Source organism: Brevundimonas sp. GW822-FHT03E11 (assembly GCF_058801445.1).
In genome coordinates this window covers 56,773-112,242 of sequence record NZ_JBXANG010000004.1, presented here as the reverse complement: position 1 = coordinate 112,242, position 55,470 = coordinate 56,773, and the positions used below count along the sequence as shown (strand labels likewise).

Annotated in this window: 51 protein-coding genes and 4 tRNA genes (2 of these 55 cut by a window edge); 25 read left to right on the top strand and 30 right to left on the bottom strand. The window is 67.1% G+C overall.

What is annotated here, in order from left to right:
* The 5 genes from nuoE to AC1RKE_RS08180 all read right to left on the bottom strand — a co-directional run.
* On the bottom strand, positions 1-578 hold the 5' portion of the coding sequence (nuoE, locus tag AC1RKE_RS08200) for an NADH-quinone oxidoreductase subunit NuoE (protein WP_182713803.1). The gene continues 100 nt to the left of window position 1, outside the view; only the first 578 of its 678 coding nucleotides appear in the window; the start codon lies at positions 576-578; the stop codon falls past the left edge of the window.
* Entirely contained in the window at positions 575-1,789 is a 1,215-nt protein-coding gene (locus AC1RKE_RS08195) for an NADH-quinone oxidoreductase subunit D (protein ID WP_054766920.1), read from the bottom strand. The genes nuoE and AC1RKE_RS08195 overlap by 4 nt, the downstream gene beginning before the upstream one ends.
* 65 nt (positions 1,790-1,854) lie before the next feature.
* On the bottom strand, positions 1,855-2,499 hold the full coding sequence (locus AC1RKE_RS08190) for an NADH-quinone oxidoreductase subunit C (RefSeq protein ID WP_182713804.1): 645 nt from the start codon (positions 2,497-2,499) through the stop codon (positions 1,855-1,857).
* Entirely contained in the window at positions 2,496-3,107 is a 612-nt protein-coding gene (locus AC1RKE_RS08185; RefSeq protein WP_152950061.1) for a NuoB/complex I 20 kDa subunit family protein, read from the bottom strand. The genes AC1RKE_RS08190 and AC1RKE_RS08185 overlap by 4 nt, the downstream gene beginning before the upstream one ends.
* Entirely contained in the window at positions 3,077-3,454 is a 378-nt protein-coding gene (locus AC1RKE_RS08180) for an NADH-quinone oxidoreductase subunit A (RefSeq protein WP_054765527.1), read from the bottom strand. Before AC1RKE_RS08180 ends, AC1RKE_RS08185 begins: the two co-directional genes overlap by 31 nt.
* Before the next feature lie 204 nt (positions 3,455-3,658).
* Here AC1RKE_RS08180 and AC1RKE_RS08175 point away from each other — a divergent pair, with 204 nt between their 5' ends.
* The 3 genes from AC1RKE_RS08175 to AC1RKE_RS08165 all read left to right on the top strand — a co-directional run bounded on the left by AC1RKE_RS08175 (position 3,659) and on the right by AC1RKE_RS08165 (position 5,621).
* On the top strand, positions 3,659-5,290 hold the full coding sequence (locus AC1RKE_RS08175) for an AbgT family transporter (RefSeq protein ID WP_333897588.1): 1,632 nt from the start codon (positions 3,659-3,661) through the stop codon (positions 5,288-5,290).
* 95 nt (positions 5,291-5,385) lie between these two features.
* A tRNA-Asp gene (locus AC1RKE_RS08170) sits at positions 5,386-5,462 on the top strand.
* An 82-nt stretch (positions 5,463-5,544) separates the two neighbouring features.
* Positions 5,545-5,621, top strand: a tRNA-Asp gene (locus tag AC1RKE_RS08165).
* 148 nt (positions 5,622-5,769) lie between these two features.
* On the opposite strand, the gene AC1RKE_RS08160 is transcribed toward AC1RKE_RS08165, so the two are convergent.
* The gene (locus AC1RKE_RS08160; RefSeq protein ID WP_183215786.1) at positions 5,770-7,020 is read right to left on the bottom strand and encodes a glycosyltransferase; all 1,251 of its coding nucleotides are present in this window, start codon (positions 7,018-7,020) and stop codon (positions 5,770-5,772) included.
* A 326-nt stretch (positions 7,021-7,346) separates the two neighbouring features.
* Between AC1RKE_RS08160 and AC1RKE_RS08155 the strand changes: the two genes are divergently transcribed.
* Positions 7,347-10,646 (top strand): autotransporter outer membrane beta-barrel domain-containing protein, encoded by a 3,300-nt coding sequence (locus AC1RKE_RS08155; RefSeq protein ID WP_348684262.1) that lies wholly within the window; start codon positions 7,347-7,349, stop codon positions 10,644-10,646.
* 57 nt (positions 10,647-10,703) lie between these two features.
* On the opposite strand, the gene AC1RKE_RS08150 is transcribed toward AC1RKE_RS08155, so the two are convergent.
* From AC1RKE_RS08150 to clpX, 4 genes are all read right to left on the bottom strand, one after another.
* Positions 10,704-10,779, bottom strand: a tRNA-Val gene (locus AC1RKE_RS08150).
* 34 nt (positions 10,780-10,813) lie between these two features.
* Positions 10,814-11,089 carry an HU family DNA-binding protein gene (locus AC1RKE_RS08145; RefSeq protein WP_054766918.1) on the bottom strand — a complete coding sequence of 92 codons (276 nt, stop codon included), beginning with the start codon at positions 11,087-11,089 and terminating at the stop codon, positions 10,814-10,816.
* Between the two features lie 109 nt (positions 11,090-11,198).
* Positions 11,199-13,595, bottom strand: a complete 2,397-nt coding sequence (lon, locus tag AC1RKE_RS08140) for an endopeptidase La (RefSeq protein WP_395942029.1) — start codon at positions 13,593-13,595, stop codon at positions 11,199-11,201.
* 620 nt (positions 13,596-14,215) lie between these two features.
* On the bottom strand, positions 14,216-15,484 hold the full coding sequence (gene clpX, locus AC1RKE_RS08135; protein WP_054765523.1) for an ATP-dependent Clp protease ATP-binding subunit ClpX: 1,269 nt from the start codon (positions 15,482-15,484) through the stop codon (positions 14,216-14,218).
* Between the two features lie 194 nt (positions 15,485-15,678).
* On the opposite strand from clpX, the gene AC1RKE_RS08130 reads away from it, so the two are divergent.
* A complete protein-coding gene (locus tag AC1RKE_RS08130; RefSeq protein WP_182713807.1) occupies positions 15,679-16,329 on the top strand; it encodes an HAD-IB family hydrolase in 651 nt (216 codons plus the stop codon).
* 6 nt (positions 16,330-16,335) lie between these two features.
* Here the strand turns inward: AC1RKE_RS08130 and AC1RKE_RS08125 are convergent, their stop codons facing one another.
* The 3 genes from AC1RKE_RS08125 to tig all read right to left on the bottom strand — a co-directional run bounded on the left by AC1RKE_RS08125 (position 16,336) and on the right by tig (position 18,881).
* Positions 16,336-16,656: a hypothetical protein gene (locus tag AC1RKE_RS08125; RefSeq protein ID WP_054765521.1), complete on the bottom strand. Its 321-nt coding sequence runs from the start codon at positions 16,654-16,656 to the stop codon at positions 16,336-16,338.
* A gap of 73 nt (positions 16,657-16,729) precedes the next feature.
* Entirely contained in the window at positions 16,730-17,377 is a 648-nt protein-coding gene (locus AC1RKE_RS08120) for an ATP-dependent Clp protease proteolytic subunit (protein WP_054765520.1), read from the bottom strand.
* A 160-nt stretch (positions 17,378-17,537) separates the two neighbouring features.
* Positions 17,538-18,881, bottom strand: a complete 1,344-nt coding sequence (tig, locus tag AC1RKE_RS08115; RefSeq protein ID WP_348684520.1) for a trigger factor — start codon at positions 18,879-18,881, stop codon at positions 17,538-17,540.
* A gap of 192 nt (positions 18,882-19,073) precedes the next feature.
* On the opposite strand from tig, the gene AC1RKE_RS08110 reads away from it, so the two are divergent.
* Positions 19,074-19,775, top strand: a complete 702-nt coding sequence (locus tag AC1RKE_RS08110) for an MBL fold metallo-hydrolase (RefSeq protein WP_287105219.1) — start codon at positions 19,074-19,076, stop codon at positions 19,773-19,775.
* 159 nt (positions 19,776-19,934) lie between these two features.
* Here the strand turns inward: AC1RKE_RS08110 and AC1RKE_RS08105 are convergent, their stop codons facing one another.
* Positions 19,935-20,228: a DUF883 C-terminal domain-containing protein gene (locus AC1RKE_RS08105; RefSeq protein ID WP_224761412.1), complete on the bottom strand. Its 294-nt coding sequence runs from the start codon at positions 20,226-20,228 to the stop codon at positions 19,935-19,937.
* Positions 20,229-20,349: 121 nt separating this feature from the next.
* On the opposite strand from AC1RKE_RS08105, the gene AC1RKE_RS08100 reads away from it, so the two are divergent.
* Together AC1RKE_RS08100 and AC1RKE_RS08095 are read left to right on the top strand one after the other, a co-directional pair.
* Positions 20,350-20,514 (top strand): hypothetical protein, encoded by a 165-nt coding sequence (locus AC1RKE_RS08100; RefSeq protein ID WP_182713809.1) that lies wholly within the window; start codon positions 20,350-20,352, stop codon positions 20,512-20,514.
* 116 nt (positions 20,515-20,630) lie between these two features.
* On the top strand, positions 20,631-20,852 hold the full coding sequence (locus AC1RKE_RS08095) for a con-10 family general stress protein (RefSeq protein WP_152950050.1): 222 nt from the start codon (positions 20,631-20,633) through the stop codon (positions 20,850-20,852).
* Positions 20,853-20,991: 139 nt separating this feature from the next.
* On the opposite strand, the gene egtB is transcribed toward AC1RKE_RS08095, so the two are convergent.
* The 6 genes from egtB to AC1RKE_RS08065 form a co-directional block, all read right to left on the bottom strand.
* Positions 20,992-23,151 carry an ergothioneine biosynthesis protein EgtB gene (gene egtB, locus AC1RKE_RS08090; RefSeq protein WP_492896799.1) on the bottom strand — a complete coding sequence of 720 codons (2,160 nt, stop codon included), beginning with the start codon at positions 23,149-23,151 and terminating at the stop codon, positions 20,992-20,994.
* A gap of 114 nt (positions 23,152-23,265) precedes the next feature.
* Positions 23,266-24,492 carry an acyl-CoA dehydrogenase family protein gene (locus AC1RKE_RS08085; RefSeq protein ID WP_395942027.1) on the bottom strand — a complete coding sequence of 409 codons (1,227 nt, stop codon included), beginning with the start codon at positions 24,490-24,492 and terminating at the stop codon, positions 23,266-23,268.
* A gap of 106 nt (positions 24,493-24,598) precedes the next feature.
* Positions 24,599-24,904, bottom strand: coding sequence for an SCP2 sterol-binding domain-containing protein (locus tag AC1RKE_RS08080; protein ID WP_348684333.1), 306 nt, complete (start codon positions 24,902-24,904; stop codon positions 24,599-24,601).
* A 274-nt stretch (positions 24,905-25,178) separates the two neighbouring features.
* The gene (locus tag AC1RKE_RS08075) at positions 25,179-25,457 is read right to left on the bottom strand and encodes a SemiSWEET family sugar transporter (protein WP_152950043.1); all 279 of its coding nucleotides are present in this window, start codon (positions 25,455-25,457) and stop codon (positions 25,179-25,181) included.
* 47 nt (positions 25,458-25,504) lie between these two features.
* Entirely contained in the window at positions 25,505-27,148 is a 1,644-nt protein-coding gene (locus AC1RKE_RS08070) for an amidase (protein WP_348684334.1), read from the bottom strand.
* 25 nt (positions 27,149-27,173) lie between these two features.
* Complete coding sequence (locus AC1RKE_RS08065) at positions 27,174-29,420, bottom strand: S9 family peptidase (protein WP_333895862.1); 2,247 nt, start codon at positions 29,418-29,420, stop codon at positions 27,174-27,176.
* Between the two features lie 109 nt (positions 29,421-29,529).
* Here AC1RKE_RS08065 and AC1RKE_RS08060 point away from each other — a divergent pair, with 109 nt between their 5' ends.
* Complete coding sequence (locus AC1RKE_RS08060) at positions 29,530-30,345, top strand: ferredoxin--NADP reductase (RefSeq protein WP_395942025.1); 816 nt, start codon at positions 29,530-29,532, stop codon at positions 30,343-30,345.
* 149 nt (positions 30,346-30,494) lie between these two features.
* Positions 30,495-30,827, top strand: a complete 333-nt coding sequence (locus tag AC1RKE_RS08055; protein WP_348685064.1) for a chorismate mutase — start codon at positions 30,495-30,497, stop codon at positions 30,825-30,827.
* On the opposite strand, the gene AC1RKE_RS08050 is transcribed toward AC1RKE_RS08055, so the two are convergent.
* Positions 30,824-31,177: an Hpt domain-containing protein gene (locus tag AC1RKE_RS08050; protein WP_348685063.1), complete on the bottom strand. Its 354-nt coding sequence runs from the start codon at positions 31,175-31,177 to the stop codon at positions 30,824-30,826. The two genes, AC1RKE_RS08055 and AC1RKE_RS08050, sit on opposite strands and share 4 nt — an antisense overlap.
* On the bottom strand, positions 31,177-32,589 hold the full coding sequence (locus AC1RKE_RS08045) for an amino acid permease (protein ID WP_348685061.1): 1,413 nt from the start codon (positions 32,587-32,589) through the stop codon (positions 31,177-31,179). Before AC1RKE_RS08045 ends, AC1RKE_RS08050 begins: the two co-directional genes overlap by 1 nt.
* A 155-nt stretch (positions 32,590-32,744) precedes the next feature.
* Between AC1RKE_RS08045 and AC1RKE_RS08040 the strand changes: the two genes are divergently transcribed.
* From AC1RKE_RS08040 to AC1RKE_RS08030, 3 genes are all read left to right on the top strand, one after another.
* Positions 32,745-32,820 (top strand) — tRNA-Lys (locus AC1RKE_RS08040).
* Positions 32,821-33,083: 263 nt separating this feature from the next.
* The gene (locus AC1RKE_RS08035; RefSeq protein WP_292118474.1) at positions 33,084-33,290 is read left to right on the top strand and encodes a helix-turn-helix transcriptional regulator; all 207 of its coding nucleotides are present in this window, start codon (positions 33,084-33,086) and stop codon (positions 33,288-33,290) included.
* A gap of 94 nt (positions 33,291-33,384) precedes the next feature.
* Positions 33,385-37,350: an nSTAND3 domain-containing NTPase gene (locus tag AC1RKE_RS08030; RefSeq protein WP_395942024.1), complete on the top strand. Its 3,966-nt coding sequence runs from the start codon at positions 33,385-33,387 to the stop codon at positions 37,348-37,350.
* Between the two features lie 76 nt (positions 37,351-37,426).
* Here the strand turns inward: AC1RKE_RS08030 and AC1RKE_RS08025 are convergent, their stop codons facing one another.
* Together AC1RKE_RS08025 and AC1RKE_RS08020 are read right to left on the bottom strand one after the other, a co-directional pair.
* The gene (locus AC1RKE_RS08025; protein ID WP_292118478.1) at positions 37,427-38,116 is read right to left on the bottom strand and encodes an aspartate/glutamate racemase family protein; all 690 of its coding nucleotides are present in this window, start codon (positions 38,114-38,116) and stop codon (positions 37,427-37,429) included.
* 107 nt (positions 38,117-38,223) lie between these two features.
* Positions 38,224-38,814, bottom strand: coding sequence for a cytochrome b (locus tag AC1RKE_RS08020; RefSeq protein WP_348684531.1), 591 nt, complete (start codon positions 38,812-38,814; stop codon positions 38,224-38,226).
* 214 nt (positions 38,815-39,028) lie between these two features.
* Here AC1RKE_RS08020 and AC1RKE_RS08015 point away from each other — a divergent pair, with 214 nt between their 5' ends.
* The 11 genes from AC1RKE_RS08015 to AC1RKE_RS07965 all read left to right on the top strand — a co-directional run bounded on the left by AC1RKE_RS08015 (position 39,029) and on the right by AC1RKE_RS07965 (position 49,891).
* On the top strand, positions 39,029-39,421 hold the full coding sequence (locus tag AC1RKE_RS08015) for a hypothetical protein (protein ID WP_348684530.1): 393 nt from the start codon (positions 39,029-39,031) through the stop codon (positions 39,419-39,421).
* A 103-nt stretch (positions 39,422-39,524) separates the two neighbouring features.
* Positions 39,525-39,710: a DUF1289 domain-containing protein gene (locus tag AC1RKE_RS08010; protein ID WP_292118485.1), complete on the top strand. Its 186-nt coding sequence runs from the start codon at positions 39,525-39,527 to the stop codon at positions 39,708-39,710.
* A gap of 36 nt (positions 39,711-39,746) precedes the next feature.
* The gene (locus tag AC1RKE_RS08005; protein WP_292118486.1) at positions 39,747-40,019 is read left to right on the top strand and encodes a metal/formaldehyde-sensitive transcriptional repressor; all 273 of its coding nucleotides are present in this window, start codon (positions 39,747-39,749) and stop codon (positions 40,017-40,019) included.
* Positions 40,016-40,969, top strand: a complete 954-nt coding sequence (gene dmeF, locus AC1RKE_RS08000) for a CDF family Co(II)/Ni(II) efflux transporter DmeF (RefSeq protein ID WP_348684529.1) — start codon at positions 40,016-40,018, stop codon at positions 40,967-40,969. The genes AC1RKE_RS08005 and dmeF overlap by 4 nt, the downstream gene beginning before the upstream one ends.
* A gap of 70 nt (positions 40,970-41,039) precedes the next feature.
* The gene (locus AC1RKE_RS07995) at positions 41,040-41,474 is read left to right on the top strand and encodes a hypothetical protein (protein WP_348684528.1); all 435 of its coding nucleotides are present in this window, start codon (positions 41,040-41,042) and stop codon (positions 41,472-41,474) included.
* A 59-nt stretch (positions 41,475-41,533) separates the two neighbouring features.
* Entirely contained in the window at positions 41,534-42,853 is a 1,320-nt protein-coding gene (locus AC1RKE_RS07990; RefSeq protein WP_348684527.1) for a TolC family protein, read from the top strand.
* Positions 42,850-44,115 (top strand): efflux RND transporter periplasmic adaptor subunit, encoded by a 1,266-nt coding sequence (locus AC1RKE_RS07985; protein WP_492896791.1) that lies wholly within the window; start codon positions 42,850-42,852, stop codon positions 44,113-44,115. The genes AC1RKE_RS07990 and AC1RKE_RS07985 overlap by 4 nt, the downstream gene beginning before the upstream one ends.
* A 14-nt stretch (positions 44,116-44,129) precedes the next feature.
* Positions 44,130-47,315 (top strand): efflux RND transporter permease subunit, encoded by a 3,186-nt coding sequence (locus AC1RKE_RS07980; protein WP_348684159.1) that lies wholly within the window; start codon positions 44,130-44,132, stop codon positions 47,313-47,315.
* Positions 47,315-48,484, top strand: a complete 1,170-nt coding sequence (locus tag AC1RKE_RS07975; protein ID WP_348684161.1) for an acyltransferase family protein — start codon at positions 47,315-47,317, stop codon at positions 48,482-48,484. The genes AC1RKE_RS07980 and AC1RKE_RS07975 overlap by 1 nt, the downstream gene beginning before the upstream one ends.
* Positions 48,481-49,212, top strand: a complete 732-nt coding sequence (locus AC1RKE_RS07970; RefSeq protein ID WP_348684163.1) for a HupE/UreJ family protein — start codon at positions 48,481-48,483, stop codon at positions 49,210-49,212. Before AC1RKE_RS07975 ends, AC1RKE_RS07970 begins: the two co-directional genes overlap by 4 nt.
* A gap of 13 nt (positions 49,213-49,225) precedes the next feature.
* Positions 49,226-49,891 (top strand): transmembrane anchor protein, encoded by a 666-nt coding sequence (locus AC1RKE_RS07965; RefSeq protein WP_348684165.1) that lies wholly within the window; start codon positions 49,226-49,228, stop codon positions 49,889-49,891.
* A 75-nt stretch (positions 49,892-49,966) separates the two neighbouring features.
* On the opposite strand, the gene AC1RKE_RS07960 is transcribed toward AC1RKE_RS07965, so the two are convergent.
* Entirely contained in the window at positions 49,967-51,301 is a 1,335-nt protein-coding gene (locus tag AC1RKE_RS07960) for an MFS transporter (RefSeq protein ID WP_483458128.1), read from the bottom strand.
* A 136-nt stretch (positions 51,302-51,437) separates the two neighbouring features.
* On the opposite strand from AC1RKE_RS07960, the gene AC1RKE_RS07955 reads away from it, so the two are divergent.
* The gene (locus AC1RKE_RS07955) at positions 51,438-51,836 is read left to right on the top strand and encodes a MerC family mercury resistance protein (protein ID WP_348684167.1); all 399 of its coding nucleotides are present in this window, start codon (positions 51,438-51,440) and stop codon (positions 51,834-51,836) included.
* On the opposite strand, the gene AC1RKE_RS07950 is transcribed toward AC1RKE_RS07955, so the two are convergent.
* The 5 genes in view from AC1RKE_RS07950 to AC1RKE_RS07930 are tightly spaced (at most 29 nt apart) and all read right to left on the bottom strand, a layout consistent with a single transcriptional unit that may run on beyond the window.
* The gene (locus AC1RKE_RS07950) at positions 51,833-52,243 is read right to left on the bottom strand and encodes a hypothetical protein (RefSeq protein ID WP_348684169.1); all 411 of its coding nucleotides are present in this window, start codon (positions 52,241-52,243) and stop codon (positions 51,833-51,835) included. The two genes, AC1RKE_RS07955 and AC1RKE_RS07950, sit on opposite strands and share 4 nt — an antisense overlap.
* A 3-nt stretch (positions 52,244-52,246) precedes the next feature.
* Complete coding sequence (copM, locus tag AC1RKE_RS07945) at positions 52,247-52,687, bottom strand: CopM family metallochaperone (RefSeq protein ID WP_348684171.1); 441 nt, start codon at positions 52,685-52,687, stop codon at positions 52,247-52,249.
* Positions 52,688-52,716: 29 nt separating this feature from the next.
* A complete protein-coding gene (locus tag AC1RKE_RS07940) occupies positions 52,717-54,771 on the bottom strand; it encodes a heavy metal translocating P-type ATPase (RefSeq protein ID WP_492896786.1) in 2,055 nt (684 codons plus the stop codon).
* On the bottom strand, positions 54,768-55,367 hold the full coding sequence (locus AC1RKE_RS07935) for a cation efflux transmembrane domain-containing protein (RefSeq protein ID WP_348684753.1): 600 nt from the start codon (positions 55,365-55,367) through the stop codon (positions 54,768-54,770). The genes AC1RKE_RS07940 and AC1RKE_RS07935 overlap by 4 nt, the downstream gene beginning before the upstream one ends.
* Positions 55,364-55,470: the final stretch of an efflux RND transporter permease subunit gene (locus AC1RKE_RS07930; RefSeq protein WP_492896783.1), read on the bottom strand. 3,115 nt of this gene lie beyond the right edge of the window; the window shows 107 of its 3,222 coding nt (coding positions 3,116-3,222); its start codon lies beyond the right edge, outside the window; its stop codon occupies positions 55,364-55,366. Before AC1RKE_RS07930 ends, AC1RKE_RS07935 begins: the two co-directional genes overlap by 4 nt.

The window sequence follows — 55,470 nt, the reverse complement described above, 5'->3', positions numbered from 1 at the left end:
TTGGCCCCGCCGGCCGGCGCTGCGTTGTGGCGACCGATGTAGGAGCCCGGCTTGGGCGCCTTGCCCGCCGCGAAATCGTCGATGATCTGGGCCATGGTCTCGGGCGTCAGGTCTTCGTAATAGTAGTCGTTGATCTGTGCCATGGGCGCGTTGGAACAGGCGCCCAGGCATTCGACCTCCTGCCAGGTGAAGCGGCCGTCGGCGGACAGATGGTCCTTGGGACCGATCTTTTCCTTGCAGACCTTCATCAGCTCATTGGCGCCGCGCAGCATGCAGGGCGTGGTGCCGCACACCTGGATCAGGGCGGTCTTGCCGACCGGCTCCAGCATGAACATGGTGTAGAAGGTCGCGACCTCCATCACCCGGATGAAGGGCATGCCCAGCAGTTCGCCGACCGCGCGAATGGCGGGTTCTGAGACCCAGCCTTCCTGCTTCTGCACCAGCCACAGGATCGGGATCACCGCCGACTGGCGACGGTTTTCCGGATATTTCTTGATCCACCATTCGGCCTTGGCCTGGGTGTCCTTCGAAAAGGCGAACGAGGCCGGCTGTTCCTTGGCGAGACGACGAACGCTCATCGGTCCACTTCTCCGAAAACGATGTCGAGCGAGCCCAGGATGGCGGAGACGTCAGCCAGCTGGTGGCCGCGGTTCATCCAGTCCATGGCCTGCAGGTGACGGAAGCCCGGCGCCGAGATCTTGACGCGATAGGGTTTGTTGGTGCCGTCCGACACCAGATAGATGCCGAACTCCCCCTTGGGCGCCTCGACGGCCGCATAGACCTCGCCTTCCGGCGTCTTGAAGCCTTCGGTGTACAGCTTGAAGTGATGGATCAGGGATTCCATCGACCGCTTCATCTCGCCGCGACGCGGCGGCACGATCTTGTTGTCCTCGACCATCACCGGCTCGCCGGGGCAGTTGCGCAGCTTATGGATGCACTGCTCCATGATGCGCACCGACTGCTTCATCTCCTCGATGCGGCAGAGGTAGCGGTCCCAGCAGTCGCCGTTCTTGCCGACCGGAATGTCGAACTCCATCTCGGCGTAGCACTCGTAGGGCTGCGACTTGCGCAGGTCCCAGGCGATGTCCGAGCCGCGCAGCATCACGCCCGAGAAGCCCCAGGCCAGGGCCTGTTCCTTGGACACCACGCCGATATCGACGTTGCGCTGCTTGAAGATGCGGTTTTCGGTGACCAGGCTCTCGATGTCGGCCAGGGCCTTGGGGAACTCCAGGCACCAGCGACCGATGTCGTCGATCAGGTCCATCGGCAGGTCCTGATGGACGCCGCCGGGGCGGAAGTAGTTGGCGTGGAGACGCGCCCCGCTGGCGCGCTCGTAGAAGACCATCAGCTTCTCGCGCTCTTCGTGACCCCAGAGCGGGGGCGTCAGGGCGCCGACGTCCATGGCCTGCATGGTCGCGTTCAGCAGGTGGTTCCCGATCCGGCCGATCTCCGAATAGAGGACGCGGATCAGCTGAGCCCGGTACGGAACCTCGATGCCCAGCAGCTTCTCGATGGCCAGGCAGAAGGCGTGCTCCTGGTTCATCGGCGCCACATAGTCGAGCCGGTCCAGATAGGGCACGTTCTGCAGATAGGTGCGGGCCTCCATCAGCTTTTCGGTGCCGCGATGCAGCAGGCCGATATGCGGATCGACGCGCTCGACGATCTCGCCGTCCAGCTCCAGCACCAGACGCAGCACGCCGTGCGCGGCCGGGTGCTGCGGGCCGAAGTTGATGGTGAACTTGCGGTCGTCCATGTCGCGGGCATGGTCGGTCCGGTGATCCATCGGCATGTCTTCGAAGGGATCTCCGCCGCCGCCGCTGTTCGCGGACGCAGGGATACGGGCGCCGTCAGCCATCAGCCCTTCACTCCAGCCTTTTCGTCGCCGGGCAGGACGGGCGCCGGATAGTCGGCGCCTTCCCACGGCGACAGGAAGTCGAACGTGCGGAATTCCTGCGTCAGCTTGACGGGTTCATAGACGACCCGCTTCTGCTCTTCGTCGTAACGGACCTCGACATAGCCCGTCATGGGGAAGTCCTTGCGCAGCGGATGCCCCTCGAACCCGTAGTCGGTCAGCAGGCGCCGCATGTCGGGATGGCCTGCGAAGATCATCCCGTACATGTCGTAGGCTTCACGCTCGAACCAGCCGGCGGACGGATAGACGTGGCAGACGGTCGGGACCGGCTGGACCTCGTCGGTGGCGACCTTGACCCGGATGCGGGCGTTCCGCGTCAGGGACAGCAGGTGATAGACCACCTCGAACCGCTCTTCGCGATCCGGGTAGTCGGCGCCGCAGACGTCCAGCAGTTGCTGGAACCCGAACCGGTCGCGCAGGGCGGTCATCACCTCGACGATGTGTTCGCGCGGCGCGACCAGGGTCAGTTCGCCAAAGGCGACCTGGGCCTCGACGCCCCAGCCGTCGCCGGCGAGCGCCCCGACCAGCTCGGCGCCCATCGGCGTCAAGGCGGCCTCGAACTGGGCTTGAACGGCCAGCGAGCTCATCGGTCGATGGTCCCCGTGCGGCGAATCTTCTTCTGCAGCTGCAGCAGGCCGTACAGCAGGGCCTCGGCCGTCGGCGGGCAGCCGGGCACATAGACGTCCACCGGCACCACGCGGTCGCAGCCGCGCACGACGCTGTAGCTGTAGTGATAATAGCCGCCGCCGTTGGCGCAGCTGCCCATCGACACGACGTAGCGGGGATCGGGCATCTGGTCATAGACCTTGCGGATGGCCGGGGCCATCTTGTTGGTCAGGGTGCCGGCGACGATCATCAGGTCCGAGTGACGCGGGCTGCCGCGCGGGGCCATGCCGAAGCGTTCGACGTCGAAGCGCGGCATCGACATCTGGATCATCTCGACGGCGCAGCAGGCCAGGCCGAAGGTCATCCACATCAGCGAGCCGGTGCGGGCCCAGGTGATCACGTCGTCCAGCGAGGCGGTCAGGAAGCCGCGCTCGCCCAGTTCGGTGTTCACCGCCTCGAAGAACTTGTCATGGACCTTGGGGTCATAGCCCTCGACCGTCGACCGGGCGGCCGAGTTGGCGGGAACCATTGCGCCGGGAAGCGGCGACGAAGGCGCGATCACTCCCATTCCAGGGCTCCCTTCTTCCATTCATAGATGAAGCCGATGGTCAGGACGCCCAGGAAGACCATCATCGACCAGAAGGCGAAGATCATGCCCGCCTGCGACAGGTCGAACATCGACACGGCCCAGGGGAAGAGGAAGGCCACTTCCAGGTCGAAGATGATGAACAGGATGGACACCAGATAGAAGCGGACGTCGAACTTCATCCGCGCGTCGTCAAAGGCGTTGAACCCGCACTCATAGGCGGACAGCTTCTCGGCGTCCGGATTTTTCGGCGCCAGCAGCAGCGGCAGGGCGATGAAAAGCACGCCGATGAAGGCGGCCACGCCGGCGAAGATCAGCACCGGCAGATATTCGAGCAGAAATGCGTTCATTCAAAGAACCTCGGCCGCCGGGGAGAGGCGGGATTCGGGGCTTCTTAGACCCAACGTCGGCGCGGTTCAAACCCCTGTGACGACGGGTTTTTTGTTGCGAATCGGTCGCAGGTCTTCGGGCTATATGTCGCAGGTGGGGCGCTTGCCGTCTTCGGCAGCGCGCGGCCCTACTGACGGCCTGATTTCGCACCCGAAAGTCCGACGATGAATCCAGCCGCGCGCCTTCTGAACACGGTCGAGAGGATCGGAAATCGTCTGCCCGATCCGGTCTTCCTCTTCCTCTGGCTGGTCGGCGGCCTGATTCTGCTCAGCATGATCGGCGCGGCCCTGGGCTGGTCTGCGGTGAATCCGGTGACGGGCGATCGGCTGGCGGCTCAGAGCCTGCTGTCGCCCGAAAACCTTGAGCGGCTGATCATCGGCATGCCGCGCACCCTGGCGGACTTCCCGCCGTTGGGGATCGTCGTCACCATCATCTACGGGGCTTCGGTGGCGGAAAGGGCGGGCCTGTTCGCCACGGCGATTCGCGGCGCCCTGCTGAATGCGCCGCGCGCGATCCTGACCCCGATCGTGGTTGTGACGGGCATGGTCTCCCACCATGCGTCGGACGCCTCCTATGTCGTGGTCATCCCCCTGGCGGCGGTCATCTTCGCCGCGGCGGGCCGGCACCCCCTGGCCGGTCTGGCCGCCGGCTTCGCGGCCGTGTCGGGCGGCTATGCCGGAAATCTGTTTCCCGGCGCCAGCGACGCCTTGATCCTGGGGATCACTGAGCCGGCGGCCCACCTGATCGACCCCTCCTATTCGGTGAACATCGCCGGCAACTGGTTCTTCATCATCGGGGTCGTCCTGGTCTTCACCCCCATCGTCTGGTTCCTGACGGACCGGGTGATCGAGCCGCGCCTGGGGCCATGGGCGCCGTCGGCGCACGCCGCCGCTCCCGCCGCCTCCGAGAAACAGCCCCTGACCGCCGATGAGAAGCGCGGCCTGGCCTGGGCCGGACTGGCCCTGATGGGGATGATCGCCCTCTGGGCCCTGATCACCCTCCTGCCCGGCTCGCCCTTCGTCGATCCGACGGCGGAGCCCGAACAGAGGTTCAATCCCCTGTACCGTTCGCTGGTGGCCTTCTTCGCCGTGACCTTCTTCCTGACGGGCGCCGCCTATGGGGCCGGTTCGCGGTCGATCCAGTCGCATCGGGACCTGGTCCGCATGATGCGCGACGGCATAGCCCAGTTGGCGCCCTATATCGTGCTGGCCTTCTTCGCCGCCCATTTCGTAGCCATGTTCAACTGGTCGGGGCTGGGGCCGATCCTGGCGGTCAACGCCGCCGCCGAGCTGAAGAGCCTGGCCCTGCCCGCCCCCCTGCTGCTGATCTGCGTGGTCTTCGTCTCCTGCTTCTTCGACCTGTTCATCGGTTCGGCCTCGGCCAAATGGTCCGCCCTGGCTCCGATCGTGGTGCCGATGTTCATGCTGTTGGGGATTTCGCCCGAGATGACGACCGCCGCCTATCGGATGGGCGATTCGGTCACCAACATCGCCACGCCGCTGATGAGCTACTTCCCCCTGATCCTGACCTTCGCCCAGCGCTGGGATCCGCGCTTCGGCCTGGGGTCTCTGATGGCGACCATGCTGCCCTATGCAGGGGCCTTCCTGGTCGCCGGCCTGATCATGGTGGCGGCCTGGGTCACGCTGGACCTGCCGCTTGGGCCGGGCGTCGGCGTCTATTACGAACCGCCCGCCCCCGCCGTCGCCGCCCAGGAGCCTGCTGCAGGCGGTCTGGCGGGTCCGCACACCCCGCCCCAACCGGCGGCGGTCCCTTCGCCCACAGCCCCGTCGCGCTGACGCCCGTCTTATCGAAAAAGGTCGCTTGACGCGCTGTGTAAGCCCGCCTAAACGACGCCCCTCGCCGGGGCGCACAGCCGCTTCGGTTGGGAAACGCGGGTGTAGCTCAGTTGGTTAGAGTGCCGGCCTGTCACGCCGGAGGTCGCGGGTTCGAGCCCCGTCACTCGCGCCACTCTCTCTAGAAATAGATGGAGTGGCGCACACCGCCTTCCCACACAGTTTTCGAAACAACTCTAAAGTTTCGACCCAGGTACGCGGGTGTAGCTCAGTTGGTTAGAGTGCCGGCCTGTCACGCCGGAGGTCGCGGGTTCGAGCCCCGTCACTCGCGCCACTTCTTCTGTAACGAAGAAGCGGCGCACCGCCCCGCAAGCGCGCAAATCCCATATTTTCTTGGAAAAACATCATCCCCGTCCGGGGTATGATCGGCGCGGACTGCAGTCCAAAGCCCGCCCCCGGGGACGGGCGGGCCCGCTGTGGGATCAGTGGACGGCGAACGCCGCCTCGGGCTGAACGAAGGCGGCCTCGCCGGTCAGCTCTCCATAGACCATGCACAGGTCTTCAAAGACGCGGTTCCACGCAAACCGGCTCACCGCCTTTTCGCGGGCGGCGCGGCCGATGGCCTCGATGTCGCGGGCAAACAAGGCCTCGATCGCCTGGGCGTAGTCGTCGGCCTCGGCGCTGGCGGCCAACTGGCCCACGGTCGAATCGACCGTCTCGGCCACGCCCCCGGCGTTTACGCCCACCACGGGCCGACCGCAGGCCATGGCCTCCAGCACGATCAGACCGAAGGGCTCCTTGTCATTGGCGTGAACGAAGGCGTCGCAGCTGGCGATGATCTTGGCCACCGCCCGCGGGTCCTTCTCATAAGGCAGGGAGATCACCCGGTCCTCGGCGGGCATGCCCGAACCGGCGCCGACCAGGACCAGATGATAAGGGGCGCCCAGCTTTTGGACCGCCTCGATCAGAACATCGACGTTCTTCTCCTTGGCGGGACGGCCGGCAAAACACAGAAGGCGTGCGTCCGGGCCGAGGCCCAGTTCCTTCAGCAGCCAGGACCGATCGCGGCGGTCGGGCCGGAAGGTGTCGACCTCGACGCCCAGCGGACGAATGACGATATTGTCCACCCCCGCCTCCTCAAGCCGCCGCGCGATGAAGCGGCTGGGCGAAACGACGCGGTCAAACTGGGAGAACAGACGGGCCCAGCGCTTTTCGACGGGCTTCTTGGCCCATTCGCCGAAATGAAGCGCCGCCAGGCCGGCTGGGTCCGAATGGCAGAAGCCGACGACGGGACAGCCGACCCTCTGGCCGGCCTCCAGGGCGCCCTGTCCCGGCGTATAGGGGTCGCCCGCCTCAATGATCGACGGCTTCATGGCCGCGACCCATGCGCTCCAGCGCTTGACCGAACTGGGCCAACGATAGCCGTCTCCGAACGGCAGTCGCGTGGCGCGCAGCTGAACGATCCCGTCCGCCCGCGCCCTGTGTCGGGCGCCCGGCACGATGAGGGAATGGCTGACCCCCGGCCGATTGGCCTCGATCCACGCCTTCTTCGACAGCAGGTATCGCTTCACGCCGCCGGACCGGGGCGCGTACAGCATGGTGGTGTCCAACAGCCGCGGCCGCTCGTCCTGCGACGCCTGTTTCAACGCCCTCAAGGTGTCCGCCACCTCCACGTCCAGTCCGGGAATCAGACGAAGTTCGCTTTCGTGGACGTCGAGATCAGTCAGGGTCATTCGGGGGTTCTCGTCAGGTCTGCGCTCGCAAACGCCGAAAGGCGCGGAATGGATGCCTCATCCTCAGAGGCGGTTGACCATGATCTTCGCCCCTAGACCCGGCTGCGGCAAAGCTCAATAGGGAGCGAGAAAAACCCTCCGAACCCCGCCCATCACGACTGAAAATCAGGACCTTGGCCCGACCACCCCGCCCTTTCGGCGCCGCAACAGATGGGGCGCGGCCTTGCATTCGCCTCAAATTCGATAAAGTTGGGGAAGGCTGGCCCGGACCCTGCTAAAGGGTCGCCTGCATCGTGATCGCGTGACCACCAGGGGTTTTCTTCCGAATGCGTATTCTGCTCGCGACCGCCGTGGCGATCGCCCCCTTGATGGCCGTAAGCGGCGCTCAGGCCGAGGTCGTCGTCTCGACCGCCCGGACCACCCCGATCCGCACGGCGAACGCCACCGGAACGGCGGCGGACAACGTCCGTCTGGCCAGCGGCGGCTCGGTCGCCGTCAACTCGGGCGCGGCCGTGACGCTTGATTCCAACAACACGGTCGATCTGGACAGCGGCAGCTCCATCACCATGGACAAGGCCGCCGACGGCGCCACCGGCATCCTGGTCAACGGCGGCAACACCGGGTCGGTCACGGTCGGCGGGACGATTAACATCACCGACAGCCAGGAAACGGCTGACATCAAGGACACAGACGGCGACGGCGATCTGGACGGCCCCTTCGCCACGGGAACCGGCCGCTATGGCGTGCGGGTGACCGGGGCATCGCCCTTCACCGGCAACGTCCTGGTCGAATCCAGCGGCTCCATTACGGTCGAAGGCAATAATTCCTACGGGCTCGGCGTCGAATCGGCGGTGAACGGCAAGGTTCAGAGCCTGGGCACCATCCGGGTCGTCGGCGACAACACGGCGGGCGTCCGCACCACGGCTCCGGTCTCGGGCAATGTGGATCTAGCGGGCTCCATCTCGGCCACCGGCGCGGGCGCGACCGGGGTCTCGGTCGAAGGCGCCGTGGGCGGCGCTCTGAAGATCCATTCCACCATCGCCACCACCGGCTATCGCTACACCACCCCGCCTCCGGCGCGCCCCTCCACCGGGACCTTCGACAACGCCACCACCCTGTTCCTGGATGAGTTGGACGCCGATGACCTGCTTCAGGGCGGCCCGGCCGTCCGCGTCGGCGCCGATGTGGCGGGCGGCGTCCTGCTGGACAAGGCCCTGGCCTATTCGGCCGCCGGCATCGACGGGGACGACGACAAGGACGGCGTCAAGAACGGCGACGAGGACGACGACGGCGACGGCGTCAAAAACCGCGACGACCTGGACCGCGACGGCGACGGCGTGCCCGACGCCAGCGAAACCACGGCCGCCCTCACCTCTCTGGGCGCCGCGCCGGCCCTGCTGATCGGCTCCACCGCAAACACTGTGACCTTGGGCGCGGTCGGGACGGGCGACGCCGCCTATGGCCTGATCAACCGGGGCGCCATCACCGGATCGGGCGTCTATTCCGGCGTTCAGGGACGCGGGCTTCAGCTCGGCGTGGACGGCGGACAGGCCGTGACGATTGCGGGCGGCGTGCGCAACGAAGGCTCGATCGCCGCCTCGGCTGTCGACGCCAACGCCACCGCCATCCAGGTCGGCGCCGGCGTCTCTGCCCCCGCCCTGGTCAACACCGGGACTATCCAGGCCGTCGTGGCCGGCAAGGGAACCGAGGCCGCCACGGGTGTTCTGATCGGCGCCGGCGCAAACGTCGGCAGCCTGACCAACACCGGCACGATGATCGCCTCCTACGGCGGCGACGACGGTTCGGCGACCGTGATCCGCGATCAGTCGGGCTCCCTGACCCAGCTGAACAACGCCGGCGTGATCGCCGGCTCCCTGACCGCCAGCTCCAGCAGTCTGGCGGACGTCTCCGGCACGGTCACGGCCATCGACCTGTCGGCCAACACCAGCGGCGTGACCCTGCGCCAGTACGGTGTTCCCGCCGCAGCCGACAGCACTGCGACCGACACTGACAAGGACGGAGTGCCGGACGCCAGCGAGCCCCAGATCGTGGGCGCGATCAAGCTGGGCTCGGGCGCCGACACCTTCAATGTCGAGAACGGCACGGTCGTCGGCGACATCGCCTTCGGCGCCGGCGCCGACCGGCTGGCGATCAGCGGCGGCGCCGTGGTGCAGGGCGCGATAACCGACAGCGACGGCGCCTTGGACATCAACGTTTCCAAGGGCACGCTGAACGCGACCCAGACGACCGCCACCAACATCTCCAGCCTGAACGTGGGGGCCGACGGCGTCCTGATCACGACCCTGGACCCCAAGGCCGATCGCGCCGGCGGCTTCAACGTCAGCGGCGCCGCAACCCTGGCCACGGGCGCGCAGCTGGGCGTGCGCTTCTCCTCCCTGCTGGAGGGACCGGAGCGGTTCGACATCATCAAGGCCGGCACGCTGAACGTCGGCCAGATCGACAAGCAGCTGCTCGCCGAAAACTCGCCGTATCTCTACGTCGTCGAAGCGGGCGTCGATCAGGGCGCCAACAGCCTCTATATCGACGCACGGCGGCGCACCGCCCAGGAGGCCGGGCTGATCCCGGTCGAGGCCTCGGCCTATGACGCCGTCTACGCCGCCCTGGGCGCCAATGAGACGGTTCGTAACCTGTTCCTGTCCCAGACGGGCCGCGACGGCTTCATCGACGCCTATGAGCAGATGCTGCCGGACCATTCGGGCGGCCCGCTGATGTCGCTGTCGGCCGGGGTGGATGCGGTGACCCGCGCCCTGACCGGTCGCAACGCCTCCGCCGCGCCCGGCGAGACCAGCGCCTGGCTGCAGGAGATCAACTTCTACGCCGACAAGGACAAGACCGACTCCTACGGCTTCCGGTCCGAAGGCTTCGGCGTGGCCGGGGGCGTCGAGAAGGGCTCTAGCCTGGGCGCTTTCGGCGTGACGGCGGCCTTCACCTCCTCGGACATCAAGGATCCGGAAGCGGAGGCCGAAGAGGTCCTGTCCGCCAATCTTCTGGAGCTGGGCCTCTATTGGCGCGCCCAGGGTCAGTACTGGACCACCTGGGCTCGGGCGGCCGGCGGCTACGCCAGCTTCAGCGCCGACCGCTCGCTGGTCGCCGGCGGCGTCTATCTGAACAATACCTCCGACTGGCACGGCTGGACCGCCGCCGCCGCCGGGGGCGCCTCCTATGAGCGCAACTACGGCCGGCTGAACGTCCGTCCCGAAATCTACGCCGAATACTTCCGCCTGTCGGAAGACGCCCGATCCGAAAAGGGCGGCGGCGACGGCTTCGACCTGGACATTGATTCGCGCGACAGCCACATCTTCTCGGCGGTGGCGGCGATGAACGTCGGCTACGGCTTCGGCCGCGACGGCTGGATCCGCCCCGAACTGCGGATCGGCTATCGCCAGAACCTGTCGGTCGACGCCGGGGAGACCATCGCCCGCTTCGCCAGCGGCGGGCCGGACTTCATCCTGTCGCCGGACGCCGTCGAGGGCGGCGGCCTGCTGCTGGGCTTCCGCATGAACCTGGGCAACGAGCTGGGCATGCTGTCCCTGACGGGCGACGCCGAGCTGCTGGAGGACTATGTCCGCTATTCGCTGCTGCTGCGGGCCAGCTTCCGGTTCTGATCGGAGCCTCAGACCCAATGCGAAAGGCCGCCGGAGCGATCCGGCGGCCTTTTTGATTGGTAGGCGGCGACGGGCTCGAACCGCCGACCCTCTCGGTGTAAACGAGATGCTCTTCCAGCTGAGCTAGCCGCCCTTGAAACCAGAGCGGGGCTTATGCCCTCTGGGCGTCAGGCGTTCAAGGCGCTTTTCAGGCCTTCGCCGGCGCGGAAGCGGGCGGTGCGGGAGGCGGCCCGCGCTATGGCCTGGCCGGTTTGAGGATTGCGCGCCACCCCCGCCTTGCGCTCGATCGTGGTGAAGCTGCCGAAGCCGATCAGCTTGACGTCGTGACCGTGAGACAGGGCCTCGACAACACCGTCGGTGAAGGCCTCCAGCGCCGCCTTGGCCTGGTCCCGACTGATGTTCGCCGCCGTCGCCATGCGACCGATGAGTTCCGCTTTCGTCATCGTCATCCCTCCAAACGGTCAGTAAACGTCCGATAGGCGCTCGCGTCAAAAGCGAAAACGCCGCCGACGGGCTGTCGGCGGCGTTCCGGCGTGCGACTTAAGTCGCGTTTCAGTGGCTGACGGCCGCCGTAGCGCCCTCCGCGGGGGGAACGGGCGTCGGCAGGGGTTCAGCCGTCTCGTCCCATTCGACCGGGGTCAGGGCGCCGACCAGGGCCCATTTCAGGGCCTCGTCCGCTGTGGAAATCGGCACGATCTCCAGACCTGACTTCACATTGTCCGGCACGTCGGCGAGGTCCTTTTCGTTCTCCTGGGGGATCAGCACCGTCTTGACCCCGGAACGCAGGGCCGCGAGCAGCTTCTCCTTCAGGCCGCCGATGGCGGTGACGCGGCCGCGCAGGGTGATCTCGCCGGTCATGGCGATATCCTTGCGGATCGGCACGCCCGTCAGGACCGAGACCATGGCCACGGTCATGGCGACGCCGGCGGACGGACCGTCCTTGGGCGTGGCGCCGTCCGGCACGTGGACGTGGATGTCGGTTTTCTCGAACACCGGCGGCTTGACGCCGAAGTCCAGAGCCCGCGAACGGACATAGGAGGCCGCCGCCGAGATCGACTCCTTCATCACGTCCTTGAGGTTGCCGGTCACGGTCATGCGGCCGCGACCGGGCATCTTGATCGCCTCGATCGTGAGAATGTCGCCGCCGAACTCGGTCCAGGCCAGGCCGGTGACGATGCCGACCTGATCCTCCTCGTCCGTCTCGCCGTAGCGGAACTTCTTCACACCGGCGTATTCGGCCAGCTTGTCCGCATCGACGGTGATCGAGGCGACGCCGGTCTTGGCCATTTCGCGCACGGCCTTGCGGGCCAGGCCGCCCAGGGCCCGCTCCAGCGAACGCACCCCGGCCTCACGGGTATAGTAGCGGATGAGGTCGCGGATGGTCTCGTCCGGAACGACCAGTTCGCCGTCCTTGAGGCCGTGGTCCTTCATCTGTTTGGGCAGGACGTGACGCTTGGCGATCTCGACCTTCTCGTCCTCGGTGTAGCCCGACACCCGGATGATCTCCATCCGGTCCATCAGGGGCTGCGGCATGTTCAGGCTGTTCGCGGTCGTCACGAACATGACCTGGGACAGGTCGTAGTCCACCTCCAGATAGTGGTCGCCGAAGGTCGAGTTCTGGGCCGGGTCCAGCACCTCCAGCAGGGCCGAGGACGGGTCGCCGCGCCAGTCGGCGCCCAGTTTGTCGATCTCGTCCAGCAGGACGAAGGCGTTGGTGGTCTTGGCCTTCTTCATCGACTGGATGATCTTGCCGGGCATGGAGCCGATATAGGTCCGGCGGTGGCCGCGGATCTCGCTCTCGTCGCGCACGCCGCCCAGCGACATGCGGACATATTCACGCCCAGTGGCCTTGGCGATCGACTTGGCCAGAGAGGTCTTGCCGACGCCGGGTGGGCCGACGAGGCACAGGATCGGCCCCTTCAGGCTGCCGGTGCGGGCCTGGACGGCCAGATATTCGATGATCCGTTCCTTGACCTTCTCCAGGCCGAAGTGGTCCTCCTCGAGGATCTCTTCCGCCCGCACCAGGTCGATCGGCTTCTGCTTGGCCTTGCCCCACGGCACGGACAGCAGCCAGTCGAGGTAGTTGCGCACCACCGTCGATTCGGCCGACATCGGCGACATGTTGCGCAGCTTCTTGACCTCGGCCTCGGCCTTGGTCCGGGCCTCCTTGGACAGGCGCGTCTTACGGATGCGCTTCTCCAGGTCCATGATTTCGTCGCGCGCGTCGTCGGTCTCGCCCAGCTCGCGCTGGATCGCCTTCATCTGCTCGTTCAGATAATATTCGCGCTGGGTCTTCTCCATCTGACGCTTCACGCGCGAGCGGATCTTCTTCTCGACCTGCAGGACGGAGATTTCCCCCTCCATCAGGCCATAGACCTTCTCCAGCCGCTTGGGCACGTCGATGGTTTCCAGCAGACCCTGTTTGTCGATGATCTTGACCGACAGATGGGCCGCGACCGAGTCCGCCAGTTTGGAGGCGTCGGTGATCTGGGGGATGGAGCTGAGGGCCTCGGGCGGCACCTTCTTGTTCAGCTTCACATAGTTTTCGAACTGCTCGACCACGGCGCGCAGCATGGCCTCGGCCTGAGAGGTCTCACCCGGCTCGTCCTCGATCTCGACGGCCTCGGCTTCGAAATAGTCGGTGCGGTCGGTGAAGCGGGTCAGGCGGGCGCGGCCCTTGCCCTCGACCAGGACCTTGACCGTGCCGTCCGGCAGCTTCAGCAGCTGCAGGACGCTGGCCAGGACGCCGATGGGATAGATGGCGTCGGGCGACGGGTCGTCGTCAACGCTGTTCTTCTGGGTCGCCAGAAGGATCTGCTTTTCGCCCTTCATGATCTCGTCGAGGGCCTTCACCGATTTTTCGCGGCCCACGAAGAGCGGCACGACCATGTGCGGAAAGACCACGATGTCTCTCAACGGCAGGACGGGCAGGATCTTGGTGTCAGTCATGATGCGTACTCCTGGGCCATTGGTGATCGCCGGCCCGCCGCCACGGTCGCCCGGGCAAGAGGCCCGACCAGCGCGTGACGGCCCGTCGATTCCGACGGCGTTCGGATGAGTATGTGGTTTGAAAGACCTGCGGTTCAAGCGTGGCCGCCCATCCGCCCACATGCACGTGTCTTTCAGCCCACGCCGCCGGGGTCTGCGGCCGGTCGGCGCGCGGTTTTCGGACGGCTGAAAAACAGTGTCCGATGTGTCCGATCTGTCCGATCTGTCCGATTTGTCCGATTTGAAAGTCACCTCCGTCACGCCTCTGCGCCGCCTCGGCTGATCCCGCCAGCATAAGCCGCCCCGGCGCCGCGACGGGTCGATCAGCGCCTGGGACCGACAAGTCTTTGTATTGCCTATGAGACTGAATGCGGGAGTGCGCGGATGAAGCGCCGGCCGAAAGGGCGAGAGAAGGTGCGGGTTTCTTCCACCCTGCGGGAGACTCGTGAGATTTCCCCCTCCGTCGCTGGATCGCTGCGCGATCGACGCGACACCTCCCCCGCAAGCGGGGGAGGATCCCAGCTGAAAAAAGGGCCGGAGCGGCGTCGCTCCGGCCCTTGTGACGTTCAGCGGCGGCCCGATCAGGCGGCGCCGTCGGCCTTCTTCTTGGAGGCTTCGGAATAGATCAGCAGGGGCTGGGCCTTGCCGTCGATGACCTCGGCGTTGACCACCACCTCCTCGACGCCTTCGAAGGTCGGCAGTTCGAACATGGTCTCCAGCAGAATGCCTTCCAGGATCGAACGCAGGCCGCGCGCGCCGGTCTTGCGGGTGATGGCCTTCTTGGCGACGGCGATCAGGGCGTCGTCGGTGAAGGTCAGTTCGACATTCTCCATCTCGAACAGACGCTTGTACTGTTTGACCAGGGCGTTCTTGGGCTCGGTCAGGATGGTGACCAGGGCCGTTTCGTCCAGATCCTCCAGCGTCGCCAGGACAGGCAGACGGCCGATGAACTCGGGGATCAGGCCGAAACGCATCAGGTCGTCAGGCTCCACCCCCTTGAGGATGTCGCCGGTGCGGCGCTCGTCGATTTCCTTGACCTTGGCGCCGAAGCCGATCGAGGCCCCCTCGCCGCGCGCCGAAATCACCTTCTCCAGCCCGGCGAAGGCGCCGCCCACGATGAAGAGGATGTTGGCGGTGTCGACCTGCAAGAACTCCTGCTGCGGATGTTTGCGGCCGCCTTGCGGAGGCACGGAGGCGACGGTGCCTTCCATGATCTTCAGCAGGGCCTGCTGCACGCCCTCGCCCGAGACGTCGCGGGTGATCGAGGGATTGTCCGACTTGCGGCTGATCTTGTCGATTTCGTCGATGTAGACGATGCCGCGCTGGGCCCGTTCGACATTGTAATCCGACGCCTGGAGCAGCTTCAGGATGATGTTCTCGACGTCCTCGCCCACATAGCCGGCCTCGGTCAGGGTCGTGGCGTCGGCCATGGTGAAGGGCACGTCGATGATGCGGGCCAGGGTCTGGGCCAACAGCGTCTTGCCCGAACCGGTCGGGCCGATCAGCATGATGTTCGACTTGGCCAGTTCGACGTCGTTGTTCTTCGTCGCGTGGTTCAGCCGCTTGTAATGGTTGTGGACGGCGACCGAGAGGACCTTCTTGGCGTGCGACTGGCCGATGACGTAATCGTCCAGGACGTCGCGAATCTCCTTGGGCGTGGGGACGCCGTCGCTCGTCTTCTTGAAGCCGATCTTGTGCTCTTCACGGATGATGTCCATGCACAGTTCGACACATTCATCGCAGATGAAGACGGTCGGTCCCGCAATGAGTTTGCGGACTTCGTGCTGGCTCTTTCCGCAGAACGAGCAGTACAGGGTGCTTTTGGCGTCAGAGCCGGCTGCTTTGGTCATAGACCCTTATCTCACTCCCGCGGAGCGGACCGAAATGGCCCGATACGCGCTTCCTCCGCGTTGATTCCAGCACTCTGGACGCAAAGGTCTTCAAAAAATGACAATCACCCATCCCACGTTCCACGACAACCCCGAAGGCGGAGGGGCGAGGTCACGGAAAGGGGATGGATCAGTGTCGTTGGGGATCACGGCGAATGTCTGACATGGGAAGCCTGCAGGAATTACGCCAGTCCCGGATCAATTCGGAACAGCCGCTCGTCGCCTTCGACTTCGACGGCACCCTGACGATTCGCGACAGTTTCACGCAGTTTCTGCGCTGGAAGGCCGGTCCGGGCGGCTGGGCCCTGGGTCTGGTCAAGCTGGCGCCGGCCCTGGCGGCCTATGGGCGGGATCGTGATCGGGGCCGGATCAAGGCCGCCTCGGTCAAGGAATTCCTGGCCGGCATGGACCGCGAAAGTCTGGAGGCCGAGGCGGAACGGTTCGCCGACCTGGTCTGGGACCGCTTCATGCGGCCGGACGCGCTGAAGGTCTGGAACGAATGGGGCGAACGGGGCGCCCATCGCGTGATCGTGACCGCCTCGCCCGAGACGACGGTTGAGCCCTTCGCCCGCCGGCTGGGCGCCGAGGCCCTCTTGGGAACGCCCCTGACCTTCGACGCTGAAGGCCGGGTGACCGGCGCCTTCGACGGCGCCAACTGCCGGGGCGAGGAGAAGGTGCGGCGTCTGAAGGCCGCCTATGGCGAGGATCTGGTCTTGACGGCCGCCTATGGCGACACCTCCGGCGACGCCGAAATGCTGGCCATCGCCCAGTCGCCGGGGTTCCGGGTCTTCACCCAGCGGCCCTGAACCGCTTCAGCGGCCGTCGGCGTCCACGTCGAAAACCATGGCCTTGCCCCGCGAGGTCGGGTCCCAGCCCGCCTCGATGGCGGCGGTGACGGCGTTGCGCACCGCATCGACATTGACCCGCTGCTTCTCCACGTCGGGCCGGCCGTTGGGACGCAAGGGCGGCGGAAACTGGATGATGGCCTCGCGCTTGAAATCCACATGGCGAAGGGAGACGGCCATCCCCTCCCACACCGCGCCGCCGACGGGGCGTGGCTGGCGTCGGATTTCCCAGGCGTAGGTCTCGCCCTCCACCTCGATCGTGCCTGAGGGGTCTCTTGTGAACTGCATCTCGGTTCCGATGGACGAAAAGAAAGGGGCGCGCCGCCAGGACGCGCCCCCTCATTCTAGCTGAAAACGGGGCTTAGGCGCCGGGCGTCTTTATGCCGTCGGCGTCCGCCTGTTCGCGCCGGTCATAGACGTGGTCGACGATGCCCCAGGCCTTGGCCTCTTCGGCCGACATGAAGTGGTCGCGGTCCAGGGTGCGCTCCACCTCCTCATAGGTGCGGCCGGTATGATGGACATAGATCTCGTTCAGCCGCTTCTTGGTGTAGCGGATGTCCTCGGCGTGGCGCTCGATGTCCGAGGCCTGGCCGCGGAAGCCGCCCGAGGGCTGGTGCACCATGACCCGGGCGTTCGGCAGGGCGATCCGCTGGCCCGCCTCGCCGGCCGTCAGGATCAGGGAGCCGGCCGAGGCCGCCATGCCCATGACCACGGTCGAGACCGGGCTCTTGATGTATTGCATGGTGTCGTAGATCGCCAGCGCCGAGGTCACCTGACCGCCGGGGCTGTTGATGTACATGGAGATTTCCTTCTTGGGGTTCTCCGACTCCAGGAACAGCAGCTGGGCGCAGATCAGCGACGCCATGCCGTCCTCGAACGGCCCCGTCAGGAAGATGATCCGCTCGCGTAGCAGGCGCGAGAAGATGTCGAAGGAGCGCTCGCCCCGGCTGGACTGCTCGACCACCATGGGGACGAGGTTCATGTTCATCAGTTCGATCGGATCGCGCATGGAGCCTTCTCAAGAATGCGGGGGAGCGCGCGACTCGCGGTCGCTCGCCTTGTTGTTCTGCATATCGCGTTATGAAGGCCGCCTTACAAGGTGGGGCCCGCATACGAAAAAGGCGGGGATCGCCGACCCCCGCCTCTTCACGATCCGATGAAGGAGGCGATCAGCCCTCTTCGTCTTCCTTCAGCAGCTCTTCCTTGCTGATGGGCTTGTCGGTGACTTCGGCCAGGCCGACGATCAGGTCGACGACCTTTTCCTCATAGATCGGGGCGCGCATTTGGGCGGCGGCGTTGGGGTTCTGACGGTAGAAGTTCAGGACGGCCTGCTCCTGGCCCGGATAGTTGCGGGCTTCCTGCAGCAGGGCGGCGTTCAGCTCCTGGTCGGTGACCTGGACATTGTGGGCGCGGCCGATTTCGGCCAGGACCAGGCCCAGGCGCACGCGACGCTCGGCGATCTTCTTGTATTCGGCCTTCAGGTCCTCTTCGGACTTGGCGGCGTCTTCTTCCGGCAGGCGGCCGGCGGCCTTGTCGGCCTCGACCTGTTGCCAGATGCCGTCGAACTCGGCTTCGACCATCTTGGGCGGCAGGGGGAAGTCATGGGCGGCGTCCAGCTGGTCCAGCAGGGCCCGCTTCAGCTTGAAGCGGGCGGCGCCGGCGTACTGCTGGTTCAGGTTCTGGCTCAGAAGCTCTTTCAGGCGATCCAGCGATTCCAGACCGATACGCTTGGCGAACTCGTCGTCCACCTTGGCTTCGACCTCGGCCTTGATGGCCTTCACCTTGATGTCGAAGGTGGCCAGTTTGCCGGCCAGATGGGCGGCCTGATAGTTCTCGGGGAAGGTGACCTCAATGGTCTTTTCCTCGCCGACCTTGGCGCCCTTCAGCTGCTCTTCGAAGCCGGGGATGAAGCGGCCCGAGCCGATCACCAGGTCCGCGTCCTCGGCGGCGCCGCCTTCGAAGGGTTCGCCGTCCAGCTTGCCCAGGAAGTCGATGGTCAGTTGGTCGCCCTCGGCGGCCTTGACGGTCTTGCCCTTCTTGTCCTCGTAGGACTTGGCCTGGCCGGCCAGTTCGGTCAGGGCCTCGTCCAGATCGGCGTCCGACGCCTCATAGGTGGGGCGTTCCAGCTTCAGGGTCTTGGGATCGACCGGGGTGAAGTCCGGCATGATCTCCAGCGACATCTCATAGGCCAGGTCTTCCTGACCGGCGATGACCTTGTCCATGTCGGAGGTCAGCTTCATCTCGGCCGGGGCGGCCGGACGGATCTTGGCCTCGTCCAGAGCCTTCTGGCTGGTCTCGTTCAGCTGGGCGTTGATGATCTCGCCCATGAAGTCGCGGCCGAAAGTCTTCTTGACGTGGGCGACCGGCACCTTGCCCGGACGGAAGCCCTTCAGCTTCATCTGCGGGGCGACTTCCTTGACGCGGGCTTCGAGCTTCTCGTTCAGCTCCGCGACGGGAATGGTGACCGCGATCACGCGGCTGAGGCCTTCGTTCGACTTTTCGACGACTTGCATGGTCGGGATTTCTGACGCTCTGGGGCGCATGAACCGTCGGGACGGTCGGCGCGGAATGGATAAAGCAAGAAGGCCGCCCCGTTTGGAGCGGCGCCTCGAAGCCCGCCCTTATGTCGAGAAGGGCTCAAAAGGTCAACGCGAGCGTGGGCCGCAGCGGTGGTTTCGCGTCACGGGGGCGGCTAAGAAGGCGTCATGACCCAGCCCGCCTCCCCCATCGGCGTCTTTGTGACGCCCGTCACGCCGCTTCAGCAGAACTGCACCACGGTCTGGTGCACCGCGACCAACAAGGCCGCCGTGATCGATCCGGGCGGATCGGTGGATGCGGTCCTGGCCGAGGTGACGCGGCGCGGCCTGACGCTGGACCAGATCTGGATCACCCACGGCCATCTGGACCACGCCGGCGGCGCGGCGGAGATGCAGGAGAAGACCGGGGTCCAGATCACCGGACCGCAGAAGGCCGACCAGTTCTGGATCGACCGGATCGTGGAGACCGGCCGGATGTACGGCCTGCCCGAAGCCCGGCCCTTTACGCCTGACCGCTGGCTGGAGGATGGGGATACCGTCAGCCTGGGCGAGACGAGCTGGGAGGTGCGCCACTGCCCCGGCCATACCCCCGGCCATGTGATCTTCTTCAACCGGGCGGCCCGGTTCGCCCAGGTGGGCGACGTGCTGTTCAAGGGCTCGGTCGGCCGCACCGACTTCCCGATGAGCGATCCGCCCGCCCTGATCCGCGCCGTGGTGGAGAAGCTGTGGCCGCTCGGCGACGACGTGACCTTCGTGCCGGGCCACGGGCCGATCTCGACCTTCGGCGAGGAGCGGCGGACCAATCCCTTCGTGTCGGATGCGGCTTTGCAGAGGGCGCCGATCCAGCGGGAGCCGACGGGGCCGGCTTAGATCTTTTCCTTCTCCCGTGGGGAGAAGGCGGCCCGCAGGGCCGGATGAGGGACCGGCGGCGGGCCAGCTCGCACCACCGTGCCCCTCACCCTTTTGCGCAAGGACGATCGCTGCGCTCTCGTGCGCTCAAGCCCTCTCCCGGCGGGAGAGGGTTTGCTTTTAGCGGCGCATCAGCATGCCGATGATCACCCCTATGCCCAGGGCGTAGAGGGTGGTCTTCATCGGCTCATCGCGGATGCCGTCGCGGGCGGTCTCGACCCGGCCGGCCAGCTTGCTGCGGATCATCGCGGCGTCTTCGCGCAGAGCCTGACGCAGCGACGTGGTGTCCTCGAAGCTGCGGGCTTCGCCCTCGGCCAGGATGGCGTCCGCCTGTCGGTCGAGGCGCTGGGTCGGGCCGTCGTCTTCCGTGACGATGTCATCGGGCGAGGAAGGGGCGATGGGGGTCTGGGTCATGGGAATCTCCGGGGTTCGGACACTGAACCGGCCCGACCGGATCCAGTTCCCCAGGTCCGCCCCCAAAGCCGGGGGTGAACATTGGGGTGCGGGCCGCGTTCTCCATTCAGAGGAGAAGACCATGACCTATGTCGAACCCACGCCCCCCGGAACGCCGCAACCGGAAATCCAGCCCGAGCCGACGCCCCAGCCCGAGATCGATCCGGCCGACGCGCCCGACGAAATGCCGCCGATGGAGCCGGGCGGCGGCGGCGAAGGCGATTCCCGCCCCTATGCAGCCGTTTGAAGTCAAACCACAAAGACGTTCAGATCACCGCGGTAAAACGAAGTTACCTACGGAACCGTCACGGAGTCACAGGGTTCATTTCGGCAAGCGCAACGGCAGCACTGAAAGGAACACCGATGGACGGCCAGACCTCGCGACCCTCCGGCGTTTCCAAGCGAGGCTTCGCCTCCATGGATCCCGAACGTCAGCGCGAAATCGCGCGCAAGGGGGGCGCCAGCGTCCCCAGCGAAAAACGAAGCTTCTCCCAGGACCGCAGCCTGGCGGCCCAGGCCGGACGCAAGGGCGGCGAGGCCTCGCACGGGCCGAAGAAGGACGCGGCTTCGAACGAAGCCGAGTGATACGGTTTCAGTGAGAGTCTGCAGGGCGGCGCGTCGAGGATGCGCCGCCCTTTTTCTTTTCCACGCACTCGCCCGTCATCCTCGGCCTTGTGCCGAGGATGACGATCTTATCTGTATTGTCAGAAAGGAAGTGGCCCCCTCACCCCCGCAGTAAGGCCAGGGCGACGCGGGGTTCGGGCGAAACCTCGAAACCGGCCATGGACCAGCCGGACTCCCTGGCCATGGCCTCGACCGAATCCCGCGTGAACTTGCGCGAGCTTTCGGTGTGGAGGGTCTCGCCCACCATGAAGGTGAAGGCCCGGTCGCCGACGTGGGCGGCGGTTTGACGCAACGCCTGAAGGTGCATTTCCATACGCGACTGATCCGGGTTCCAGACGGCGCGGTGGGCGAAGGCGTCGAGGTCGAAATCGGCGTCCAGGCCGGCGTTGGCGCGGACGAGGAGGTTCAGGTTGAAGGCCGCAGTGACGCCCCGGCTGTCGTCATAGGCGGCGACCAGGGTCGCGGGATCCTTGACCAGATCGACGCCGAGAATGAACAGCGCCCCCTCCCCCAAGATCCGCCGGGCCGAGGCCAGGAACCCCACCGCCTCCTCCGGCTCCAAATTGCCGATGGTCGAGCCGGGGAAGAAGCCGATGCGCCGGCCCTGCGGCAAATCGTTCGGCAAGGGCGACAGATGTTCGAAATCGCCGAGGACCGGCTGGACCCGCAGGGCCGGATAGTCGGCGGACAGGCGGGCGACGGCGTCCAGCAGGGCCGTCTCGCTGATGTCCAGCGGCACATAGGCGCCGAGGTCGGGCGCGGCGTCCAGCAGGATGCGGGTCTTTTCGCTGGCGCCCGAACCGAACTCGACCAGGACGGCCTCGGGGCCGAAGTCGGCGGTCAGGGCGGCGGCCCGGTCGCGCAGCAGGGCCGTCTCCTGACGGGTCGGATAATATTCCGGCAGGGCCGTGATCTCTTCGAACAGGCGCGAGCCCTCGGCGTCATAGAACCACTTGGGCGGCACGGCCTTCTGGTCGCGGGACAGGCCCTGGACCAGGTCGCGCCGGAAGGCGGCCGTCTGGGCGTCCTCAATGAAACTCGTGCGCCCGCGCGGGGCGTCTTCGGCCAGTCTCAGACCCATGAAGGCCCACCTCTGTTGGGGATAGAAGAAGTTGCGATAGGTGACGCGGGCGTGGCCGGGCGGCGTGGCGAAGGCGCCGCCGCGCAAGACCATCTGATTGGCCATGAACTTGCCGTTGTACTCAGCCGCCGTGCCAGGCGTCGGCTGGAAGCCGGGGTAAGGGGCGTAGGCGCTGGACGTCCACTGCCAGACCTCGCCCGACAGGTTTGAGAAGGCGTCGGGCGCCGTGGTCGCGGCATGCTCCCACTCCGCCTCGGACGGCAGGCGCTTGCCGGCCCAGCGGGCGTAGGCGTCAGCCTCATAGAAGCTGACATGCCGCACCGGGGCGGTCGGATCGACCGGGGCGCGGCCGATCAGGCTCAGGACCGTCCAGTCGTCGCCGTCGCGGCGCCAGTAGAGGGGCGCGGTCCAGGCCTCGGCCTTGACTGTGGCCCAGCCATCGGACAGCCACAGCTCGGGCCGGGCGTAGCCGCCGTCGGCGATGAAGCCCAGCCAGTCGCCGTTGGTCACCAGGTCGGCGGCCAGGGCGAAGGGTTCCAGCCAGACCCGGTGCGACGGCCCCTCATTGTCGAAGGCGAAGCCGGCGCCGCCATGACCGATCGAGACCAGGCCGCCCTCGAAGACGACGGCGCCGCCGCGCGCGGCCTCAGGCGGGGCCTGTCGCGGCTCGACCGCATAGGCGGCCGGGTCCAGCGGCGAACAGGCCATCAGGTTCAGCAGGTCCATCAGGAACAGCTCCTGATGCTGCTGGTCGTGGTGCAGGCCCAGTTCGAACAGATAGCGCTGATGGCCGCTGGACGGCCCCGAGGCCAGCCAGGCGGCCATGCGGCGGTCGATCTCGCGCCGATAGGCCAGGACCTCGTTCACCGAGGGCCGGGTCATCAGGCCGCGCTGGGGCCGGGGCACCCGCTCGCCCAGGGCCTCGTAGTAGGAGTTGAACAGCTGCTGGAAGCGCGGATCGACCGGAGCATAGTTCGGGTCGGCCGACAGGATCATCGCCTCGAAGAACCAGCTGGTGTGGGCCAGGTGCCATTTGCCGGGGCTGCAGTCCGGCATGGACTGGGCCGCCAGATCCGCGGGCGACAGGCCTTCCGCCAAGGCGGGCATAGCGCCCCGGATCGCCCGGAAACGGGTCACGTCGGACGCCGCCCGCGTGTCGGGCTCGAAGCGCGCATTCATCTCAGCCGTTCCGTCCCCGCTTGCGACGCCCCGGCTGGCCTCGCGTCGTCCAGTCCTGAAACGTCAAGCTCCGCCACGGGTTCCCGTCTGAAGCGGACGGCGCGACGCCGATTCTCAGGCCGAGGGTCTGCCGCCGTGTTTGGCGTACTCCAGCCGGGCGATGGTGCGGTTGTGCACCTCGTCGGGGCCGTCGGCGATGCGCAGGGTGCGCACGGTCGCATAGAGTTCGGCCAGGGGGGTGTCGGCCGAAACGCCGGCGCCGCCGAAGGCCTGGATGGCGTCGTCGATGACCTGAAGCGCCATGCGCGGGGCGGCGACCTTGATCTGGGCGATCTCGGAGCGGGCGTTCTTGGCCCCCGCCTCGTCCATCATCCAGGCGGCCTTCAGCACCAGGAGGCGGCACATTTCGATATTGGTGCGGGCGTCGGCGACCCTCTGCTCCCACACCGAATGTTCGGCCAGCTGTTTCCGGAAGGCGGTGCGGTTCAGAAGGCGGGTCACCATCAGCTCCAGCGCCCGCTCGGCCGCGCCGATCACGCGCATACAGTGGTGGATGCGGCCCGGGCCGAGGCGACCCTGAGCGATCTCGAACCCCCGGCCCTCGCCCGCGATCAGGTTCTCGACCGGCACGCGGACGTTCTCCAGCACCACCTCGGCGTGGCCGATGGGCTTTTCGTCATAACCGAAGACCGACAGCATCCGCTCGACCCGGAAGCCGGGCGTATCGACGGGGACGATGATCTGGGACTGCTGGGCGTGCGCAGCGGCGGCCGGATCGGTCTTGCCCATGACGATGGTCACGGCGACGTTCGGATGGGCCATGTTGGTCGACCACCATTTGCGGCCGTTGATGACATAGTGGTCGCCGTCGCGCTCGATCCGGGTCCGGATATTGGTGGCGTCGGACGAGGCGACCTCGGGCTCGGTCATCAGGAAGGCGGAGCGGATCTCGCCCGCCATCAGCGGCTTCAGCCAGCGGTCCTGCTGGGCCGCGTTTCCGTACATATGGAGCACCTCCATATTGCCGGTGTCGGGGGCGTTGCAGTTGAACACCTCGGCCGTCCACAGGTGGCGGCCCATCATCTCGGCGAGGGGGGCGTATTCGAGGTTCGTCAGGCCGGCGCCCCCGTTCTCACCGTCATGGCCGCCCGGCAGGAACATGTTCCACAGGCCCGCCTCGCGCGCGGCGGCCTTCATGGCCTCCATGACCGGAGGCTGGCGGTTCGGATTCTCCCGCACCTGGGCGAAATACTCGGCCTCGCGCGGGATGACCTGTTCGTCGAGGAAACGGCGCACGCGGGCGTGCCAGTCCAGGGCGCGGTCGGAATGTCTGAAATCCATGTCGTTTCCTCGTTTTTTCGGTCGCGCCTCTGACGGACGCTGAAGACGAGAACGGCGCGGCCCCCGAGGGGCGCCGCGCCGCAGTCAAGTATTGATCAGCAAGCCATCAGCGCTTCAGCAGCGGAGCCAGCTTCTGCGCGATCATCATGTCGCCGGCGATCTTCAGCTTGCCCTGCATGAAGGCCATCATCGGGTCCAGCTTGCCTTCCGACAGGGCCATGAAGTCGTCCCACTTCATCGAGACGGTGGCGTCGGCGGGCTTGTCTTCGTTGGTGACGGTGTTCGGCACGGAGGCGCCGTCGATGAAGATCTTGCCCTCGTCGCCGAGGTCGAGCTTCACGGTCTTGCCGAGGCCGGAGTTGTCGCCGACGGCGTTGCGGATGTGATCAGTGACTTGGGCGAGATCAGGCATTGGGGGCGTCTCCCTTGGACGTTGAGGCTCCTGCCGTAGCCCGCATCGCGCGGGGCGCCAAGATCACGTCGGGTAAAGCTGTCGTCACTTGTCCGGTGAAGAGCCCGAATAGAGACTGGCCAGACCAAGGGCGGCCATGAAGAAGACGAAGGCCGCGACGATGGCGGCGACGAAGGGGACGGCGTCATGGGGCATGGGAAATCTCCTCAGCCCCACCCTCGCGCCGCCTCCGCCGCCTCGCCTTGATCCGGATCAAACCTGCAGAATCGGGCCGTCAGGCTTCGGGATCGCCGTCGCGGAACCGCCATTTCATCACCAGAACCCAGGACGCCATGACCAGGGCGCAGGAATTGGCCACGGTGACGGGCCAGGCCTGGGTCATCACCCCATAGACCACCCACAGGGCGAAACAGGTCACGGTCAGGGAATAGGTCCTCAGACTGACCGAGGAGGCGTCCCTCTCCTTCCAGATCTTGAGCGCCTGGGGTGCGAAACTGGTGACGGAACAGACCGCTGCGGCCGAGCCGACGATATTGGCGATCAGGTCGCTCATTCGGGGAGGATCGGCTTTGTCATGAAGGCCCAACAGCGGACCGCCGATCAAGGTTCCTGAAGGACGGGCGCGAGCAGAGGCGCGACGGCGCGCGTGCCGTTCAACGAGCCGGGAAAGGCCGGCGCCACCCGCTGCGGTCCCAACTGTTCAAAGGCGTAGCCGAGCGCGAGCACCCGCGCGTCCTGCCACTGGCCGCCGATGAAGCTGAGCCCCACCGGAAGCCCGCCCACCTGCCCCATGGGCACGGTCAGGTGGGGATAGCCCGCCACAGCCGGCAGCGTCGAGGCCGAGCCCAGATAGTGGTCGCCGTTGACGACGTCGGTCATCCAGGCCGGGCCGGTCGTCGGCGCGATCAGGACGGCGACGTCATTGTCCTTCAGCAGTCGATCGATCCCCTCGGCCCCGGCCAGACGCAGCGAGGTCTCGCGCGCGGCCACATAGGCGGAGTCGGACAGGCCGCCAGTCGCCTCGGCGGCTTCGAACAGGTCCTGGTCGAAAAGGGCCAGCTCGCGCGGGGTCGCGCGGTTGAAGGCGATGACGTCGGCCAGGGTGCGCGTCTGAACCTGAGCCGGATCGGTGGTGGCGAGATAGGCGTTCAAGTCCGCCTTCAACTCGGTCAGCAGGACGGTGAATTCCGCGCCGCCGACAGCGTCCATGTCCGGTCCGTCCTTGATCTCGACGAGGACGGCGCCTGCCTGGCGCAACCGCTCCAGATTGGCGTCGAAGACGGCGTCCGTACCGTCGGAATAGCCGGTCAGGAAGCGGGCGACGCCGATGCGAACCCCGCGGAGACTGGCCCCCTCCAGAGCCGCCGCATAGTCGGTCTTGCGGGCGTCGGCCTCGGCCGTCGCCGGATCGGCGGGATCGGTCCCGGCGATGACGGTCAGCACCAGGGCGGCGTCCCGGACGGTCCGGGTCATCGGCCCGGCGGTGTCCTGGCTGTGGCTGATGGGGACGATCCCCGTGCGCGACACCAGGCCGACGGTGGGCTTGAACCCGACCAGGCCGTTCATCGCCGCCGGACAGGTGATCGACCCGTCCGTCTCGGTGCCGATGGCCACGATGGCGAAGCCCGCCGCCACCGCCGCTCCCGAGCCCGAGGATGAGCCGCAGGTGTTGCGGTCGCGGGCGTGGGGATTGCGGGTCAGGCCGCCCACGGCGCTCCAGCCGCTGATGGAGTGGGACGAGCGGATATTGGCCCATTCCGACAGATTGGACTTGCCGATCAGCACCGCCCCCGCCGCGCGCAGCCGGGCCGTGATCGGCGCGTCGCGGTCCGGCTGGTTCGCGGCCAGGGCCAGGGAGCCCGCCGTGGTCGGCATGCCGCGCGCCTCGACATTGTCCTTGATGACCAGGGGCACGCCGTCCAGCGGCAGGGCCTGTCCGGCGAGGCGGCGGGCGTCGGAGGCGCGGGCGTCCTCGGGCGCATCGGGGTTGATCGCGATCAGGCTGTTGATCGCGGGACCGGGCTCGCCGAACCGGCCTTCGACGTCATAGGTGCGAATCTGGCTGAGGAAGAAGCGCGCCATCTGCTCCCAGGAGCCGTAGGGCGTCCGCTCGCGCTGAACCCAGGCGATGTCGGCGTTCGGCGGCGGCGGCGGGGGCGGCGGCGTCTGCGCCGAGGCGAACGGCGCCGCGACGCCGGCCAGGACGACGGCGAACACGCCGGCCAAAAGCTTGGTCTTCAACATGTTCGCCCCGTTCCTGATTAAGCCGTCAGTCCGCCGTCTCAGCCCTCTTGCCGATCGTGCGGTCCAGGAAGTCGAGATAGGTCCGCCATTGCTGAAGCTGCCGCGGTTCGCCGCGGACGCCGTGCCTTTGGCCCGGATAGAGCATCATCTCGAACGGCGTGCTCTTGGCCTGGAGGGCGTCGATCACGCGGGTGGCGTTGCCGAAGATGACATTGTCGTCGGCCATGCCGTGCAGGATCAGCAGGCGCCCCGTCAGATGATCCAGGCGCGGCAGGACGTCGGTGGCGGCGTAGCCGTCCGGATTGTCCTGGGGCGTGGACATGTAGCGTTCGGTATAATGGGTGTCGTAGAGGCTCCACTCGGTCGGGGCGGCGCCGGCAAGCGCCGAGGCCAGTCCAGCGTCCGGATCGGTCAGGGTCAGCAGGCTGAGGAAACCGCCGAAGCTCCAGCCCATGACCGCGATATGGTCGCCATCAACATAAGGCAGGGTTTTCAGCCATTTGGCGGCCAAAGCCTGATCCTCGACCGCAGGAATGCCCAGGCGGCGATAGATGCTGGTCTCAAACGCCTGGGACCGGTCGCCCTCGCCGCGGTTGTCCACGCGGAAGACGATATAGCCGGCCTCGGTCAGCAGCTGGTTGGTCAGGGGCTGCCAGCTCTTCTGCACGCCCGCGCCGGTGCCGGGACCGCCGTAGACCTGCATCACCACCGGGTACTTCTTCGACGGATCGAAGTCGGGCGGGGTGGTCATGCGCCAGACCAGGGTCTCGCCGTGGCTCTGCATAGTCCCGAACTCGGGCGTGCGCAGCCGCGAGACATAGGGGGCGAAGGGGTGATCGGCGTCGAGCCGGTTTTCCTCGATCCAGCGGATCCGCGTGCCGTCGATCCGGTAAAGGGCCGACTGGGGCGGGGTGGCGGGATCGGAATAGTTGCCGACATAGGCGGTCGCCGGGCCGTTGACCGAGACATTCCACCAGCCGCCGGCGGGGGTGACCGCCACCGGATCGACCGTGCGGTTCAGACTGGCGCGGAACATCTGCTGTTCGATGGGCAGTTCCTTGCCGTCGCGCATCGAAGCGGTGAAATAGACCTCGCCGGTCCTTTCGTTGACGCCGTCCAGATGTTTGACCGGATAGTCGCCGTGCGTGATCGCCCGGATGCGGCGGCCGTTGCGGTCGTACAGATAGAGGTGCCGCCAGCCGCTGTCCTCGTTCGACCAGATGAAACGGCCGTCCGGCAGGACATGGAAATCGTTGTTCAGATCGACCCAGGCCTCGGCCTTCTGGCTGAGGATGACCCGCGATGCGCCGGTGGCCGGATCGACGCTGAGCAGGTCGAGCGTCTTCTGGTCGCGCGACTGACGCTGGACATACAGGGTCTTGCCGTCATGCGACCAGTCGACCCGCGCCAGATAGATGTCGGTGTTCGCGCCCAGATCCACCTTGACCCGCGCGCCGCTCTGAAGATCGCGGACATGGAGTTCGACCAGGGCGTTGGGGCGGCCGGCGCGGGGATAGCGCTGCTCGACCATGGTGGCGCCTCCGCCGGTGATCTCGAAGCGCGGCACGACGTCTACCGGGCTTTCGTCGACGCGGGTCAGGGCGATGTAGCGTTCGTCCGGGCTCCACCAGTAGCCGGTGTCGCGATCCATCTCCTCCTGGGCGATGAACTCGGCCGTGGCCCAGGTGATCAGGCCGGCGCCGTCGTCGGTGATCGGCGTCTCCTTGCCCGTGGCCAGATCATAGATGACCAGGTTCTGGTCGCGGACCCAGGAAACGAAATTGCCCTTGGGCGAGACCTTGGCGTCGATCTCGTCGGCCTCGGTCTCGGTCAGGCGGCGCACCTTGCCGTCGGCGCGGCTGGCCAGGAAGATGTCGCCCTCCAGCGGCGCAAGGATGTAGCGGCCCTGCTGGTCCCAGGCGTATTCGACCACGCCGCGGGCGCTGATCCGCATCCGCTCGCGCCGCGCCTTTTCGGCCTCGGACAGTTCGCCGGCGTCGGGAACCAGGGCGCGGGCGTCGATCAGCTTGTAGGGCTCGCCCTCGCCGGTGGGCGCGGCCCACAGGTCCTGGACGTCCACATTGTCCTCGCGCGAGCGCAGGAAGGCCACCAACTGGCCGTCGGGCGACAGGCTGACCCCCTTGGCCACCGGGCCGTTCAGGCTGGGGCTGGAGAAGACCCGTTCAGGCGTCAGGATGTTGGAGGGGGTCTCCTGGGCGACCGCTGAACCGGCCGAGAGGAGGATGGTCGAGGCGAGAAGAAGGGTGCGCATGGTCGGCGACGCTAGCGACGCTTCTGCAAGCCGTCACTAGGAAAAGTGGTCGCCGCCCGGAGCGCTTTTTCTTCCCTGCGACCGGTTCTCAGACTAGAGAGGCCGCACCATGACCGACGCCGCCCTCTCCCCCGCCCCTGCGAAAGCCAGTCCGTTCAACGAACTTGAGGTCCTGTGGGTTCGCCACTGGACCGACAGCCTGTTCAGCTTCGGCGTGAAGCGGCCGGAGGACTTCCGATTCCGCTCGGGCGAGTTCGTGATGATCGGCCTGCCCGGCGAAGACGGCGGAAAGCCGATCCTGCGCGCCTATTCCATCGCCAGCCCCTGCTGGGCCGAGGAGCTGGAGTTCTTCTCGATCAAGGTCGCCGACGGCCCCCTGACCTCGCGCCTGCAAAAGATCGTGGCCGGGGACACGGTGCTGATGGGCAAGAAGCCGACCGGCACCCTGGTGCTGGACGCCCTGACCGGCGGCGAGCGGCTGTTCCTGATCGGCACGGGCACGGGTCTGGCGCCCTGGCTGAGCGTGGCGCGCGATCCGGAGACCTATTCCCGCTTCGGCCATGTCTATGTGATCCATACGGTGCGCAACGTCGCCGACCTGGCTTACCGCGACTTCTTCACCCGCGAGATCCACGACGACCCCCTGATCGGCGACGAGGCCAGGGCGCAGCTGACCTATTATCCCACGGTCACGCGCGAGGAATTCCAGACCCCCGGCCGCATCACCGACCGGATCAAGTCGGGCGACTTCTTCCGCGACCTGGGCCTGCCCGAGGGCTTCGATCCGGCCAAGGACCGCGTCATGCTGTGCGGCTCCATGGCCATGATCAAGGAGGCCGGGGAACTGCTGGAGACCTATGGACTGAAGGAAGGCTCCAACGCTGAACCGGCCGACTATGTGCTGGAGCGGGCCTTCGTCGGCTGACACTTGAATAATCCGCTCATCCCGGCGAAAGCCGGGACCCAGATCTTTGGGCGATCCCTGTCTCTCGACGATCTGCGCCCTTGATCCCAGACACCAGTGTGGCGAAAGCACTGGGTCCCGGCTTTCGCCGGGATGAGCGGAAAGTTTTGATGCACCACCCTGCCCTTGTCGCCGTCGATCCCCGCGTCGATCCTGCCGAATGCCAGTCGATGGCCGAGGTCCGCCAGGGCGTCGACGCCGTGGACCGCGCCCTGGTCGCCCTTCTGGCCGAACGCCAGCGCTATATGGAGGCGGCCGCCCGCATCAAGCCCGACCGCGACGCCGTCTTCGACCAGGCCCGGATCGACGACGTGGTGGCCAAGGTGCTGACGGCCGCGCAAGCGCACCACCTGTCGCCCGAGATCGCCGAACCGGTCTGGCGCCTGCTGATCGACCGGTGCATCGCCCATGAGTTCGCGGTGTACGACCGAACTCGAAGCTAAGCCTTAAGCCCCCGCAGCATCAGCTCGTGGCGATAGGCCGCCACGTCGGCCAGCGCCGCCTCCAGGGCGTCGCGCACCCGCTCCAGCGCCGGCGCCGCCAGGGCCTGTTCGACCGTTTCCGCCTCGGCGCAGACCGCCGCCAGGTCGCCGGCGCCGATCCCTGCGGCCGCGCCCCGGATGGTGTGGACTCCGTCGCGCCAGCCCTCGACCTTGGGGTTCAGCAGGGCGGACCAGAGGGCGGCCTGTTCGACGAACAGGCCCAGCACCTCTTCCGAAATCGCCGCGTCGCCGCCGGTCATGCCCTCCAGCACGCTGAAGTCGACGGCGCCGGTCAGGTCGCGACGGGCCATCAGGCGGCCTCTTCCTCGCCCTTGGCCAGGCGGGAGTTGCGGGACGACCAGGCCAGATAGATGAGCACGCCGATCAGGTTCCAGGCGACGAAGCCGATCTGGGTCACCGGCTTCAGGCTGAGGAAGAAGACGACGCAGCCGATCACGGTGACGGCGCCCACCAGGGGCCACAGGGGCGCCTTGAACACGCGGCGTCGGCCCGGCTCGCGAATCCGCAGCACGATCAGGCAGACGCCTACGGCGCAGAAGGCGGCCAGAGTGCCGGCGTTGGCCAGGGAGGCCAGCTCGTCCAGCGGCAGCAGCCCAGCCAGGATCGCCACCACCACAGCCGTAAAGACCGTCACCACCGCCGGAACGCCGCGTGCCGAGACCTTGGCCAGCCGACGCGGCAACAGGCCGTCGCGCGCCATGCCCAGGAAGATGCGGCTCTGGCCGAACAGGAAGGCCAGCAGAACGGTCGGAAGGGCGATCACCGCCGCCGCCGCGATCCACTGGGCCGCCGTCCCCTGCCCCATCTGGCGCAGGATCAGGGCCAGGGGCTCAGGACTGTCGGCGAAGTCGGAGACCGGCCGGGCGCCGATGGCGGCGGCGGCGACCACCAGATACAGGGCCGTGCAGACCAGCATGGAGCCGATGATGCCGATGGCCAGGTCCCGCTCAGGCTTCTTGGTCTCCTCCGCAGCCGTGGAGATGGCGTCGAAGCCGTAGAAGGCGAAGAAGATGATGGCCGCCGCCGCCATGACCCCCGTCTGGACGAAGGGGGCGCCGAAGCCGTTGGGCATGAAAGGGGTGAAGTGCTCCGGCTTGAAGGCCGGCAGGGCGATGGCGACGAAGACGACCAAGGCGGCGATCTTGATGACCACCAGGACGGCGTTCAGGGTTGCGCTCTCCTTGGTGCCCAGCAGCAGCAGGCCCGTCACCACCCCGATGATGGCGACGGCCGGCAGGTTGATGATTCCCCCGGCGTGCGGCCCCGCCGTCAGGACCGTCGGCAGATCGACGCCCAGGCCGCTCAGGAAGCCGACCGCATAGCCCGACCAGCCCACCGCCACGGCCGAGACCACCAGGGAATATTCCAGGATCAGGCTCCAGCCGACGACCCAGGCGATCATCTCGCCCAGGACGGCGTAGGAATAGGTGTAGGCGCTGCCCGCCGTCGGCATCATGGTCGACAGTTCGGCATAGGCCAGGGCGGCGCAGACGCAGACCAGGCCCGCCAGGCCAAAGCTGATCAACACCGCCGGCCCCGCCAGACCCGCCCCGACCCCGATCAGGGTGAGAATGCCGGTGCCGACGATGGCGCCCACACCCAGAGCCAGCAGATGCGGCCAGCTGAGCGTCGGCTTCAGCCGCGGCCCGTCGTGGGGCGCCGTCATGACGTCGATCGAACGACGCCGGTTCCAAAAGGCCATGATGCTCACTCCCCCGCCGTCTTTGCGGCTGATTCCGCCGAGACCATGCCCGTCAAAGAAAGTTTGCGAAAGCGCTTGCCAAGCCCGGAACGGGTGGGTAGTAGGAGCGCCCTTCGGCAAGGCGGTCGCCTCGCCGAAGGTCTGACGATCGGTGTGGGTGATTAGCTCAGTCGGTAGAGCAGCTGACTCTTAATCAGCGGGTCCACAGTTCGAACCTGTGATCACCCACCATCGTCCTTTTGATTTCATTGAAGATTTAGAAAAACCCCTCGGGGCCACCGTTTCTCTGAATCAGAAAAACGGTGAGAAAAACGGTGGGGATCGCAGCCAGCTTTCTGCCGCTTCGTCACTACGGTTGCCAGTGTCTGGCATAAGCAGAATCTATCGTCCGTTTGGGACATGTCCCGGGGACGTACGACCGTGCCATTGCGGGTATCCGCTCATTCGGGGCCGCCGGAGAATCGTCTGCTTTTCGAGCGGAAAGGACAGGAGCGATGACCGACGAGAGTTTCCCGCCGAGGCGTTTCCTGCGGACACCGGAAGCAGGCCGGTATCTGGGTCTGTCCGGCCGCACGCTGGAAAAGCACCGGAGCTGCGGCACCGGACCGGTCTATCGAAAACTCGGCGGGCGGGTTGTCTACGCGATCAGCGACCTGTCCGAGTGGGCGGACACCGACGTCAGAACACCCACGCCGATCTAACCTCACGGGTCGGTTCCCAGGTTCCCCGAAGCTGCACGTTGCGGCTGATCGAGCGGCTCCGTACATGCTCCGGTTCGGAAAACAGGGCTGGGCCATGAACGAGAAGACGACGAGCGCGCCAGCGGGCCTGGCCGGATACGACTATCAGGTCGACATCTCCATCTACCTCGCGCTTGATCTCATGCTGGTCCAGAAGCGGCTCGACGAAATCACGCTCGAGCCGGCCAACCATGAAGACCTCGCCGCCGATCTGAAGGACGAAACCCAGGTCTCGGCCGCAACGAGCCTCTCCATCGGGGGATACCCCCTCGTCGTCCAAGCCAAGCTGCGCAACGGGGAGCCTTGGTCCGACACCGATATCGAAACGCTTCTCACGAAGGGCAAGGCGCGGAAGTCCCCCAACACGCTCCTGACGGAGAACACGGCCCTCCGATATCTGCTGATCACCAGTGCTGCCACAAAGGGGGTCGCGCGTGATCTGCGGACCGGTGCGGTCGCGGCGAACTGGCCGGCCAAGCTGCCGAAGGGCATTGGATCAAGGCTGCCAGGCCTGGACGGACGGGTTGCGGTGCTCGACGGCCTCGATGAGACGAAACTCGATGGCCAGATCCGCGATGTTCTGCTGACGACCTGCAAGGTCCCGCTGCCCAACATCGTCGACTGCATCAAGGAACTGCGGACCGTCGCCCTTGAACACATGCGCAACGGACCCAGCGTCTGGACCCGAAACGCCGTGGAAAAGACCATCACCGCCTTCGGGGGCTATCTTGCGACGGCCCCAGAGGTCGGACTGTTCGTCAAGCCGACGAACTGGGGCGACTTGCAGAACCAGCTGGCGACCCGCCACGGCGTCATCATCAGCGGCAGCTCGGGCACCGGGAAAACGATGGCCGCCGAAGTTCTGCTCGATGAACTTCGCAGCCGACCGGACGGTGCGTTCAAGGTGATCCGCGTGACGGCCGGACCCGAACAGGTCTGGAACTCGAAAGAGACGGGCCGGGTCGTCTTCATGATCGAGGATCCGTGGGGCAAGTACCGCTATCATCCTGAGCAAGGCGTGTGGAACCGCGACCTCGATCGCATGCTGAACGGGGCGCACGCCGACCGTCAGTTCATCGTCACCACCCGATCCGATGTCTTCAAGGAGAGTGGCGAGCGGCTGGCCGCCCATTGGTTCGTCTCACTGGAGACCCGGCATTATGGCCAACGCGAGCGCTTCCGTTTGTTCGACAACCAGGTCAGGCTGCTGCCCGAGGTCTTGAAGGCCCCGGTCGACGCGCATCGCGACGTGGTCCTGAAGCGGCTCGAGAGTCCGTACGAGATCCAGAAATTCTTTGACGGGCTCGCAGGCGAAATGTCGCCTGACGAGAACCTGCCGACCTTCATTCACCGCTGCATAGACCTTGCCCACTACGACGCGATCGAGAACACGATCGTCGACCAGGTCGAAGCGCGGGACGACGCATTTCCGGCGATCGCCGTGTGGGGCCTGCTGAAAGCGCTACCGCGTCTGTCCTGGGAGGTGGTCCCTCGACTCGCCGAAGCCATCGGCGAAAAGGACCAAGAGCTCGAGGACAAGATCGTTCCGCTGATCCGCTTCATGGCCGCGGGGCGAAACCTGCGTCAGCCGAACGACGTGCTCAGCTACTACCACCCGCGCGTCGAGGCCGGGCTGGAGCGCATCCTTAAGGGCCACAGCGGACGTGCGGCACGCCTTCTGGGAAGCATGGTTGATGTGCTTGTCGCCATCGATGGTGACGGCGACGCGGACTGGGGCCGCGAGGCGGCCGCACGCCTCGTCCAGGGCGCCAGGAACGATCGCGTCAAGGTGACCGTGAGCCCCGACGCCCAGGCGGCGCTCGACGCCTTCGTCCGGCGTCGTCTTGTCACCCCGTCCGACACGCTTGAGGCCGATCTCAAGCTGGCGGCCGACGTCGGTTCGCCTGACGACACGATCACGCTTTTCGCGCGCTGGGTCGGCGCTCGCGGCGACACCTTCGGCACGCTGCAAAACTGGCTGGAAACGCCGGTCAGTCCGCCCGACGCGGCGCGCACCGCCGCCGATCCGGATGTGGCGATCGTCGCGGCGCGCTTCGTCCGGGAGACGCTCGCGCGCACAAACGACCACTTCCCCGATGATTTCGCGGCCCGCATCACGGTGATGGCCGGACCCCAGACCGATGCATTCCGCGACGCAGCCTTGCGCATGGTCGGCTTTGGGTACGACTTCAACGCTCGTGCGGTGGGGACGGGGGCGCTGGTCGACTTCGCCGGGTTCGAACCGGTGGTGGACGCCGCGATCGCGGTGAACATCAGCCTGCGCGATGACGATGACTCGGTTTGGCTGGAAATCCGCAACGGCGAGCACAGCGAGGGTTATGCCGAACACCTCGCCGACATGCATCATGATGACGGCGACACGGCGGACAGCTTCATCCAGCTCTATGTCGCGGATTTGCGCCTGCGGTCCGGCTGGAGCGCCATCATCGCCCGCACCCAATCGCCGGAGTTGCTCTGGGGCTGGATCCAGGTGCTGGGCGCCGACGGCGTCGTGCCGCAACCGGGCGAAATGGTGGGGATCGCCGACGCCGCGCGCGGACATCGCCACGACGGGCGTTTCTGGGATCTGGCGCGCAAGAAGTGGTCGGCCGACCTGGGGTCTCGCCTTGAAGACTACCTCAAGACGCCCGGCCTGGCCGAGGACACGCGCCACGCCGTCCTGAAAACCATGATCGTGCATCAGCCGTCGAACGGCCGGGCGTGGCTCCAGGCCATGGCCGCGGCCGGCGACCTTCAGGGAGTCCTGCGGGCGATGACGGATCTGCGCGCACTGGCGAACGGCTACGACCTGAAATCGGAGGTGGCCGTGTTCGCGGCGGAGGCCCCGGGCCACGTCGAGCCCTACGGCGCGTTGGCGCAGGCGGTCCTCGACGAGGCGCCCTACGCGCTGTCGCCGTCGGAAGTCGCTCAGCTGGAAGCGCTCGACGCCGCCGCAAGTCCCGATCTGCAGCTGGCGCGGGCGCGTCTCCTTGCAGCGGCCGGGCGGCCGGTCCGGACCTATGTCGAAAGCCTGCTCGCAACCGCCGGCGATGAAAGTGAGGATATTCAGCGCGCCAGGGCTGCGATCGCGATCGCGATCGCGCAGGGTCTGACGGACATTGTCGAGGGCGGGCTGAAACACCGGTTCGCCGCCGTGCGCCGCGACGCGCTGCGAACGATCGCCGACGGTCTCGCCGCACCCCTGCCCGCCCACATCCTGGCGCTGGCGCATGACAAGGGGAGCGGGGTGCGTGAGGCGCTTGTCGAGATCCTCAAGACCAAGCCTGACGCCAGCCACCAACCGACGCTCATCGGTCTGACCTCGGACACCTGGGCCCGTGCGGAAATCTACTACGGCGACGAGGCGAGCTACCCCATCGCGACCGGGGCGGCGGAGCTGCTCGGCGACCAGGCTCCGCTTTTCGCCGATGCCATCGACACCCTGATGGCGCGGGCTGCTGCCACCAGCGACCCCGATCTGCGCAACGCACTCCTGCTGGCCGTGGCCAAGCAGGGCGACATCGCGGGACGCGACCGACTGGCGGACCTGGCGCTTGAGGTCGGACGTCCCGGCCTGCACGCGGCCGCCGCCGAGGCCCTCTTCCTCGCCGGCGACCGGTCGGCTGTCCGCGCCTCCCGGTTCGAGCCGCATCTCCGCGCCGGGCGAGCGGCGCCGGTCGTCATTTCCATGGCGCTGGCGGTCGGTGCGACAGGGGAAAAGGCCGCCACCCTGACGCTCGCCCGCACCCTGCGAATGGACCCAGATCGATCCGCCCTTGTGGTCCCGCTGCTGTTTGGCGCGATCTGGGGTGAGGAAGGACTGTACGATGCGATCGCCGCGCTCCTGCCTCAGGATATCCGATACGGTCTCACGGGCGCCTTCAGCGACCAGGGCCTCGCCCCGCGAACGCTCATGGACGCATTGGGCGACTTCAGAATTCGCGAGGCGGTGATGAAACGCCTGCGCCAATTCTTCGAGCCCAAGCCGAAGGATATCCCCCCGCCGCGCCAACCTGCCTAGCGGACGACGCCGTGGGGCGCGCCGCACGTTTCGGTACGAGGACGCCTCAGACGCAAGCGGCTCTGGGCGCGGGCGTTCAGGCCAGGGCGAAATCCACAGCCGCCATCGCGTGGATATCCGTGCTGTCGAAGGCCGGGACCGGACATCCGTCGACGTTCAGGATCATGCCGATCTCGGTGCAACCGAAGATCAGACTGTCGGCGCCGTCCGCCTTCGCCCGTTCCACAAGACCCAGGAGCGCCTGACGTGAGCTGTCCCGAACTACGCCGAGGCAGAGTTCGTTGAAGATAATGTCATGGGTCAGCCCCCGCCCATCGGCGTCGGGGGTCATGACCTCGATGCCGTGCGTCTCCATGCGGGCGGGATAGAAGCCATTCTCCATCGTGTAGCGCGTCGCCAGCAGAAGCGGCTTTCGACAACCCGCCGCCTTCAGGCGGTCCGCAGTCACATCGACGATATGAAGGAAGGGGACAGTCACCGCCGCCTCCACGGCAGGGGCGACCAGATGCATCGTGACTGCGCACATCATGACGCAATCCACTCCGGCGCGCTCGAGGCCTTGGGCGGCGTTGGCGAGATAGCGCCCCGCGTCATCCCAACGGTCGGACTTCTGCATGTCGACGATGGTCTGGAAATCGACCGAATGAAGGATGAGGTCCGCAGAATGCAGCCCCCCGAGCCGCGCCTTCACCCCCTCGTTGATCTTGCGATAGTACAGCGCCGAGCCCTCGAAGCTCATGCCGCCGATCAAGCCGATTCTACGCATGGTCCTGCACCGTTATTCCGGCCCCGAAAGGCCGCTGCACCCGTCGTGACAGCCCTGCCGCCGCGCTCTGGCGAGTGCGACCGCAGCGGGCAGCCGATCCCTCAGGTTTAGTTCGTCGGTTTGTGTCTGTCTTCACGGCGCGTGAACGGCGGCATGCGGCTGGCGATTGCGCCCCGGTCGAAGACAAGGTGTTTGATGACCGCACCCACATGCAGGATCAGAAGCGCGTAGGTGACCTTCACGAGAAGGACGTGCGTGTCTTCAAAGGCTGCGTGCCCCGCGCGAGGCAGTCCCGGGATAAACGGGAAGCTGAGACCGCCGACGAGCGGAGTGGTCGCGCTCTGGAGTGCGCCGGATCCCGTCGAGATATAGGCCCAGCCGGTGAGGGATAGTCCGATCAGGACGATGTAGAAGGCAGCGTGGTTCAGCCGCGCCAGCCAGCGCTCCCAGGTCGGCGTCTGCGCCGGCCAGGCCGGGGGCGGGTTGACCAGACGCCAGACGAGCCGGCCGACGGTCAGCAACAGGATCGCGAAACCGAGGGTCTTGTGCCAGTTGAACCACTCGGTACGCAGGGCGCCCCGTTCCATGTCCCCGAACGTCCAGCCGACGTAGATCTGCACGAGCAAGAGGATGGCGACGCCCCAATGGAAGAGGGCGGCGATCTTCGAGTAACGGCCCGTATCTCTGATGCGGCTCATGACATCACCTCTCCTCAATGGTCCCGGTCCGTCGGGGTCAACTTCAACTGATTCCGTCCCGGCGACGCGCCCGGGGCTGCCCCCTGCGACAAAAGATACTCCGAGGGAGTAATCCGAAATCAGGCGCCGCCAGACGCTGGCGCGTGCCGAAATATACTCTATGGGAGTATATGTCACTGCCGATTTCGCCAGTGCCCAGATGGAGACCTATCCGATGAGACTCGCCCCTTCGGCGCTCGCCGCTGCCTGCATCGTCCTGTTCGCGGCGCCGGCGCTCGCCCAGACCGCGCCTGCCGCTCAGCCGGCCCACCCGGCCCATCCGACGAGCTCGGGTTCTGCTCCCGCCGCCCACGCGCCCCTGCCGGCCGGGCATCCTCCGGTCAGCGCGCACGGCTCCGCCGGCGCCGCCCTGCCCGCCGGCCACCCGCCGGTCACTCCGCACGGAAGCGCGAACGCGCCTGCGGCCCACGGCGCCGGGGCTCACGGCCAGGCTGGCCACGGCGCGGCCCATCCGACCGCACCGCTCCCGGAAGGCCATCCGCCCGTTTCCGACGCGCCGGCCGCCCATCCGCAAGGGACGATGCCGTCGCGGACCACCCCGCAATAGGCCGTCCGTCCTGCTCTTGAAAATATACTGGTAGGGAGTATATGAGCCGCGGTCGAGTTTGTGCGCCCTCCCCTGCACGACGGCTCGACCGCGGACCACTCCAGTGAAGACACCCTGTATCGACATCTGCGTTTTCGATTCCACGACCGGCTGGTGTGTCGGATGCGGCCGAACCCGCCCGGAAGTCGCGCAATGGCGCAAGCTCACCCCGTTTCGCCGCAAGGCGGTTGAACGCGAGCTTCCACGCCGGATGGCCGCGCTGGGTGCGAAATCCGCGACGGCGGACTAATGAAGCGCGAACGTCGTCTCTCCAAGGATTCCCGCCATGGCTCACATCGCCGCCGACAAACCCAAGCTGCTCGCGCGGGTCCGCCGTATCAACGGTCAGGTCAGCGCGCTTGAGCGCGCGATCAATGAGGATGTCGATTGCATCGCCGTCCTCCAGCAGGCCGCCGCCGTTCGCGGCGCCCTCGGCGGTCTCGTCGAGGCGCTGATCCTTCAGCATCTCGAGCACCATGTGGCCGCACCTCATCTTGACGAAGCCGAGCGCCGCAAGGGCGCTGACGAGCTGATATCCATCATCGGACGCTATAAATGACCTTCCCGCCCGCCCCGGCATCTCACGACCATGTCTTCCTAGCCGCGAACCACGACGAGAACGCCCGTCGCACCTTGATCGTGGTCATCCTGACGGCCGTGATGATGGTCGGCGAAATCGTCGCCGGGGTGCTGACGGGGTCCATGGCGCTGCTCGCCGACGGCATCCACATGCTGACCCATGCCGGAGCGTTGGGCGTCGCGGCTCTTGCCTATGCCTATGCGCGGCGTCACGCCCATGATCGTCGCTACAGCTTCGGAACCGGCAAGGTGGGCGACCTGGCGGGCTTCGCTTCGGCGCTCGTCCTCGGCCTGTTCGCCATCGGCATCGGCGTGGAATCGGTCCGCCGCCTTTTCGAGCCGACGTCGGTTCTCTTCGGCGAGGCCGCGATCGTCGCGGTCATCGGCCTGGCGGTCAATGTGGTGAGCGCCCTGCTTCTTTCGGGCGGCCACCACCACGGTCACCATCACGGCGACCACGACCATCACCACCACGACCATGGCCATGGCCATGGCCATGGCGGCGATAACAACCTGCGCTCCGCCTATCTCCACGTCCTGGCCGACGCCCTGACCTCGGTGCTCGCCATCATCGCCCTGCTCTCGGGCCGCTACCTCGGGTGGACCTGGCTGGACCCGATCATGGGCCTGGTGGGCGCCGCGGTGATCGCCAAATGGTCGTGGGGCCTCATGCGCGATACCGCGGCCGTCCTGCTGGACCGGACGGACGAGCATGTCGCCGAGGAAACGCGTGAAGCGATCGAGACGCCGGGCGACGCGGCGATCCGCGACCTGCACATCTGGCGCATCGGTCCCGACGCCCACGCAGCGATCATCAGCGTCTCCGCAACGGGCGTGACCCTGGACGCGCTGCGCGCGCGGCTCGTCCCCGTGCATGAATTGAAGCATGTCACGATCGAGATCGAGACCGCCGAGGCGCTCGCCGCCTGAGGTGCGACACTTTCCGTGTTGAAGGAATCGTCGCCTTCCCGATAGTGGGGGGGAGTTCGGGAACAATCACTTGCTGCGTCTTCTGCGCCAGATCTGCATCGGCCTGACCGTGACCTTGATGGTCGCGGTGCAGGGCTTTGCCTTGCGCGACGCCCAGCACCGGCTCGAACACGCGGTGCAGTTCCCCGGCGTCGACTATGTGGATGTGGCCGTCATCGCCTCCGGGCCCGACCACGATCACGACCATGGGCACAGCCACGACGAAGGTGGTCCGGTCGCGGACTTCGAGACCGCTTTCGACGGAGCGACCGACGGGGACGAGATGCCGGTCGTACCGCATCATCACCACTCCGGCGGGGGCGAAATCCATCTGGCGTTAGCTGGCCCGGCCTACCCGCCCTCTCTGCAGAAGACCGACGGAGGCGCGCTGACCCCGGCGCGCGACACCCTGCTTGCGGGCACACGCCCGGAAAGCCCCCTCGACCCTCCCAAACAGCGCGCCTGATCACCTGAAAGTTGATCTTGCGCGGCTGCGGCCGCGCGCGCCCTGTTTGGAGAATTTCCTTGAACCACCCTGCATCCGGCCTCGCCGGACGGCGGGTGCGCGCCACAGCTGCGTCTGTGCTCGCACTCGCCCTGGGGGCGACGCTCGCCCCTGCATCGGCGTACGCCCAGACCTCGCCGACCTCCCCGTCTGTCGCCCAACCCGCGACGCTCACCTTGCGCGACGCCCTGTCCCTCGCCGCCCAGGCCGATCCTGCCCGGCCGGGTCTCGCGGCGCGGCAACGCGCGGCGGAAGCCGGGGTTCGTCAGGCTGACGTCCGGCCCAATCCGACGCTCGGCCTCATGGTCGAAAACCTCCCGACGCTCGGCGGCGGCGACATCCTGAACCGGACGGAGACCACGCTCACCTACGAGCAACGCCTCGAGCGTGGCGGCGACCGGCCGGCCCGGACGGCCCTGGCCCGGGCGGAAGGCGACCTCGTCGTCGCCGAAGCCCAGGTCGCCCTGCTCGATCGCCTCGAACAGGTTCAGCGCGCCTGGGCTGAAGCCTTGGCGGCCGAAGCTGCGGTGGAGATCGCCCGCGAGCGTCTGGACCTCGCCGAGGCCTTCTCTACGGAGGTCCTGCGTCGGGTCGGCGCCGCACGCGACCCGCTGTTCGCAGGCGCCCGGGCCGAGGCCGAACTGGCCCAGGCCCAGATCGATTTCGACCAGGCCGAGATCACCGCACGGCTGACGCGCGCGAACCTGAGCCTGTTCTGGGGCGGTCGATCCGACTTCACCCTGGGCTCAAGCCTGTTCGAAGACACTTCCGCATCAAGGCTGGAGGCCGGACCGGTGGCCCCGGTCGATCTCGCCGTCTTCAACGCACGGCGCCTCATCGCCGACGCCCAGGTGCGCGTCGAGGAAGCGCGCGCCGTCGCCGATCCGACGGTACAGGTCGGCGTCCGGCACATCTGGGACAATGAAGTCGCCCTGGTGTTCGGCGGCTCGATCCCCTTGCAGCGCTATGATCGCAATCAGGGCGCTATCGACCGCGCTCGCGCCGAAGGGGTCGCCGCCCAGGCGGACAGCCGGGCGTTCGCGGCCGAGCGGGAGCGGGAGATTCTCCGTCTCCAGGTGCAGCTCGCCGCGCGGGCGAGTGAGGTCCGACGCATCTCCGAAGAGACCATCCCCCAGGCCGAGCGCGCCGTGCGGCTGGTCCGGGACGGCTTCGCGCGAGGGGGCTTCACCTACAACGACGTGATGTCCGCCCAGACCGCCCTGCTGCAGGCGCGAGCCCGGCGCGTCTCCGTCCTGCAAGAATTTCACAACGACCGCGCGCGCCTCGAGCGCCTGACGGGCGCACACGCCGATCTCGTCGGCCTGGAGATCCAACCATGAAGAAAACCTATCCGATCCGCCGCGCCTCCGGGGCGGCGATCTCCAGTCTCGCCCTGCTTCTGGCCGCCTGCGGCCAGGGCGGCGCCGCGCCCGAGAAAGGCGCCGAGGCGGAAGCGGCGGCCGCCGCCGACTATGAGCGCGGTCCGCATAACGGCCGCATGCTCAGGGACGGCGACTTCGCCCTTGAGGTCACCATCTATGAGGACGGTCCGGAGCCCATCTTCCGGCTCTATCCGTATCTGAACGACAAGCCGGTCGCCCCCGGAGAGGTCCAGGCGGCCATGGCCCTCACCCGGCTGGGGCCGTCCGTCGATCGCTTCGCCTTCACGGCGGAGAATGACTACCTCACCAGCCCGGGCGTCGTCACCGAGCCGCACTCCTTCGACGTCGCCGTCAATGCGACGCATCAGGGCCGCCGCTCGAACTGGACCTACCAGTCCTATGAGGGACGGACGACGATCGCCGCCGCCGCGGCTCAAGCCGGGGGTGTGAAGACCGAACAGGTCGGCGGGGCCACCCTGGGCGAGACCCTGTCGCTGAGCGGCCGGGTCGAGATCAAGCCGGAAGGCATGGCCGAGGTCCACGCCCGCTATCCGGGCCGGATCGTCTCGCTGAACGTCGAGCTCGGCCAGCGGGTGAGCCGCGGCCAGGTCCTCGCGCGCGTTGAATCAAGCGAGAGCCTGCAGACCTACACCGTGACCGCGCCGATCTCGGGCGTGATCACCGTGAAGAACGCCAACCCGGGCCAGATCACGGGCAACGGCCAGCCGATGCTGGAGATCGGCGACCCGACGCAGTTGCACGCGGAGTTCTTCCTGTATCCGCGCGACGCGGAACGCGTGCGGGTGGGCCAGAGGGTCGAGGTCCGCAGCCTTGCCGGCGACCACCGCGCGACCGCCACCATCGAAGCGATCCTTCCGGCGGCGGACGTGCTGAGCCAGACCCTGGTGGCGCATGTGCATCTACCCGTTCAGGCCGGGGCCTGGCGCCCTGGACTGGGGGTGTCCGGAGAGGTGCAGATCGGCGCGGGAGACGTGCCGCTGGCCGTTCGCACGCGCGCGCTCCAGCCCTTCCGGGACTTCACCGTCGTCTACGCCAAGGTCGGCGACACCTATGAGGTGCGCATGCTCGATCTCGGTCGCAGGACCGATGAATGGACCGAGGTTTTGGGCGGTATCGAACCGGGCACGACCTACGTCACTGACGGCGCCTTCCTGATCCGCGCGGACATCGACAAGTCCGGCGCGAGCCACGACCACTAGGCGGAGCGCGAACCATGCTTGAACGCATCATCGCGTCGTCGATCCGCTTCCGCTGGGTCGTCCTCGCCTTCGTCCTTCTGGCCTGCGTGGTCGGCGTCTGGAGCTACCAGCGCCTGCCGATCGACGCGACGCCGGACATCACCAACGTCCAGGTCCAGATCAACACCGAGGCTCCTGGCTATTCTCCGCTCGAAGCCGAGCAACGGATCACCTTCCCGGTCGAGACCGCCATCGCGGGCATACCGGGCCTGTCCTACACGCGCTCGATCTCGCGCTACGGCCTGAGCCAGGTGACCGTCGTCTTCGAGGACGGCACGGACATCTACCGCGCCCGACAGCTGGTCAATGAGCGTCTGCAAAGCGCCCTCAGCCAACTGCCGCCGGGCTCTTCGCCCGAGCTCGGCCCCATCGCGACGGGTCTGGGCGAGATCTTCATGTACACGATCGAGGCCGAGCCCAACGCCCGCAAGCCCGACGGTACGGCCTATACGCCTGAAGATCTGCGCACCCTGCAGGACTGGGTCATCCGTCCGCAGATGCGCAACACGCCCGGCGTCACCGAGGTCAACACCATCGGCGGCTTCGAGCGACAGTATCACGTCACGCCCAACCCCGACCGTCTGGCCGCCTTCGGCGTCACCATGGCGGACGTCGTGTCGGCGCTGGAGCGCAACAACGCCAACGTCGGCGCCGGCTATGTCGAGCGATATGGCGAACAATGGCTGATCCGCGTTCCCGGCCAGGCCTCCACGCCTGAAGACCTCTCCAACATCGTCATCACCACCCGAGGCGGCGTTCCGATCCGGATCGCAGAGGTCGCGGATGTCGGCGTCGGTGAGGAACTGCGGACCGGCGCGGCGACAGAGGACGGCCGCGAGACGGTCCTCGCCACTGTCCTGATGCTGGCGGGTGAAAACAGCCGGGTGGTCGCGCAGGCCGCCTCCGCCCGCCTGGAGGAGGCCGCCAAGGCGCTGCCCGCCGGCGTCATCGCGCGCCCCGTCTATGACCGGACCGATCTCGTCGAGCGTGCGATCAAGACGGTCGCCAAGAACCTCGCGGAAGGGGCCCTGCTGGTCATCGTCGTGCTGTTCCTGCTGCTCGGGAACATCCGCGCCGCCCTGATCACGGCTGCGGTCATTCCGGTGACCATGCTGATGACCATGACGGGGATGGTGAGGACCGGCGTCTCGGGCAATCTGATGAGCCTCGGTGCCCTGGACTTCGGTCTCATCGTCGATGGCGCCGTCATCATCGTCGAGAACTGCCTGCGCCGCTTCTCGGAGGCCCAGCATCGCCTCGGCCGACTGCTGACGCGGGAGGAACGGTTCGAGCTGGCGTCCTCGGCGTCCAGCGAGGTCATCCGGCCGTCGCTCTTCGGCATCCTGATCATCACGCTCGTCTATGTCCCGATCTTCGCCCTGGAAGGGGTGGAAGGGAAGATGTTCCACCCGATGGCGCTCACCGTCGTGATCGCCCTGACCTGCGCCCTGCTGTTGTCGCTGACCTTCGTGCCCGCCGCGGTGGCCATGTTCGTCACCGGAAAGGTCCAGGAGAAGGATCCCTTCCTGATGCGCTGGGCCCGTGTCGGCTATCAGCCGGCGCTGGACTTCGCCCTGCGCACCCGGACCCTCATGGTGGGCGGCGCCGTGGCCCTGGTCGCGCTCGCCCTGTTCGGCGCATCGCGGATGGGTTCGGAGTTCGTGCCCAATCTGGATGAGGGCGACATCGCCCTTCACGCCCTGCGTATTCCGGGCACCAGCCTGGGGCAGGCGATCGAGATGCAGACGGCTCTGGAAGCCCGCATCGCGCAGTTTCCGGAAGTCGAGCGCGTGGTGGCCAAGATCGGTACGGCGGAGGTCGCAACCGACCCGATGCCGCCCTCCGTGGCGGACACCTACGTCCTGCTCAAGGATCGCAAGGACTGGCCGGACCCCCGCAAGCCGAAGACGCAGCTCGTGGCGGAGATGGAGGAAGCGGTCGCCGCCATTCCGGGCTCGAACTATGAGTTCACCCAGCCCATCCAGATGCGTTTCAACGAACTCCTTTCGGGGGTGCGCGCCGACGTGGCCATCAAGGTCCATGGCGATGATCTGGACCAGTTGGTCGAGCTCGGCTCGCAAATCCAGGAAATCGTCGCGGGGATCCCCGGTTCGGCCGATCCGCAGGCGGAGCAGGTCACCGGCCTCCCGATTCTGCAGATCACGCCGGACCGGGCGGCCATCGCCCGCCTCGGCCTCAGCATGGAGGACGTCCAGTCCGTCATCGCCACCTCCATGGGCGGCACGACGGCGGGTCAGATCTTCGAGGGCGACCGCCGTTTCGACATCGTCGTCCGGCTTCCCGAGGATCTGCGCCGCAACACGGACGCCATCGGCCGGCTGCAGATCCCCCTGCCCGGCGCGGAAGGCGTGTCGCGCGGGTTCGTCCCCCTCAGCGAGATCGCCACGATCGCGCTGGAGACCGGCCCGAACCAGATCAGCCGCGAGGACGGCAAACGCCGCATCGTGGTGACCACCAATGTTCGGGGTCGGGATCTCGGTTCGTTCATCGGCGAGACCCGTGAACGGGTCGAACGAGAAGTCCAGCTTCCGGAAGGCTACTGGGTCACCTACGGCGGGACGTTCGAGCAGCTGATCTCGGCCGCCAACCGTCTGCAGCTGGTGGTCCCGGCGGTCCTGCTGCTGATCTTTGGCCTGCTGTTCGCCCTGTTCCGTTCGGTGAAGGACAGCGCCATCGTCTTCTCCGGCGTGCCTCTGGCGCTCACCGGCGGGGTCGCGGCCCTGGCTCTGCGGGGTCTGCCGCTTTCCATCTCGGCGGGCGTCGGCTTCATCGCCCTGTCCGGCGTGGCCGTCCTGAACGGCCTGGTGATGGTGACCTTCATCCGGTCGCTGATCCAGCAGGGCAAGCCCGTCCCCGAGGCCATCCGCGAAGGCGCCCTGACCCGGCTTCGGCCGGTTCTGATGACGGCCCTGGTGGCCAGTCTCGGGTTCGTCCCGATGGCTGTGAACGTCGGAGCCGGCGCCGAGGTCCAGCGTCCGCTGGCGACGGTCGTCATCGGCGGGATCATCTCGTCGACGATCCTGACCCTGCTGGTCCTGCCGGCGCTTTACAGCCTCGTCCACGGCCGTGAGCGCCCCACGGACGGCGCGCCCCGCACCTCGTGGATGGATCGTCTGCCGTTCCGGAAACGGAGCGTCTGATGGGCCCCGCTCTTCCCCGGAAGAGCGGGAGCGGCGCCGACGCGGTCCCCAACGCGTCGGCGCCGGCCTTCCCGAGCCGGCTGCCGGCCCTGACCGGCATCCGGTTCTGGCTCGCCCTCGGCGTCGTGCTCTTCCACTACCAGCTGAACATGGTCCCCGAGGGCGGGACGGGCATCGCGCTGATCGAACGCGCGCGCCTCGCGGTCGATTTCTTCTTCATCCTGTCGGGTTTCATCCTGGCCCACGTCTACGGGCGTCAGGTGCGGAGCGGGACCTACAATCACAAGCGCTTCCTCATCGCGCGGCTGGCCCGGATCTATCCGGCCCACCTCGCCATGATGGTCGTGATGGCGATCATCGTCCTCGTCGCGATCGCGCTGGGGCAGCCGTTCGCGAATGACAGCTACTCCCTGCCGGGCTTCCTGTCCGCGCTGTTCCTGACCCACGCCTGGTTCCCGGCCACCGTCCCCAACGAGTGGAACGGGCCGTCGTGGTCGCTTTCCGCTGAATGGGCCGCCTATCTGGCCTTCCCCGTGTTCGCCTACATCGGACTGAAGGCGGGCCGCCGGCCCTGGGTGACGATCGCTCTGTCCGTCGGCCTGTTCCTGTTGATCGACGGCGTTTACCGCTGGGTCTTCAAGGATCAGCTGACCCACGCCGAACTGGTGCTCGGGGTGCTGAGGATCATTCCCGAGTTTCTGTTCGGGATCGGCCTCTACCAGCTCGGCAGCCGCATCCGGTGCGGTCGCCGGACCGCGACGCTCGCCGCGATCGGCTCGCTCGCCGCGCTGCTTTGCCTGATGGCGATCAGCGCCGACGAGCGGTTGATCGTGGCGATGTCGGGCGCCGTCATTCTCGGCCTCGCCCTGTGGGATCGGGCCGAGGACGACAGCGTCTTCAACCACCCGCTGCTGCTGGAGGCCGGCGAAGCCTCCTACGCCCTGTACCTCGTCCATCTGCCGCTTCTGATCATCTGGAAGAACGGCATGGCGATGCTGGGCGGCATCGACAGCACCTACCGGATGTCCGCGTCCGAAGCGGCTCTTCTGCTGGCGCTCACTGTCGCCTGCGCCTTCGCGCTGCATGCCTTCTGGGAGCGTCCGGCGCGCGCCCTGATCCGCAGCCTTTTCCTTACCCCCTCCCCCAAACCTGAGAGAGGTCAATCATGACGTCTACCCTGCGCCGCGACTCCTGGTCGTGGCTCCGATCCCCCTGGACGGCGCTGCTTCTCGTGCTCGGCTTCATGCTGCTCGACGGCGCCTTCAGCCAGGCCCTGGCCCACGGCGTCGCCGAGGGCGACAAGGGCTACATCCAGGAGACCTCCGGCTTCCTGTTCTGGCCCTTCGTCTATCTGGGGGCCAAGCACATGGTCACCGGCTACGACCACCTGCTGTTCCTCTTCGGAGTGATCTTCTTCCTCTACAAGATGAAGGACATCTCGATCTATGTGACGCTGTTCGCCATCGGCCACTCGTCCACGCTTCTGCTGGGCGTCCTGACCGACATCAGTGTGTCCAGCTACATCGTGGACGCCATCATCGGTCTGTCGGTCGTCTACAAGGCGCTCGACAACATGGGCGCCTTCCAGCGCTGGTTCGGCTTCCAGCCCTCTACCAAGGCGGCGACCCTGATCTTCGGCCTGTTCCACGGCTTCGGTCTGGCGACCAAGCTGCAGGACTTCCAGATGTCGCCTGACGGCCTGCTCGGCAATCTGATCGCCTTCAACATCGGGGTCGAGGCCGGACAGCTTCTGGCCCTCGGCGGCATCCTCATCCTGATGGGCTTCTGGCGCCGGTCGAACAGCTTCTGGAAGCACGCCTACCTGACCAACGCCGTGGTGATGTGCCTCGGCTTCATTCTGACGGGCTACCAGCTCGTCGGCTTCTTCGTCATGTGATCGGAGCCCCTCCATGTACAACGCAAACCGACCCACCCGCGACCAGCTGCCGACCACGGCGGAGCTCCTGAAATCCACCGGCATCGCCGCCGTCGTCGCCGGGGCCATTCTGGTCACCGTCGTGTTGCCGGCTGAGTATGGCGTCGACCCAACTCGCATCGGCTCGGTCTTCGGCCTGACCGAAATGGGTCAGCTGAAACGCCAGCTCGCCCTCGAGGCCGAAGCGGATGCTGCGGCGGAGGCCGCCGCCGGTCAGACCTCGGGTGTCGCCGCCGCCCCGCCCCTGACCTCCGCCCCGGCCCCGGCGGGAACGCCAGCCGCGCCGATCGCTCAGCCCGTCACGGCGGATGCCGCAGCGGCCGGCGTCCGCTCGGACGAAACCGTGATCGAACTGGCCCCCAATCAGGGCGCCGAGCTGAAGATGGATATGGCCGAGGGCGCCAAGGTCCGCTTCACCTGGACCAGCAACGGCGGGGCCGTGAACTACGACACCCACGCCGACCGTCCGGGCCTTCGCTACCACGGCTATGGCAAGGGAACGGACCTGCAGCAGTCGGGTGAACTGACGGCCGCCTTCACCGGCAGCCACGGCTGGTTCTGGCGCAACCGCACGGGCCAGACGGTGACCATCACCGTCCGGACGGAAGGCGCCTATACCGAGATCAAGCGGGTGGTCTGACCCGTTTGACGATCAGCCGCCGCCAGTCGGCTGGTCAGATGGCGGGGCGCGGAACCCCCCTGCAGCGCCCCGCCATCACTTATCGTCCCGATCCGGCCAACGCGGATGCTCATCGTCGATCACGACGGGATGGGCGTGCCACCGCGAACGGGAATGCGGACGGTCTCCCTCGGCCAGATGGGGATGATCCGCATCCAGCTCGTCATGAGCGTGGGCCAGATTGGCCGGGTCGTACTTCGGCCAGACGACGAGGGCGAGAACCACGCCCACCGCGCAGAGCGCCGCCAGAACCAGGAAGGCCGCCCGCGGATCCGCTTCGGCGGAGACCAGGCCCGCGACGGGGTAGGCGATCAACCAGCAGGCATGGGACAGGGCGAACTGGGCGGCGAACAGGGAGGGCCGGTCCGCACCCGTCGAAGAGCGCCGCAGCGCCCGGCCCGCGGGAGTGATCGTCAGCGAATAGCCGAACCCCATCACGATCCACAGGCCGATGAGGATCGCATAGGTCGTCGCCGCGAAGGCGCCCAGCAGCAGCACTCCTGTCATGACCGCCGCGCCGGCGATCATCGCGGTCCGGTCGGTCACCCGTTCAAGCACCTTCGGGAGCGCCAGTGCCGCGGTCATCGACCCGACCCCGAACGCCGCCAAGGCCCAGGCCGTCGCCTGTTGCGACAGGCCGAAGCTGCTCTGGACGAGAACCACCGTATTCACGAACACCATGGCCCCGCCGGCCGCCGTGGCGAGGCCGACCGCCAGGAGCCCTCTCAGTCTCGGGGTCAGGGCGAACAACCGGACGCCGCCGGTCAGCCGCCGCATGAACGGCAGAGGCGCCGCCCCCGAAGCGCGTGGCAGCACGGCCCGGATCACGAAGGCTGCGGAGAGCGCGAACCCGAGCGCGGTGCCGAGGAACAGATTGTTGTAGCTGATGAAGGCAAGCAGCAGAGCCGCCAGAACGGGGCTCGCCACGCTTTCCAGATCCGCCGCGAGACGCGAGAGCGACAGCGCCTTGGTATACTCCCCCTCGTCTTCCAGCAGGTCGGGGATCATCGCCTGGAAGGCCGGAGTGAAGGCGGCCGAGGCCGTGTAGAGCCCCGCCATCAGCGCATACACCTGCCAGGCCGCGCCGACGAACGGCAGGGTGATCGCCACGCCCGCCCTGACCACATCCAGCGAGACCAGCAGGGTCTTGCGCGGCAGTCGGGCCGCGATTGCGCTCGCGAAGGGCGCTACGGCGATATAGGCGACCATCTTGATCGACAGCGCCGCCCCGAGGATTTCCCCGGCGCTGGCGCCGGCCAGATCGTGCGCCAGCAGGCCGAGCGCGACGGTCGCCATGCCAGTCCCCAGGAGCGCCGAGACCTGGGCGATGAAAAGGCGGCGGTAGGCCGGATTGGACAAGGGAGAGAACATCGCGGGGTCGCCTCGATCATATACTCCGGGAGAGTACCGGACATGTGGTCCGCTTTCCGCGTCATTTCCAGCCGTCGAGAGCGGCCGGGTCGATATTTCGCTGGAGCGGCGACGCGTTACAAGATAACATACTTGTATGCCCTCCCCCGGCTCCAGCCTCGATCGCACCCGCCAGGCCGACCTCATCGGCGCTGGCCTGTCCGTCGCCTGCGTGGCCCACTGCCTGTCCAGTGTGGGGGTGCTCAGCCTCCTGCCCGTGGCGGGGCTCGCCGGTGGCGAATGGCTTCACTGGACCCTCGCAGCCATCGCGGCGGTCGCGGCCTGGGTCGCCCTCGTCAGACCGCGCGTCGCGGCGCCGACCGCCCTTCGTCTGCTGGCCGGGCTCGGCATCGCCGCCCTCATCGCCGGCGCGGCGGAACTGCCGACCGCCGGGAGCGCGCCCTTCGCCACGATCGCCGGCGGGGTGAGCCTGGTTCTCGCCCATCTGCTCAATCTCGCGCGCGCGAACCGGGCGCGGCCGCTCCAGCCGGTCTAGCGCGCGCTCGCCGCCTTCGCCGGGTGATGGTGGCGTGGGGTGAAACGGATCTCATCGCGAGCGATGTAGAGCGCCGTCGCGCCGAGAACGCAGACAAGCGCCATTGCGCCGGCCATCACCCATCCCGCCTTGTCCCGTCCCGCGACGCGGTAGGTTATCGCCGTCAGCAACAGCATCACCACGGCGAACGGCGCGTAGAGCGGGATCCGATACGTCGCCGCGAGCGGCACGGCGATGACGCAGACGACCAGACCCGCCACGAGGCTGCAGCCGGCGGCGATCAGGGTGTCCGGGACGGGATCGAACGGCCGGGGACGGTCGCGGCGTTTGAAGCGTCCGCGACCGCGATAGCGGCCCGGCCGCCAGCGTGGCGCCTGGCTGCGAATGGGTGAGCGTTTGCCGCCCATGGTTCAGTTCGCCGGTTCCGCGGGACGAGCGGCGCGATTGGCGAGCCAGACCCGCATGCGCACAATCTCCGCCTCCTGGGTGCGGATGACCTCTTCGGCCAGTCCGCGCACCTCGGGGTCCGCGCCATGCTCCAGCGCGATGCGAGCCATGGCCACCGCCCCTTCATGGTGGGCGATCATCCCGCGCATGAAGTCGACATCGGCGTCGCCGCTGTAGTCAATCTCCATCGCCAGGTGCATGCGCTCGTTCGCCTCCTTGTAGGACCGGGTGGCCGGGCTGTCCGACGCGGCGTCGGCGTGGCCCGCATGGGCGTCCACCGGGCGCGCGTCGATCGGCGCCCCCGCCGGGGGAGGCGCGGCGTTCTGCCGGGAGATCATCCCGAAGGCGAACACCGAGACGAGGAGGAAGAGCGCGATCACGCTGGCCCATCCGAAACGTTTCATGAGGGTCTCCAGTTCGATTGGTTCAGATTTCAGGACGCGGGACGGGGATCGCGCCAGGCGAGCAGTCGCAGGGCGTTGAAGACGACCAGGAGGGTCGAGCCTTCGTGCAGGGCCACGGCGGGCCCTATGCCGAGACCCAGGATGGTGGCCGGGACCAGGAAGGCGACGACACCGAGGCTGACGAAGAGGTTCTGACGGATGATGCGGCGCGTCTGACGGCCGAGCCCCACCGTGAACGGCAGTTTCGACAGGTCGTCCGCCATCAGGGCGACGTCCGCCGTCTCCAGGGCGACATCCGACCCGGCCGCGCCCATGGCTACGCCCACGGTCGCCGTCGCCATCGCCGGCGCGTCATTGACGCCATCCCCGACCATGGCGACCGCCGCCTCGGCGCGCAGTTTCCGGATCGCCTCGACCTTGTCTTCGGGCATCAGGTCGCCCCAGGCCTCGGTCAGGCCGACCTGGCCGGCGACGGCCTGCGCCGCCTTCTGGTGGTCGCCGGAAATCATGATCATCCGGCGGATGCCCAGAGCCCGCAGCGCCGTAAGGGTTTCCCGAACCTTCGGACGCGGCGTGTCCAGCAGGCCGATCACGCCGAGATCCTGGGCGCCCTTGCGGACCACCATCAGGGTCCGGCCCTGATTGCGCAGGCCGGCGACCGCGATCTCGGCATCGGGTCCGAGCGGCGCTACGTCGTCGGCGCCGAACATTTCCGGCTTGCCGATCCAGACCGTCTCGCCATCGACCTCGGCTATCACGCCCTTGCCGGTGAGGCTGCGCAAGTTCTCGGCTTTCGCCCCCCAGGATCCGACCACGCGTCCGATCCCGTCCCTCACGATCGCCTCGGCCAAAGGGTGATCGCTGAGACGTTCGACAGCGATGGCGATGCGCAACAGATCTTGCTCGGTCGTCCGGCCCAACGGGACCACCTCGGTGATGCGTGGCCGCCCCTCGGTGAGGGTGCCGGTCTTGTCGAAGGCGATGGCGTCCAGCGCGCCGAGGTTCTCCAGCGGCGCCCCGCCCTTGATCAGCACCCCGGCGCGGGCCGCCCGTGCGACCCCGGACAGCACGGCGCTGGGGGTGGCGATGGCGAGAGCGCAGGGGCTGGCGGCGACCAGGACGGCCATGGCGCGATAGAAGCTGTCGCGGAACGGCTCATCGACGACGACCCAGGCGAACAACAGGACAAAGGCCAGGCCCAGGACGAGAGGGACGAAGACGCGTTCGAAGCGATCGGTGAACCTCTGGGTCGGAGACTTCTGGGTTTCGGCCTCGCTGACCATCCTCACCACCTTGGCCAGGGTGGTGTCGTCTGACCGCCGCGTGGTCTCGATCTCGATGGCTCCGGCGCCGTTGATCGTTCCGGCGAACACGACCGAAGCGGCGGCCACACCCGCCGGCCTCGCCCGCGCCGCCTCGCGATCCGCCACCGCCTGCTTGTCCACCGGCATGCTTTCGCCGGTGACTGGAGCCTGATTGACGCTGGTGGTTCCCGCGATGACGAAGCCGTCGGCCGGTAGCCGCTCGTTGGGCCGGACGACGACGATGTCGCCGACCTGCAGATCCTCGACGGGCAGTTCCATGACCTCGCCGTCGCGACGGACATGGGCGGTCCGCGGCGCCAAGGCGGCGAGCGCCTCGATCGCCCGCTTGGCGCGACCGAGCGCATAGTGCTCAAGGGCGTGGCCCAGGCTGAACAGGAAGAGGAGAAGCGCGCCTTCGGCCCAGGCGCCCAGGGCCGCAGCGCCGGCGGCGGCGACCAGCATCAGGGTGTCGATCTCGAAGCGGCGGCGACGCAGGTTCTCGATCGCCTCGCCGACCGTGAAGAAGCCCCCGAACAGATAGGCCGCCAGGTAGAGGACCAGCGTCGCCCAGCCCGGAACCGACGGTGCGAACCGCTCGATCAGGAACCCCACAGCGAGCGTCGCGCCGCTGGAGAGGGCGAAGATCAGCTCGGTGTTCGGTCCCAGCAGACCTCCGTCGCCGTGGCTGTGTCCCTCCTCGGCGGCGTGGTCGTGCCGATGCGGAGGCGAGGGATCGGGGGAGACGCCACGGGCGTCATTCCTTGCAGGTTCAAGGGTCATTTGACCACTCCGGTGTCAGAGGCCGCGCGCGCATCGCGCAGGATTTCGAGGCCGCCCTTGGCGGCGATGGCGGCGACCACCACCCCGACCAGCAGGTCGGGCCAGGATTGATCGAGCCACATCACCAGTCCGCCGGCGATGAGGATGCCGCCGTTGGAGGCGAAGTCGTTCAGGCTGAAGGTCTCGGCGGCTTTCATGTTGACGTCGCCGCTATGCTGGCGACGGATGAGCAACAGGCAGACGAGGTTGATGACGGCGGCCACGACGGCGAGGACCATCATGGTCGGGCCGACCGGTTCGGTTCCGATCAGGCTGCGCCGCAAGGCGTCCAGCAGGACGAGCACGGCGAAGATCAGCAACATAATTCCTGACGCCCGGGCGGCGCGGGTCTTCCAGATCAGCGCCCGACCGACGGCGAGGAAGCTGATCAGATAGACGGCGGCGTCCGACCCGTTGTCGACCGCATTGGCCAGAAGCGCGCTGGAGTCGGCGGCGAGGCCGCCGACTCCCAGGCCCACGAACAACAGGGCGTTCAGAACCAGCACCGCCAGCAGGATGCGGCGCTGGTTCCGCTCCGTGTCGTGGGCCGCGCTCACTCGTCCAGCCCTTCGGCTTTGCGATGCTTCACGGCCTTGGCCGCGAAGGTCGGGAGGACGAGAAGGGTCAGGGCCGTCGCCGTCAGCAGGCCGCCGATGACCA

Excerpts from the sequence above, each read along its gene's own strand:
- AC1RKE_RS08055 (WP_348685064.1), top strand. The coding sequence starts at position 30,495 with ATGCACCACCCTGCCCTTGTCGCCGTCGATCCCCGCGTCGATCCTGCC.
- AC1RKE_RS08145 (WP_054766918.1), bottom strand. The coding sequence starts at position 11,089 with ATGACGAAAGCGGAACTCATCGGTCGCATGGCGACGGCGGCGAACATC.
- AC1RKE_RS08025 (WP_292118478.1), bottom strand. The coding sequence starts at position 38,116 with ATGCGTAGAATCGGCTTGATCGGCGGCATGAGCTTCGAGGGCTCGGCG.
- AC1RKE_RS08110 (WP_287105219.1), top strand. The coding sequence starts at position 19,074 with ATGACCCAGCCCGCCTCCCCCATCGGCGTCTTTGTGACGCCCGTCACG.
- AC1RKE_RS08060 (WP_395942025.1), top strand. The coding sequence starts at position 29,530 with ATGACCGACGCCGCCCTCTCCCCCGCCCCTGCGAAAGCCAGTCCGTTC.
- AC1RKE_RS07965 (WP_348684165.1), top strand. The coding sequence starts at position 49,226 with ATGTACAACGCAAACCGACCCACCCGCGACCAGCTGCCGACCACGGCG.
- tig (WP_348684520.1), bottom strand. The coding sequence starts at position 18,881 with ATGCAAGTCGTCGAAAAGTCGAACGAAGGCCTCAGCCGCGTGATCGCG.
- AC1RKE_RS07955 (WP_348684167.1), top strand. The coding sequence starts at position 51,438 with ATGCCCTCCCCCGGCTCCAGCCTCGATCGCACCCGCCAGGCCGACCTC.
- AC1RKE_RS08175 (WP_333897588.1), top strand. The coding sequence starts at position 3,659 with ATGAATCCAGCCGCGCGCCTTCTGAACACGGTCGAGAGGATCGGAAAT.
- AC1RKE_RS08080 (WP_348684333.1), bottom strand. The coding sequence starts at position 24,904 with ATGCCTGATCTCGCCCAAGTCACTGATCACATCCGCAACGCCGTCGGC.
- AC1RKE_RS08050 (WP_348685063.1), bottom strand. The coding sequence starts at position 31,177 with ATGGCCCGTCGCGACCTGACCGGCGCCGTCGACTTCAGCGTGCTGGAG.
- AC1RKE_RS08120 (WP_054765520.1), bottom strand. The coding sequence starts at position 17,377 with ATGCGCGATCCGATCGAACTGATGAACATGAACCTCGTCCCCATGGTG.
- AC1RKE_RS08085 (WP_395942027.1), bottom strand. The coding sequence starts at position 24,492 with ATGGATTTCAGACATTCCGACCGCGCCCTGGACTGGCACGCCCGCGTG.
- AC1RKE_RS08015 (WP_348684530.1), top strand. The coding sequence starts at position 39,029 with ATGAGACTCGCCCCTTCGGCGCTCGCCGCTGCCTGCATCGTCCTGTTC.
- AC1RKE_RS07980 (WP_348684159.1), top strand. The coding sequence starts at position 44,130 with ATGCTTGAACGCATCATCGCGTCGTCGATCCGCTTCCGCTGGGTCGTC.
- AC1RKE_RS08070 (WP_348684334.1), bottom strand. The coding sequence starts at position 27,148 with ATGTTGAAGACCAAGCTTTTGGCCGGCGTGTTCGCCGTCGTCCTGGCC.
- AC1RKE_RS08075 (WP_152950043.1), bottom strand. The coding sequence starts at position 25,457 with ATGAGCGACCTGATCGCCAATATCGTCGGCTCGGCCGCAGCGGTCTGT.
- AC1RKE_RS08130 (WP_182713807.1), top strand. The coding sequence starts at position 15,679 with ATGTCTGACATGGGAAGCCTGCAGGAATTACGCCAGTCCCGGATCAAT.
- AC1RKE_RS08190 (WP_182713804.1), bottom strand. The coding sequence starts at position 2,499 with ATGAGCTCGCTGGCCGTTCAAGCCCAGTTCGAGGCCGCCTTGACGCCG.
- AC1RKE_RS08155 (WP_348684262.1), top strand. The coding sequence starts at position 7,347 with ATGCGTATTCTGCTCGCGACCGCCGTGGCGATCGCCCCCTTGATGGCC.
- AC1RKE_RS08105 (WP_224761412.1), bottom strand. The coding sequence starts at position 20,228 with ATGACCCAGACCCCCATCGCCCCTTCCTCGCCCGATGACATCGTCACG.
- AC1RKE_RS08030 (WP_395942024.1), top strand. The coding sequence starts at position 33,385 with ATGAACGAGAAGACGACGAGCGCGCCAGCGGGCCTGGCCGGATACGAC.
- AC1RKE_RS08195 (WP_054766920.1), bottom strand. The coding sequence starts at position 1,789 with ATGCCGATGGATCACCGGACCGACCATGCCCGCGACATGGACGACCGC.
- AC1RKE_RS07975 (WP_348684161.1), top strand. The coding sequence starts at position 47,315 with ATGGGCCCCGCTCTTCCCCGGAAGAGCGGGAGCGGCGCCGACGCGGTC.
- AC1RKE_RS08005 (WP_292118486.1), top strand. The coding sequence starts at position 39,747 with ATGGCTCACATCGCCGCCGACAAACCCAAGCTGCTCGCGCGGGTCCGC.
- AC1RKE_RS08185 (WP_152950061.1), bottom strand. The coding sequence starts at position 3,107 with ATGGAAGAAGGGAGCCCTGGAATGGGAGTGATCGCGCCTTCGTCGCCG.
- egtB (WP_492896799.1), bottom strand. The coding sequence starts at position 23,151 with ATGAATGCGCGCTTCGAGCCCGACACGCGGGCGGCGTCCGACGTGACC.
- AC1RKE_RS08180 (WP_054765527.1), bottom strand. The coding sequence starts at position 3,454 with ATGAACGCATTTCTGCTCGAATATCTGCCGGTGCTGATCTTCGCCGGC.
- clpX (WP_054765523.1), bottom strand. The coding sequence starts at position 15,484 with ATGACCAAAGCAGCCGGCTCTGACGCCAAAAGCACCCTGTACTGCTCG.
- AC1RKE_RS08100 (WP_182713809.1), top strand. The coding sequence starts at position 20,350 with ATGACCTATGTCGAACCCACGCCCCCCGGAACGCCGCAACCGGAAATC.
- AC1RKE_RS08160 (WP_183215786.1), bottom strand. The coding sequence starts at position 7,020 with ATGACCCTGACTGATCTCGACGTCCACGAAAGCGAACTTCGTCTGATT.
- dmeF (WP_348684529.1), top strand. The coding sequence starts at position 40,016 with ATGACCTTCCCGCCCGCCCCGGCATCTCACGACCATGTCTTCCTAGCC.
- lon (WP_395942029.1), bottom strand. The coding sequence starts at position 13,595 with ATGACTGACACCAAGATCCTGCCCGTCCTGCCGTTGAGAGACATCGTG.
- AC1RKE_RS08065 (WP_333895862.1), bottom strand. The coding sequence starts at position 29,420 with ATGCGCACCCTTCTTCTCGCCTCGACCATCCTCCTCTCGGCCGGTTCA.
- AC1RKE_RS08095 (WP_152950050.1), top strand. The coding sequence starts at position 20,631 with ATGGACGGCCAGACCTCGCGACCCTCCGGCGTTTCCAAGCGAGGCTTC.
- AC1RKE_RS08125 (WP_054765521.1), bottom strand. The coding sequence starts at position 16,656 with ATGCAGTTCACAAGAGACCCCTCAGGCACGATCGAGGTGGAGGGCGAG.
- AC1RKE_RS07950 (WP_348684169.1), bottom strand. The coding sequence starts at position 52,243 with ATGGGCGGCAAACGCTCACCCATTCGCAGCCAGGCGCCACGCTGGCGG.
- AC1RKE_RS07940 (WP_492896786.1), bottom strand. The coding sequence starts at position 54,771 with ATGACCCTTGAACCTGCAAGGAATGACGCCCGTGGCGTCTCCCCCGAT.
- copM (WP_348684171.1), bottom strand. The coding sequence starts at position 52,687 with ATGAAACGTTTCGGATGGGCCAGCGTGATCGCGCTCTTCCTCCTCGTC.
- AC1RKE_RS07960 (WP_483458128.1), bottom strand. The coding sequence starts at position 51,301 with ATGTTCTCTCCCTTGTCCAATCCGGCCTACCGCCGCCTTTTCATCGCC.
- AC1RKE_RS08020 (WP_348684531.1), bottom strand. The coding sequence starts at position 38,814 with ATGAGCCGCATCAGAGATACGGGCCGTTACTCGAAGATCGCCGCCCTC.
- AC1RKE_RS07970 (WP_348684163.1), top strand. The coding sequence starts at position 48,481 with ATGACGTCTACCCTGCGCCGCGACTCCTGGTCGTGGCTCCGATCCCCC.
- AC1RKE_RS08035 (WP_292118474.1), top strand. The coding sequence starts at position 33,084 with ATGACCGACGAGAGTTTCCCGCCGAGGCGTTTCCTGCGGACACCGGAA.
- AC1RKE_RS08045 (WP_348685061.1), bottom strand. The coding sequence starts at position 32,589 with ATGGCCTTTTGGAACCGGCGTCGTTCGATCGACGTCATGACGGCGCCC.
- AC1RKE_RS07985 (WP_492896791.1), top strand. The coding sequence starts at position 42,850 with ATGAAGAAAACCTATCCGATCCGCCGCGCCTCCGGGGCGGCGATCTCC.